The sequence below is a fragment of the Streptomyces sp. NPDC055103 genome, assembly GCF_053607625.1.
In genome coordinates, this window is record NZ_JBSGTX010000008.1 from 1 (window position 1) to 56,843 (window position 56,843).

At 72.5% G+C, this 56,843-nt stretch carries 49 protein-coding genes and 2 pseudogenes (1 of these 51 running past the window's edge); 33 read left to right on the forward strand and 18 right to left on the reverse strand.

Annotated features, from left to right (window positions below):
* A partial coding sequence (locus ACWFR1_RS07595) for a transposase (RefSeq protein ID WP_453547629.1) occupies positions 1-450 on the forward strand: 450 nt, incomplete at its 5' end.
* A 34-nt stretch (positions 451-484) separates the two neighbouring features.
* Here the strand turns inward: ACWFR1_RS07595 and ACWFR1_RS07600 are convergent.
* The 5 genes from ACWFR1_RS07600 to ACWFR1_RS07620 all read right to left on the reverse strand — a co-directional run bounded on the left by ACWFR1_RS07600 (position 485) and on the right by ACWFR1_RS07620 (position 9,131).
* Complete coding sequence (locus tag ACWFR1_RS07600) at positions 485-6,526, reverse strand: amino acid adenylation domain-containing protein (protein WP_453547632.1); 6,042 nt, start codon at positions 6,524-6,526, stop codon at positions 485-487.
* Positions 6,523-7,284: a class I SAM-dependent methyltransferase gene (locus ACWFR1_RS07605; RefSeq protein ID WP_453547635.1), complete on the reverse strand. Its 762-nt coding sequence runs from the start codon at positions 7,282-7,284 to the stop codon at positions 6,523-6,525. Before ACWFR1_RS07605 ends, ACWFR1_RS07600 begins: the two co-directional genes overlap by 4 nt.
* Before the next feature lie 55 nt (positions 7,285-7,339).
* Positions 7,340-8,092 (reverse strand): thioesterase II family protein, encoded by a 753-nt coding sequence (locus tag ACWFR1_RS07610; protein WP_453547637.1) that lies wholly within the window; start codon positions 8,090-8,092, stop codon positions 7,340-7,342.
* Positions 8,093-8,212: 120 nt separating this feature from the next.
* The gene (locus ACWFR1_RS07615) at positions 8,213-8,476 is read right to left on the reverse strand and encodes a hypothetical protein (RefSeq protein ID WP_453547639.1); all 264 of its coding nucleotides are present in this window, start codon (positions 8,474-8,476) and stop codon (positions 8,213-8,215) included.
* The gene (locus ACWFR1_RS07620) at positions 8,469-9,131 is read right to left on the reverse strand and encodes a hypothetical protein (RefSeq protein ID WP_453547641.1); all 663 of its coding nucleotides are present in this window, start codon (positions 9,129-9,131) and stop codon (positions 8,469-8,471) included. The genes ACWFR1_RS07615 and ACWFR1_RS07620 overlap by 8 nt, the downstream gene beginning before the upstream one ends.
* Before the next feature lie 262 nt (positions 9,132-9,393).
* Between ACWFR1_RS07620 and ACWFR1_RS07625 the strand changes: the two genes are divergently transcribed.
* The 6 genes from ACWFR1_RS07625 (at position 9,394) to ACWFR1_RS07650 (ending at position 17,167) form a co-directional block, all read left to right on the forward strand.
* Positions 9,394-10,080: a Crp/Fnr family transcriptional regulator gene (locus ACWFR1_RS07625; protein ID WP_453547643.1), complete on the forward strand. Its 687-nt coding sequence runs from the start codon at positions 9,394-9,396 to the stop codon at positions 10,078-10,080.
* A gap of 165 nt (positions 10,081-10,245) precedes the next feature.
* Positions 10,246-11,181: a hypothetical protein gene (locus tag ACWFR1_RS07630; protein ID WP_453547646.1), complete on the forward strand. Its 936-nt coding sequence runs from the start codon at positions 10,246-10,248 to the stop codon at positions 11,179-11,181.
* Entirely contained in the window at positions 11,178-13,550 is a 2,373-nt protein-coding gene (locus tag ACWFR1_RS07635) for a hypothetical protein (protein WP_453547649.1), read from the forward strand. Before ACWFR1_RS07630 ends, ACWFR1_RS07635 begins: the two co-directional genes overlap by 4 nt.
* 80 nt (positions 13,551-13,630) lie before the next feature.
* Positions 13,631-14,875, forward strand: coding sequence for a PE-PGRS family protein (locus ACWFR1_RS07640; RefSeq protein WP_453547651.1), 1,245 nt, complete (start codon positions 13,631-13,633; stop codon positions 14,873-14,875).
* Positions 14,872-15,435, forward strand: a complete 564-nt coding sequence (locus ACWFR1_RS07645; protein WP_453547653.1) for a Pycsar system effector family protein — start codon at positions 14,872-14,874, stop codon at positions 15,433-15,435. Before ACWFR1_RS07640 ends, ACWFR1_RS07645 begins: the two co-directional genes overlap by 4 nt.
* 97 nt (positions 15,436-15,532) lie before the next feature.
* Entirely contained in the window at positions 15,533-17,167 is a 1,635-nt protein-coding gene (locus tag ACWFR1_RS07650; protein ID WP_453547655.1) for a M48 family metalloprotease, read from the forward strand.
* A gap of 24 nt (positions 17,168-17,191) precedes the next feature.
* Here the strand turns inward: ACWFR1_RS07650 and ACWFR1_RS07655 are convergent, their stop codons facing one another.
* Positions 17,192-17,653, reverse strand: coding sequence for a MarR family winged helix-turn-helix transcriptional regulator (locus ACWFR1_RS07655; RefSeq protein WP_453547657.1), 462 nt, complete (start codon positions 17,651-17,653; stop codon positions 17,192-17,194).
* 86 nt (positions 17,654-17,739) lie between these two features.
* Here ACWFR1_RS07655 and ACWFR1_RS07660 point away from each other — a divergent pair, with 86 nt between their 5' ends.
* Together ACWFR1_RS07660 and ACWFR1_RS07665 are read left to right on the forward strand one after the other, a co-directional pair.
* Entirely contained in the window at positions 17,740-18,069 is a 330-nt protein-coding gene (locus ACWFR1_RS07660) for a rhodanese-like domain-containing protein (protein ID WP_453547659.1), read from the forward strand.
* 17 nt (positions 18,070-18,086) lie between these two features.
* Positions 18,087-18,656 carry a YceI family protein gene (locus tag ACWFR1_RS07665; RefSeq protein ID WP_453547662.1) on the forward strand — a complete coding sequence of 190 codons (570 nt, stop codon included), beginning with the start codon at positions 18,087-18,089 and terminating at the stop codon, positions 18,654-18,656.
* A 193-nt stretch (positions 18,657-18,849) separates the two neighbouring features.
* On the opposite strand, the gene ACWFR1_RS07670 is transcribed toward ACWFR1_RS07665, so the two are convergent.
* Positions 18,850-19,452: a TetR/AcrR family transcriptional regulator gene (locus tag ACWFR1_RS07670; protein WP_453547664.1), complete on the reverse strand. Its 603-nt coding sequence runs from the start codon at positions 19,450-19,452 to the stop codon at positions 18,850-18,852.
* A gap of 435 nt (positions 19,453-19,887) precedes the next feature.
* On the opposite strand from ACWFR1_RS07670, the gene ACWFR1_RS07675 reads away from it, so the two are divergent.
* The 14 genes from ACWFR1_RS07675 (at position 19,888) to ACWFR1_RS07740 (ending at position 34,945) form a co-directional block, all read left to right on the forward strand.
* Positions 19,888-21,033 carry an aminotransferase class I/II-fold pyridoxal phosphate-dependent enzyme gene (locus ACWFR1_RS07675; protein ID WP_453547666.1) on the forward strand — a complete coding sequence of 382 codons (1,146 nt, stop codon included), beginning with the start codon at positions 19,888-19,890 and terminating at the stop codon, positions 21,031-21,033.
* Positions 21,034-21,060: 27 nt separating this feature from the next.
* Positions 21,061-21,627: a DUF6190 family protein gene (locus ACWFR1_RS07680; RefSeq protein ID WP_453547668.1), complete on the forward strand. Its 567-nt coding sequence runs from the start codon at positions 21,061-21,063 to the stop codon at positions 21,625-21,627.
* Between the two features lies 1 nt (position 21,628).
* On the forward strand, positions 21,629-22,426 hold the full coding sequence (locus ACWFR1_RS07685; RefSeq protein WP_453547671.1) for a dihydrodipicolinate synthase family protein: 798 nt from the start codon (positions 21,629-21,631) through the stop codon (positions 22,424-22,426).
* The gene (locus ACWFR1_RS07690) at positions 22,423-23,301 is read left to right on the forward strand and encodes an iron-containing redox enzyme family protein (protein WP_453547673.1); all 879 of its coding nucleotides are present in this window, start codon (positions 22,423-22,425) and stop codon (positions 23,299-23,301) included. Before ACWFR1_RS07685 ends, ACWFR1_RS07690 begins: the two co-directional genes overlap by 4 nt.
* A complete protein-coding gene (locus tag ACWFR1_RS07695) occupies positions 23,298-24,602 on the forward strand; it encodes a methyltransferase domain-containing protein (protein WP_453547676.1) in 1,305 nt (434 codons plus the stop codon). The genes ACWFR1_RS07690 and ACWFR1_RS07695 overlap by 4 nt, the downstream gene beginning before the upstream one ends.
* Positions 24,603-24,682: 80 nt before the next feature.
* A complete protein-coding gene (locus tag ACWFR1_RS07700) occupies positions 24,683-27,790 on the forward strand; it encodes a multicopper oxidase domain-containing protein (protein ID WP_453547678.1) in 3,108 nt (1,035 codons plus the stop codon).
* On the forward strand, positions 27,739-28,470 hold the full coding sequence (locus tag ACWFR1_RS07705; protein ID WP_453547681.1) for a hypothetical protein: 732 nt from the start codon (positions 27,739-27,741) through the stop codon (positions 28,468-28,470). Before ACWFR1_RS07700 ends, ACWFR1_RS07705 begins: the two co-directional genes overlap by 52 nt.
* On the forward strand, positions 28,467-29,219 hold the full coding sequence (locus tag ACWFR1_RS07710) for a DsbA family oxidoreductase (protein WP_453547683.1): 753 nt from the start codon (positions 28,467-28,469) through the stop codon (positions 29,217-29,219). The genes ACWFR1_RS07705 and ACWFR1_RS07710 overlap by 4 nt, the downstream gene beginning before the upstream one ends.
* A 206-nt stretch (positions 29,220-29,425) precedes the next feature.
* A complete protein-coding gene (locus tag ACWFR1_RS07715) occupies positions 29,426-30,577 on the forward strand; it encodes an ABC transporter substrate-binding protein (RefSeq protein WP_453547685.1) in 1,152 nt (383 codons plus the stop codon).
* Between the two features lie 106 nt (positions 30,578-30,683).
* Complete coding sequence (locus ACWFR1_RS07720; RefSeq protein WP_453547946.1) at positions 30,684-31,565, forward strand: ABC transporter permease; 882 nt, start codon at positions 30,684-30,686, stop codon at positions 31,563-31,565.
* A complete protein-coding gene (locus ACWFR1_RS07725) occupies positions 31,553-32,431 on the forward strand; it encodes an ABC transporter permease (RefSeq protein ID WP_453547687.1) in 879 nt (292 codons plus the stop codon). Before ACWFR1_RS07720 ends, ACWFR1_RS07725 begins: the two co-directional genes overlap by 13 nt.
* The gene (locus ACWFR1_RS07730; RefSeq protein WP_453547689.1) at positions 32,428-33,507 is read left to right on the forward strand and encodes an ABC transporter ATP-binding protein; all 1,080 of its coding nucleotides are present in this window, start codon (positions 32,428-32,430) and stop codon (positions 33,505-33,507) included. Before ACWFR1_RS07725 ends, ACWFR1_RS07730 begins: the two co-directional genes overlap by 4 nt.
* On the forward strand, positions 33,504-34,157 hold the full coding sequence (locus tag ACWFR1_RS07735; RefSeq protein WP_453547691.1) for an HAD family hydrolase: 654 nt from the start codon (positions 33,504-33,506) through the stop codon (positions 34,155-34,157). Before ACWFR1_RS07730 ends, ACWFR1_RS07735 begins: the two co-directional genes overlap by 4 nt.
* 26 nt (positions 34,158-34,183) lie before the next feature.
* The gene (locus ACWFR1_RS07740) at positions 34,184-34,945 is read left to right on the forward strand and encodes a GntR family transcriptional regulator (RefSeq protein WP_453547694.1); all 762 of its coding nucleotides are present in this window, start codon (positions 34,184-34,186) and stop codon (positions 34,943-34,945) included.
* Between the two features lie 21 nt (positions 34,946-34,966).
* Here ACWFR1_RS07740 and ACWFR1_RS07745 read toward each other — a convergent pair whose 3' ends face one another.
* A complete protein-coding gene (locus tag ACWFR1_RS07745; RefSeq protein WP_453547697.1) occupies positions 34,967-35,530 on the reverse strand; it encodes a phosphonate degradation HD-domain oxygenase in 564 nt (187 codons plus the stop codon).
* Complete coding sequence (gene tmpA / locus ACWFR1_RS07750; RefSeq protein ID WP_453547699.1) at positions 35,527-36,624, reverse strand: 2-trimethylaminoethylphosphonate dioxygenase; 1,098 nt, start codon at positions 36,622-36,624, stop codon at positions 35,527-35,529. Before tmpA ends, ACWFR1_RS07745 begins: the two co-directional genes overlap by 4 nt.
* A 358-nt stretch (positions 36,625-36,982) precedes the next feature.
* Here tmpA and ACWFR1_RS07755 point away from each other — a divergent pair, with 358 nt between their 5' ends.
* The 3 genes from ACWFR1_RS07755 to recQ are packed head-to-tail and all read left to right on the forward strand — an operon-like array spanning position 36,983 to position 40,363.
* Positions 36,983-37,564 carry an RNA polymerase sigma factor gene (locus ACWFR1_RS07755; protein WP_453547701.1) on the forward strand — a complete coding sequence of 194 codons (582 nt, stop codon included), beginning with the start codon at positions 36,983-36,985 and terminating at the stop codon, positions 37,562-37,564.
* 3 nt (positions 37,565-37,567) lie between these two features.
* Positions 37,568-38,299, forward strand: coding sequence for a hypothetical protein (locus tag ACWFR1_RS07760; RefSeq protein WP_453547704.1), 732 nt, complete (start codon positions 37,568-37,570; stop codon positions 38,297-38,299).
* 9 nt (positions 38,300-38,308) lie between these two features.
* Positions 38,309-40,363, forward strand: a complete 2,055-nt coding sequence (gene recQ / locus ACWFR1_RS07765) for a DNA helicase RecQ (protein ID WP_453547706.1) — start codon at positions 38,309-38,311, stop codon at positions 40,361-40,363.
* 56 nt (positions 40,364-40,419) lie between these two features.
* Here the strand turns inward: recQ and ACWFR1_RS07770 are convergent, their stop codons facing one another.
* Complete coding sequence (locus tag ACWFR1_RS07770) at positions 40,420-41,085, reverse strand: class I SAM-dependent methyltransferase (protein WP_453547708.1); 666 nt, start codon at positions 41,083-41,085, stop codon at positions 40,420-40,422.
* 115 nt (positions 41,086-41,200) lie between these two features.
* Here ACWFR1_RS07770 and ACWFR1_RS07775 point away from each other — a divergent pair, with 115 nt between their 5' ends.
* Genes ACWFR1_RS07775 through ACWFR1_RS07790 form a run of 4 tightly spaced genes read left to right on the forward strand, consistent with a single transcriptional unit; the run spans position 41,201 to position 44,449 of the window.
* Positions 41,201-42,133, forward strand: coding sequence for a hypothetical protein (locus tag ACWFR1_RS07775; protein ID WP_453547710.1), 933 nt, complete (start codon positions 41,201-41,203; stop codon positions 42,131-42,133).
* A gap of 7 nt (positions 42,134-42,140) precedes the next feature.
* Positions 42,141-42,659, forward strand: coding sequence for an HD domain-containing protein (locus ACWFR1_RS07780; protein ID WP_453547712.1), 519 nt, complete (start codon positions 42,141-42,143; stop codon positions 42,657-42,659).
* 45 nt (positions 42,660-42,704) lie between these two features.
* Entirely contained in the window at positions 42,705-43,367 is a 663-nt protein-coding gene (locus ACWFR1_RS07785; protein WP_453547714.1) for an RNA polymerase sigma factor, read from the forward strand.
* The gene (locus tag ACWFR1_RS07790; RefSeq protein ID WP_453547716.1) at positions 43,364-44,449 is read left to right on the forward strand and encodes a CU044_5270 family protein; all 1,086 of its coding nucleotides are present in this window, start codon (positions 43,364-43,366) and stop codon (positions 44,447-44,449) included. Before ACWFR1_RS07785 ends, ACWFR1_RS07790 begins: the two co-directional genes overlap by 4 nt.
* Here ACWFR1_RS07790 and ACWFR1_RS07795 read toward each other — a convergent pair.
* Both ACWFR1_RS07795 and ACWFR1_RS07800 read right to left on the reverse strand, forming a co-directional pair.
* Positions 44,439-45,338: a glycerophosphodiester phosphodiesterase gene (locus ACWFR1_RS07795; RefSeq protein WP_453547719.1), complete on the reverse strand. Its 900-nt coding sequence runs from the start codon at positions 45,336-45,338 to the stop codon at positions 44,439-44,441. The genes ACWFR1_RS07790 and ACWFR1_RS07795 overlap by 11 nt on opposite strands.
* A gap of 98 nt (positions 45,339-45,436) precedes the next feature.
* A pseudogene (locus tag ACWFR1_RS07800) lies at positions 45,437-45,779 on the reverse strand (TioE family transcriptional regulator); the annotation flags it as partial.
* Here ACWFR1_RS07800 and ACWFR1_RS07805 point away from each other — a divergent pair.
* Positions 45,780-46,135: pseudogene (locus ACWFR1_RS07805) on the forward strand (erythromycin esterase family protein); the annotation flags it as partial.
* A gap of 47 nt (positions 46,136-46,182) precedes the next feature.
* Here ACWFR1_RS07805 and ACWFR1_RS07810 read toward each other — a convergent pair.
* The 4 genes from ACWFR1_RS07810 to ACWFR1_RS07825 all read right to left on the reverse strand — a co-directional run bounded on the left by ACWFR1_RS07810 (position 46,183) and on the right by ACWFR1_RS07825 (position 51,091).
* A complete protein-coding gene (locus ACWFR1_RS07810) occupies positions 46,183-47,625 on the reverse strand; it encodes a GH1 family beta-glucosidase (RefSeq protein ID WP_453547721.1) in 1,443 nt (480 codons plus the stop codon).
* Between the two features lie 87 nt (positions 47,626-47,712).
* Positions 47,713-48,645 (reverse strand): carbohydrate ABC transporter permease, encoded by a 933-nt coding sequence (locus ACWFR1_RS07815; RefSeq protein WP_453547723.1) that lies wholly within the window; start codon positions 48,643-48,645, stop codon positions 47,713-47,715.
* A gap of 4 nt (positions 48,646-48,649) precedes the next feature.
* Positions 48,650-49,654, reverse strand: a complete 1,005-nt coding sequence (locus ACWFR1_RS07820; protein ID WP_453547725.1) for a carbohydrate ABC transporter permease — start codon at positions 49,652-49,654, stop codon at positions 48,650-48,652.
* Positions 49,655-49,744: 90 nt separating this feature from the next.
* Positions 49,745-51,091, reverse strand: a complete 1,347-nt coding sequence (locus tag ACWFR1_RS07825; RefSeq protein WP_453547727.1) for an ABC transporter substrate-binding protein — start codon at positions 51,089-51,091, stop codon at positions 49,745-49,747.
* A 397-nt stretch (positions 51,092-51,488) separates the two neighbouring features.
* Here ACWFR1_RS07825 and ACWFR1_RS07830 point away from each other — a divergent pair, with 397 nt between their 5' ends.
* A complete protein-coding gene (locus ACWFR1_RS07830; protein WP_453547729.1) occupies positions 51,489-52,550 on the forward strand; it encodes a LacI family DNA-binding transcriptional regulator in 1,062 nt (353 codons plus the stop codon).
* A 312-nt stretch (positions 52,551-52,862) separates the two neighbouring features.
* Here ACWFR1_RS07830 and ACWFR1_RS07835 read toward each other — a convergent pair whose 3' ends face one another.
* Positions 52,863-54,626 carry a glycoside hydrolase family 6 protein gene (locus ACWFR1_RS07835; RefSeq protein ID WP_453547732.1) on the reverse strand — a complete coding sequence of 588 codons (1,764 nt, stop codon included), beginning with the start codon at positions 54,624-54,626 and terminating at the stop codon, positions 52,863-52,865.
* A 50-nt stretch (positions 54,627-54,676) separates the two neighbouring features.
* The gene (locus tag ACWFR1_RS07840; protein ID WP_453547734.1) at positions 54,677-56,254 is read right to left on the reverse strand and encodes a cellulase family glycosylhydrolase; all 1,578 of its coding nucleotides are present in this window, start codon (positions 56,252-56,254) and stop codon (positions 54,677-54,679) included.
* A gap of 273 nt (positions 56,255-56,527) precedes the next feature.
* Between ACWFR1_RS07840 and ACWFR1_RS07845 the strand changes: the two genes are divergently transcribed.
* Positions 56,528-56,843: the start of a glycoside hydrolase family 48 protein gene (locus tag ACWFR1_RS07845; RefSeq protein ID WP_453547736.1), read on the forward strand. Its footprint extends 2,606 nt past the window's final position; 316 of the gene's 2,922 nt are visible here — the first part of the coding sequence; the start codon lies at positions 56,528-56,530; its stop codon lies off the right edge, out of view.

The window sequence follows — 56,843 nt, forward strand, 5'->3', positions numbered from 1 at the left end:
ACCTCCTCGCCCACCGCGGCCCCGCTGATCGTGGCCCGGTTCACCAAGAGCCAGTGCCACCCCTGCCCGGCCCGCGCCCAGTGCACCACCTCCCGTGAACGCCACCGCACCGTCGGCTTTCCCCCACGAGAACTCCGCGACCTGCAACTCCGCGTCCGTGCCGAGCAGCAGACACCCGAGTGGAAGACCCGCTACGCGGTCCGCTCCGGAGTGGAGGGAACGGTCAACGAGTTCGCCCACGGCCACGGCATGCGCCGCTGCCGCTACCGAGGCCAGAGCAAGGCTCATGTCCAGCACGTCCTGACCGCCATCGCCATCAACATCGAGCGCCTCAGCGGTCTCCCACCGACCGAGGAAGCACCCCGGCCACGCCGACCGACCGCCTTCCAGACCTACCTCGATCAGCACGAGATCCCCCGGCCGAAGTCCTGGCGCACCCTGGGCGCCTGACCTCGGCGACTCCAAGATCCCCGACAGAGTCAAGCTAGCTGTTCGTGCTGTCGACGAGCCGGTCGATCGTGGCCGCGAGGTCCTCGACCGTGCGGGCGGTGAACATCTCCCGCAGGCCGATCGCCACCCGGAAGCCGTCGCGGATCCGGGCGACCAGCCGCGTCGCGGCCAGGGAGTTGCCGCCGAGCTCGAAGAAGTTGTCGCGGACCCCGACTCGGGGCAGGTTCAGGACCTCGCACCAGAGGGCGGCGAGCCGTTCCTCGGTCGGGGTGCGCGGCGCGACGAACCCGGGTGTGTCGTCGGTCTGCCGGGGGGCGGGCAGAGCGCGCCGGTCGATCTTGCCGTTGGCGCTGAGCGGCCACCTGTCCAGGGTCACCACGCGCTCGGGCACCATGTGCGCGGGCAGCCGGTCGCCGAGCCACCCCCGGAGCCGCTCGGGGAGCGGCACGGCGGGCCCGGCCGCTCGGGTGGGGGCGTCGCGGTCGACGTGGCCGCCGAGCAGGGAGTGCACCAGCATGTGACGCTCGCCCAGGGCGAGCAGCGGCCTGACCGGGTCGAAGGAGAGCGCGCCGATCGGGCAGAGGCCGATGTCGGTGCGCGCCGCCCGCTCCATCAGGAGCTGGCCCATGTACCCGGCTTCCAGCAGGCACAGGTCGCGGGCGATCGAGCCGTACAGGGGCTCGATCGCGTCGAGGTCGGCGACGAGGAACACGCTGAAGCCGGCGTCCTCGAAGACGGCCCGGTTGTGCGCGGCGTGGATCCCGGCATCGAGCGTCGCACCCTCGTCGAGAGTGACCAGCGCGTTCTCCCGCGGGTCGTGGTAGTACGTGCCCGCCGGGAGGCCGGCCACCGCACCGGCCTTGACGTGCAGATACGTCTGGACCGGGTAGAGGCCGCCGCCGGACGGATAGCGGCACCTGGGGAGGCCGTCCACCTCGTCCTGGCGCAGGACGTCCAGGCAGTCGGCCAGGTCGGCGAGGCCGATCGGTTCGGCGACGAACGCCCGCTCGCTGCGTCGCCGCGACGGCTCCTCCGGCACCTTCGGGAGGGCGACCCGCGGCCGGTCGGGTTCCCGGCGCAGGCCGTGCCGGGCGAGCTTGAACGCGGCCCGGCCCAAGGGGTCGAGCACGGTGACGCCGTCGCGGCGGGCCTCCTCGATCTCCGCCGTGTCCGGCAGCGCGGCGCCGGCCGGCGACTCGGCGACGACGTAGGCGACCAGGCCGTCGTGGCCGGGCCTGTCGGGCCGGCCGGTCGCGGTGACGACGGCCGAGGCGACGGCGGGGTGCGCGAGCAGCGCCGCCTCGATCTCGCCGAGTTCGACGCGCTGACCGCGGATCTTGACCTGGAAATCGGCCCGGCCCATGAACTCGACGGTGCCGTCGGGCCGCCACCTGCCGAGATCCCCGGTGCGGTACATCCGCTCCCCGGAGCCGGGGTGGGCGACGAACACCGCCGCGGTGCGCTCGGGGTCGCGCCAGTAGCCGTCGGCGAGGCACGCGCCGGAGACGTACATCTCGCCGGTGACCCACTCCGGGCATTCCTGGAGGCGCTCGTCGAGCACGTAGTAGCGGACGTTGGCGAGGGGCGTGCCGTACGGGATGCTCCGCCAGGCCGGATCGACCTCGGCGACGGGGTACCAGATGCTCCACACGGTCGTCTCGGTCGGGCCGCCGATGGAGACCAGCTCGATGCCGGGCGCCGCCGCCGCGAGCCGGGGCGGCACCGTCAGGGGGATCCAGTCGCCGCCGAGGATCGCCAGCCGGAGCGAGGCGAGGCGGTCGTCTCCGGCCGTGCTCTCCAGGAGCATCTCCATCATCGCCGGCACCGAGTTCCAGACCGTGATCCGGTGGGTGGCGATCAGCTCCGTCCAGTGCGCCGGGTCACGGCGGTCGGCGGCGGCCGGTACGACCACCGTGCCGCCCGCGCCGAGCACGCCGAAGACGTCGAAGGCGGACAGGTCGTGGTGGAGCGCGGTCACCGCGAGACAGCGGTCGCCCTCGGCGATCCGGTACGTCTCGATCGTCTGCACCAGGCAGTTGACCAGCGCGCGGTGGCTGACCATCACGCCCTTCGGCTCGCCCGTCGAGCCGGAGGTGAACATCGTGTAGACGAGGTCGGCCGGGCTGCCGCCGGAGGGGAGCGGTGCGCCGGTCACGGCGGGCAGCGGCCGGTCCAGGGACAGCCGCAGCGGTCCGGCCGGCCAGTCCAGCGTGTCGTCGAGCCACGACTGGGTGAGGACGAGGTCGACCTCGCCCCTGTCGAGCAGCCGGCGCAGTCGCGCGCCGGGCAGTTCCGGGTCGACCGGCAGGTACGCGGCGCCCGAGAAGAGCACCGCGTAGGCGGCGGCGATCTGCTCCCAGCCCTTGTCCATGACGATGGCGACCAGCCGGCCGGGCCGTGCGCCGTGCGCGCGGAGCCGGCCGGCCACCTGCCGGGCGGCGGCGTCGAGTTCGGCGTAGGACAGCGTCCGGTCCGGGGCGATCACCGCGGGGGCGTCTGGGCGGTCGGCCACCTGCCGCTCGAAGAGCTGCTGCACCTGGATCTCCGGTACGGCGCGGGTCGGGCCCGCGCTCCTCCGGCGCCGCTCGGCCTGCGCCGGGGGCAGGGCGAGCGGCCCACTCCACGACCAGCTGTCCTCGTCGGTCGCGAGCCGGTGCAGCAGGTCCGTGTGCGCGGCGAACATGTCGTCGAGCAGTCCGGCGGGGAAGAGCTCGTCGACGGCGTCCCAGTTCAGGAGCAGCGCTCCCTCCTCCTCGTGGACCTGCTCGTCGAGGGAGACCTGCGGGGTCTGCGAGACGGCGAAGACCGGTTCGAGGAGCTTCTCCAGCGGGGTCCTCGCCGCGGTGGCGAAGGCGAGGTTGCTGGTCATGACGACCGGCATGAGCGCCTGGTCGAACCCGCCCTGGAGCCGCATCAGCTCGCGCAGCACCTCGACGCCGCTGACGTCCTGGTGCCGCAGGTCCGACCTGAGCTGCCGCTGGAGCCCGCGCGCCCGCTCCAGGAAGGAGGAGTCGGCGCGGAAGTCGACCTCCAGCAGGGTGAAGGAGGCGAACTGCCCGAACACCTCGTGGAAGCCGGGGTCGTGCACGGGCCGGGTGAGGCGCGGCACGTTGAGCGTGAAGTGCCGACCGGCGCTCCAGGCGGCCACGGTCTCGGCGTAGACGGCGAGCAGCAGTCCGGTCGGGGTGAGCCCGGCCCGGCCGGCCCGTTCCTTGAGGCGCTGCCACAGTTCGGCGGGCAGGGTCGTCTCCCGCCGGGTGAACCGCGGCCGGTCGACCGACCCGGCGCGGGCGGCGGCCGGGAGCTGTGGCGCCGGGGGCAGCTGCGGCAGCCTGCTCCACCAGTAGTCGCGCGAGCGCCGGTACGAGGCCCCTTCGCGACGGTCCGCCTCGGCGCGCACGTGGTCGCGGAAGCTCTTCTCCGGCGCCGCCGGCCGGGCGTCCGGTTCTTCGTAGAAGCGGGACAGGTCGTCGAGGAGCAGTCGCCCGGAGGAGAAGTCCGCGATCAGCGAATCCACGCTGAGGTGGATACGGAGACCGTCGTCCAGCCGGGTGGCCGCGACCTCGAACAGCGGCCACCGGTCGGCCGGACGGACCTCGTGCGACAGCCGGTCCCGGGTGGCCGCCAGCTCCGCCTCCGCCTCGTGCGGCTCCCGTCCGCGCAGGTCGGTGACCCCGATCTCGTACGGGGGGAAGTCGGCGAGGATCCGCTGCTCGTTGCTGTCGGGCAGCATGACGGCCCGCAGCATCTCGTGCCGGTCGATCACCCGCCGCCAGGCGTGCTCGAAGCGGGGCAGGTCGAGAGCGGGGGCGTCGAACTCCAGATAGACGTGGGTGGAGACGTTCCCCAGCTCGAACGCGCCGGTACGGCCGAGGCAGTAGGCCTGTTGGGTGTCCGTCTGCGGGAAGGGGGCGTGGGCGGCGGCCGCGTCGGGTCCGTCGGCCGCGGGTCGGGCACTCGCGGGTTCGGCGGTCGACGAGAGCGCCGTCCCCGCTGTCGCGACGCGTGACGTCCCGGCCGGGACCACCAGGCCCTCGTCGGTGAGGGGGAGCCCCGACGGGCACCGCTGGAGGACGGTGGCCGCGAGCGCGGTGAGGGTCGGATCGCCGTCGAACACGGCGTCGGAGACGTCCACGCCCAGGTCGCGCTCGATCCCGCCGACGAGCCGCAGCGTGGCCAGCGAGTCCAGACCCAGATCCAGCAGTGGGCGATCCCGGTCGGGTGCGGCCGAGCCGTCCGTGACCAGGGTCGCCACCAGACGGCTCAGATAGGCCTCCACGGCGCCCTGTCCGCGATTGGCCGGGGGCGGTGCCGGGCTCGTGCCCGTACCGGTGGTCCACTCGCCGACGACGGTGAGGGTGCCGTCGAGGAGCGCCTGCCGGGTGGCCCGGCGCTGGATCTTGCCGCTGGAGGTCTTGGGGACGGTGCCGGTACGCACGAGGACCAGGCCGTGGAGGCGGACGTCGAACTCCGCGGCGATCGCCCGGCCGAGGTCCCGAGCGACCTCGGCCATGGGCGGCGGTGCCGCCCCGCGCCGGAGCTCGGCGACGATCACCAGGCGCTCCGTCCCGTCGTCGTCGACGGTGACGGCGGCCGAGGTGTTCGCCTGCAGCGCCGGATGGCCGCGCTCCGCGCAGCGTTCGATGTCCTGCGGGTAGAGGTTGCGGCCCCTGACGATGATCAGGTCCTTGCTGCGGCCGGTGACGAACAGCTCGCCGTCCCGCAGGAAACCGAGATCCCCGGTCCGGAGGAACGGTCCTTCTCCAGTGGCGAGTTCCGCCTCGAAGGTCGCCGCGCTCTCCTCCGGCCGCCCCCAGTACCCGCGGGCGACGTTCGGGCCGCCCACCCAGATCTCACCGACCCGCTCGGGGCCGAGGACGGCCGCGGTGGCCGGATCGACGACGAGCAGCCGCTGCCCGTCGACGGCGGAGCCGCAGCCGGTGACGTCCCGGCTGCGTCCGGGCCCGGCGTCGGCGGCGCCGGGGACGACGTGGTGCGCCTCCAGGGCGGGCGCGTCGACCGTGACGGCGGACGAGCGGCTGAGGTGCTCCCCGCAGGACACCATCAGGGTGCCCTCGGCGAGACCGAAGCTGGGCCGCAGCGCCTCCCTACGCAGCCCCCAGGGAGCGAAGTGCTCGGCGAACCGGTCCAGCGTCGCGGACCGTACGGGCTCCGCGCCGACGATGACGGTGCCCAGCGTGCTCAGGTCCAGGGGCTCGTGGTCGGCGGGATCGACCCGCTCGACGCACAGGTCCAGGGCGAAGGGGGGCGTCGGGGAGGTCGTGGCACCGTGGGCGGAGATCGCGCGCAGCCACTGGAGGGGATCGAGGACGAACGTGCCCGGCGCCATCAGGACGCCGGGGCACCCGGAGACGAGGGGTTGCAGGATGCCGCCGATGAGCCCCATGTCGTGGTACGGCGGCAGCCAGCTCACGACGACGGAGTCCTCGGAGGTCCGGGTGCGCGCCTGGATCTGGGCGGAGTTGTGCAGCAGGTTGCCGTGCGAGACCATCACGCCCTTCGGCGCGGCGGTGCTGCCCGAGGTGTACTGCAGGAACGCGAGGGAGTCGGTGCCGACGAGCGGATCCCTCCACTCCTCGGCGTCGACGGTGAGAGCGCCGGCCGGCAGCCAGGCGACCTCCCGCAGCTCGGCTGCGTCGAGGAGCTGCTCGCGCACACGGGCCGGGATCCGGTCACCGGTCAGGGCGGCGGTGGGGGCCGCGTCCGCGGCGACGGCCCTGAGCCGGGCCAGGTTGCGGGAGTTCGGCGGGTAGCAGGGGACGGCGATCGCCCCCGCGTACAGGCAGCCGAAGTACGCGCTCAGGTAGCCGGCGCCCGGCTGGTGCAGGATCAGCACCCGGTCGCCGGTCTTGCCCTCCTCCTGGAGGCTTGCCGCCACCACCCGTGCCCGGTGGTCGAGTTGCGCGTAGGTCAGGCGGGACTCCTCCTCGCCGTGGCTGTCGAGGAAGACGTACGCGAGGCGGTCCGGCTGCCGCGTGGCCCGTGCCCGCAGCAGGTCGACGAAGCTGCTCGGCCGTCGGCCGTATGCCCCGGGGAAGGGTACGGAGAGGTTCATGCCTGGTCCTCCGGGTCTCGTTCGCCGTCACCGGGGTGCCCGGCGGGCTTCTCCGCGCTCACCAGCAGGGTCCGGACCCAGGGCCCGCTCCACCACATCCGGGGGCCGGCGTCGGTGCGGGTGGTGTTGACGGCGCCGGCCGCGCGCAGGATCTCGACGTAACGGCGGGTGTGGAGGATGTCGGCGATGAGCAGCCGGCCACCGGGCCTGAGCACCCGGTACGCCTCGCGTACGGCCTCCTCGCGGCCCTGGGCGCTGGTGATGTTGTGGATCGCCATGCTGGACAGCACGACGTCGAAACGCTCGTCCATGACGGGCAGTCGCCGCATGTCCGCGGTGACGAACTCCACCCGGTCGGCGACCTGTTCGGCTTCGGCGTTGGCGACGGCGGTCCGCTGGTCGTTGCCGGACTGGTCGACCGAGCGCCAGATGTCGACCCCGGTGACCCGCCCCTTCGGCACCCGGCGCGCCACGGCGGTCAGCACCGCTCCGCGTCCGCAGCCCAGGTCCAGGACCTGCTCGTCGCCCTGGAGGTCGAGCGCGTCCAACTGCTCCTCCCAGACGAGGAACTTGCCTCGGACGGAGGCGTGCAGGAACAGCCCTCCCGCGACGGCCGTCACCGGCGGGATCCGCAGCAGCCCGCGGGGGCCTCCCGCGGCGACCGCCGCGAGAGGTGCCACGACACCGGCGCCGAACGCCAGCAGCCAGCCCGGGGCGTCGACGCCGTAGCGTCCCTGTCGTAAAGACTTCTTGCTCATGAAAAGACGGTCCTTGATCACGATGTCCGTAAGGAAAGGGAGAGGAGGGCGCGGGTCAGCGGGCCCGGCAGGCGGCCGACACGAGGGCGAGGACCTCGTCGGTCGACTCGAAGGGGAAGAAGTGGCCACCGGCGATGATCCGGACCGTCACGTCGGTGCCCAGCTCCCGCCAGCGTTCGACGTCGGCGGGAGGGGCCGCCGGGTCGTCTGAGCCGCCGAGGGCGATCAGACGCACACCGGGCGACAGCGTGCCGTGGGTCCGGTAGGTCTCGGCCGCCTCGAAGTCGGCGCGCAGCACTGGCAGGAAGAGCTCCAGCCACTCCTCCTCGGCGAGCAGCTCCGGAGGGATACCGCCCAGCGCGCCGAGCCGGGAGAGGAACTCCTCGTCCGGGAGCAGATGCATCGCGGGGGTGCCGCGGGGCACGTGCGGAGGGACGCTGCCGGACACGACCACGGCAGCCGGTGGGCGGGGGCCGTCCTGGAGGGCGAGGCCGAGTTCGTAGGCGAGCAGGGCGCCCATGCTGTGGCCGAACAGCACATAGGGAAGGTCGTCGGCGCGGTGGGCGATCGGCCCGGCGAGCTGCTCGCCGAGCCGGAGCAGCGAGGTCTCGGCGGGCTCGGCGATCCGGATCCCGCGCCCCGGCAACTGGACGGGCACGACCTCGATCCCGGGGCCCACGAGGCCGTGCCAGGACCGGAAGACCGACCCGTCCGCTCCGCCGTGCGGGAGGCAGAAGAGCCGGGCACCGGGCCGGGTCGCCACGGAACGTTCAGGGGGAAGCCACGGGTTCTCGGAGATGACACTCACGGAGGGCACGCACTTTCGAATCGATGGTGACGCTCAGTCACCCCAATGGATCTTTGGGTGCAACGACCACTCCGATCGAAAGAAACGGTGATCTTCGGAAGTTCCGGTGATGGCCACGGCTCAGTGGAAGATGGCCATCGCCTGGACTTCCAGGACCCCTTCGGCCGCGTTCCGTTCCTGGACCTTGCCCAGGCAGCGGGCGGAGAAGGTGCCCGGGGGGACGTCGTTGCGCAGGCCGTCCGTGGTGCAGGTGACGCGGACGCGGGGCCCCTGGGAGGGGTCGTCCGGGTCTCCGTACGGGGCGAGGGAGACGGTGGAGCCCTCGCCCGCGCGGGTCGCGCGGAACCGGCCCCGGATCAGGACGAAGCTCTCGACGTCACGCAACTGGACCGCAGGCGTCGGGGCTCTGCGCGACGATCCGGTTGGCGTTGGCGATCCCGTTCCGCCGGATGCCCAGGTCGTTCCAGCGCTTCCCGCGGTCGATGCCGTCGAGGAACTTCCGCATGTCCAGCGAGTAGCAGAGCGGCCGGTCCGCACCCGCGGAGGGCAGCGGGGTGGCGATGCCGGCGTCGCGCAGGGTCTCGGCGTACTCCCGGTAGGTCGCGAGGACGATGGGGCTTACGAAGGGCCGGTGCACCTTGGCGTACAGTCCGTCCGCCGCGCGCACTCCGGTGATCAGGTCACCGGCGGGCTGCCCGGAGGGGAAGACGAAGTCGAAGGCGGCGATGTCCCGCACGGCGACCTCGCGCGAGCCCGAGCTGGTGATGTGGACCGTGATGTGGTGCGTGAGCAGGATCCGCTGGACCTCCTCGTCCTCGAAGAAGTCCCGCTTGGAAGCCATCTTGCCCTCCAGGACCACGACGCGCTCGAAGGGCAGCAGCAGATCGCCCGGCACCGCCGGCGTGGTGAGCCCCGTCAGTACGGTCGCGAGCGCGGGGAGGAGGAACAGCCGCAGACTCCGCCGCGACCACGATCCGGACGCCCGGCGGCGTACCGCCGGCCGGGGCTCCTCGACGACCGATCCGTCCGCGGCGACCACACCCGTACCCCCACTCGTCCGCTCCGCCCCTCGCGTGACAGCCTGTGCCGCCCAGTTGGCCGGCGTCGTGCGGTGGGGGCAATTCCAGGTGACACCGCACGGTGGCCGGGCAGACCTTCGCCGCAGGAGCTCCAGGTGCTCCCCGAGCTGACCGCGGGCCGGACCAACCGGGTGATCACCGAACGGCCGCGGCCGGGATGCGCTAACGTCCCGGCTGATCGTCCGGTCGTGTACGGCCCGAAGAGGTAGTCGGGAGAATCAGTTGACGCAGTTCGAGGACCAAGTCCCCTTCGTGGCGCGCTTGGACACCGACGACCGGCAGGCGCTCTTCCACAGCGGCAGACCCCTCTCCTTCCCCGCGCGGCAGCTGCTGCTGCGGGAGCACGAGCCCTCGACCCACGTCCTGATCATCCTTTCGGGGTGGGCCAAGGTGACCTCGGCGGCTCCCAACGGATACGAGGCGCTCCTCGCGCTCCGGGGGCCCGGCGACATCGTCGGCGAGCAGGCCCTGCTCAGCGGGCGGCCGCGCGGCGCGACCGTCATCGCGCTCGAACCCGTCGAGTCCCTCGCCGTCGACGCCGAGCGGTTCGGCGCCCTTCTCGACGAACGCCCGGGCATCGCACGCAAGTTGCTCGCCCTGACCGCCGACCGTACGCGCGACAGCGACCGGCGGCGCGTGCAGTTCGCCTCGCTCGCCGTGCAGGAGCGGCTCGCCCTGCTCCTCCTCGAACTGATCCGCACCCACGGCGAGGAGTCGGAGGACGGCGTCCAGCTCACCGCCGGGCTCACCCAGAGCGAGCTCGCCGGCTCGGTCGGGGCCTCGCGCGAGGCGGTGGCGCGGCTGCTCAAGCAGTTGCGGGACCGGGGCATCGTGCGGACCGGGCGGCGCGGCCTCGTCGTCGTACGACCTGACGTACTCCGGCAGATGGCGCGCTCGGGGAACGCCTGACCGCGGCCGCCGCGGCGGCCGGCGCGGGACTCGTTCTGTGCACACGGTCACATTCCGAGTGTGCTAGGTTCCGTCGCCTCGAACTCCCTGCCCCTGACATCTTCTTGATGTCCAGAAGGCCCCGAGCGGGGGCCGTTTCACCAGCGTCTCCAGCGGAAGGCGGCCATGCGCGAGCCTGTCAACCGGACCATCCTCCTCCTCGACGTCGAACGGTTCAGCCGTCGTGACGACGTGGTGCAGGCCGTCCTGCGGCGCACCTTCAACAAGATCGTCGACCAGACGCTCGAGGCCGCGGGCGTCGAGGCGACCCAGCAGTACCGCGAGGACCGTGGTGACGGTCTGATCGTGCTGCTCAGCGGGGACGTGGCCAAGACCGTGCTCCTTCGGTCACTGCTCACGACCACCCCCGAGCTGCTCCACGAGCACAACCTGCTCGCCTCGGACAGCGCCCAGATGCGGCTGAGGATCGTCCTCGCGTCCGGCGAGGTGGCCCACGACCCGCACGCCGGGACGACCGGCGGACTCGTCGGACACGACCTCAACCAGGCCTGCCGGCTGCTCGACGCGGACGTCCTGCGGTCCGCCCTCGCCGAGCGCCGGGACGAGCACTGCGTCCTCGCGGTGAGCGCCCCGGTGTACGAGGGCGTGGTCCGGCACGGCCACCGAGGGGTACGGCCCGACCTCTTCCGGCGCGCGGACGTCACCGTGAAGGACGGTGTGCTGCCCGCCTGGATCCACCTGGGTGCGGCGCAGGACCGGGGGGACCGGGGCGGGGGGCAGGGGGCCGACGTGGCCCCGGGGGGCGCCGGGGCCACCGGGTCCACGGAGGCGACCGAGATGAGGGAGGCGACCGGGATGAGGGACGCCACCGAGACCAGGGAGGCCGCCTACGCCTCCGCGTCCGCCCCCGCCCAGGCCGTGGCTCCGCAGGAGCGGCCCGCCGGGGCCGTCTTCCACTTCCACGGCGGCGCGCCCGTGATCCACGGCTCCCTCGTCGGTGGCGACCAGCACGGCGTGAGCGGCGGCCAGGTCACCGGCGACGTCGTGCTCGGCGGCACCCGCGCCGCCGAGGACGACTCCGCCGACGGGAGCCGGTCGTGAACGGAATCCAGGACCACCGGTCCGGCCCGGACGGGCCCGGCCCGCACCCGGAGCGGTCCGCGGCGGACCCGCACGACCCGCACGACCCGCACACGACACAGGCGCCGGACGGGACCGGCAACGCGATCGCCGGCGCCGAGGAATCGGCCGGCGGCGTGGACGACGAGACCGAGCACGCCTGGGACTCCCGCCGTGACCTCTACCGGCACAGCCCCGGCATCATGTTCGGCCACTCCGCCCGCGTCGGCGGTTCGCTGGTCGGCGGCGACCAGCACGGTGTCAGCGGCGGCCACGTCACCGGAGACGTCATCCTCGGCGGCAGCAAGGTGGAATACCACCTCGGCGGCGACACCGAGGAACGCTCGGGCGAGATCCCCCGCTCCGAAGTCGAGGCGCTCGCACGGAACTTCGTTCACCCCGCAGGAGAGAAGCGCGAGGACCACGACGCCACCGCCGGCGACAGCGACGCGCCATTGACCGTCGAACCATGGGAACCCGGCAGCCCCTTCGCCGTCGCCCTCGCCGGGCTCAGGGAACACCGCGTGGCCATCCTCTCCGGTCCCGCCACCACGGGCCGCAGGGCAGCCGCCCTCATGCTGCTCCGCGCCGTCGGCTCCCGTTCCTACCGGGCCCTCGACCCGGCGCTCCCGCCCGGCCGGCTCGCCGGAGAACTCCGCGAAGGCTGCGGCCACCTCGTCGCCGACTTCACCACCACCGCCGAGCGTCCCCTGCGCGAACACCACGTCCGCGCCCTCAGCGAGCGGCTTCACGCCGCCGGCAGCCATCTGGTCGTCGTCGTCGGGCCCCACCCCGTCGTCCACGGCAGCGTCAGCCCGGTCTCCTGGGAGCCGCCCGAGCCCGCAGCCCTGCTCGCCGGACACCTCCGGCACAAGGACCTGGCCGGGCGGACCGTCGACGAACTCCTCGCCCTCGCCGAGGTGAAGGCCGTCCTCGCACACCACCGGCCGGTCGCCGACACGGCACGCTTCGCCGAGTGCGTCGCCGACCACGCGCGCGGCACGGTGTCCCTGGCCGAGCTCGGCGCGTTCGGCCACTACGCCGCCGAACGCCAGGTCAGGGAGTGGTTCGACAGCGCGGACCACAGCCTCCACGACAAGGCCTTCCTCATCGCCCTCGCGACCTTCGACGAGGCGCCGTACCCCCTCACCGCCGAACTGAGCGACGTCCTCTTCGGCCTCCTCCAGCGCATCGAGAACCCGGGGGAACCGGCCCGGATCCCCGTCTTCGGCACCTCCAGCGCCCAGCGCGTCGAGCAGGCGCTCGCCGACCGGTACCAGGAGCCGGAGGAGACCGAATGGGGCCCGGTGCTCCAGACGAAGGTGCAGTTCAGGGACAAGCTCACCGCCATCACCCTGCTGCGCGAGGTCTGGACCGGGCACCCGTCCGCACGGCCCGCGCTCGTGGCGTGGCTGCGCCGTCTCGCCGACGACCCCCGGCCCGTCGTCCGTACCCGCGCCGCCGCCACCGCCGCCGTCATGGCCGAGGCCGACCTGCCGTCGGCCATGGCGCTCCTCATCCGTTCCTGGGCGGCGGACCGCCGGCTGCGCGCCCGCCTCGCCGCCGCCAACGCCCTGGCTCTCGCCCACCACTTGGGCGCCCCGCACGTCTCCCGCATCCTCGCCGAGTGGTGCGTCGCACCCGACCACCGGCTCCGCTGGACGGCCGTCCGCGGCTACGCCCTCGTCGGGGACGCCTTCCCCCAGGAGGCCCTCGCCGCACTCACCGAGGCCGCCCGCGGCCTGGAGACCCGCGTCACGCCCGTGCGCGGCTGGGCGGACGAGCGCGACGACCTCGCCCAGTCGGCGGCGGCCCTGCTGCTCGCCGCCGGACAGGAGGCGGCCGCCCGCGACGACTGGGACGCCGTCGCGGGTCTGTGGGGCGCGCTGCCGCCCCTGCTCCGCGGCACCACCAGGGACTTCGTGCTGCGCGCCACGGTCCACGCCTGCGGCCCCACGGACGGACCCGGCGGTACCGGACGTCCCCTGCTGCTCGACCTGTTCGCGCGCGGCGACGCGACGCCCGGAACGTACGGAGCGGTGCTGCGGCACGCCCTCGCCGCCCTGTGGCGCGGAGTCCTCAACGACCCGGTGTGCTCCGCGTCCGGACTCAACACGCTGCGCCACTGGGTCCGCGCCGCCGAACACGACCGGGGGGCCGAGACAGCGCTCGCCGGACTGCTGCCCCTGCTCGCGGTCTCCACCGAGGACCACCGGCGTCTCGCCTACCTCCTGGAGAACCTGCGCGGCGAAGGCGACTCCGCCCCGCCCGCGGTGGCCCTCCGGCTACGGGCCCTCGTCCTCGTGCCGACGGCGCCCGTGCCGCACGCGGACGCCCGTACTCCGGCGTAGACCCGCCGTCCCCGGCATCAGTCCCCGGCGTGAACCCTCGGGCGCACGCCGCCAGTACGGTCCCAAGGAGCCACGTCACCATGATGAGCCAGCCGCCCCAGTGGCAGCAGGACGCGAACCGCCACACCGCACTCGTCGACCCGGTGGTCACGATCCAGGAGCTGTCCCGCTTCAAGCCGCTGCGCGCCACGCGCATCGACCACGCCCTCGTGTTCACCACGGCCCAGGGAAGCCTCGACACCTATCTGCCGCCGAGCCGGCCGAGCCGTACGGAGCTCGCCACCCGGCGCTGGACCAGCGTCTACGAGGTGGACATGGGGTGGCACGAGGCCGCCACCGTCCTCGCCGTCGCCAGCCGGCGCGACGCCTTCCTGTTCGAGGTGTCCCTGAGCTGCACCTGGCAGGTCCTCGACCCGGCCGCCTTCGTGGCGAGCGGCGAGCGGAACGTCCCGGCGATGGTCCAGCGTCTCGTCGAGCAGGCCGTCCGGCCCGTGCTCCGCGGCTTCGACATGGAGGACAGCGCCGCGGCCGAATCCCATGCCCGCAAGGCCATCGAGGCCGCCGGGCCGCTGGGTGTGCGGGCCGGGCTCGACGTCCGCTGCGGTCTCCAGATCCGGCGGGACGAGGCGGCCCTCGAACAGGAACGCCAGATGCGCGAGATCGCCTTCGCGCGCGAGAAGCTCGAACCGCGCCACGCCCTGCTCATGCGGGAGGACGAACTGGCCGCGGAGCGCGCGCTCGTCCAGGGCCGGCAGCAGCACCGCATCGACTCCCAGCAGCAGGACCTCGACCACGAGCGCGCTCTCGCGCGCGGACAGCAGGAGCTGGAGCTCCAGGAGATCGAGGCCAAGAAGATCGAGTACTACGCCTACTACCTGGAGCGCGGCGGCCCGGCGGCGATGGCCTTCCAGCTCGCCCGGCACCCCGAGGACGCCCGCCTGGTGATGGAGAACCTGCGCCAGGACCAGTTGCTGGCGATGAAGAACCAGCTGACGGTCGCGATCCAGGCGCTCGGGGGCGGCCCCGGCGGCCTGGAGGAGCACCAGATGGACGAGCCGCGCCGGCTCGCGGCCAACGTCATCAAGGAGGTCCTGGGCGCGAAGCTGTCCCCGGGCCCGGCGCAGCCCCCCTCGCAGCCGCAGTCCTTGGCGCAGCCTCAGCCCGCGGCCGACGCGGCCGACGCGGTGGACGAGGCCGACGACGAGGGGGCAGCGGTCGAGGGGGCCGTGGTCGAGAGGCCCGGGCCGGCGCAGCCCTCGCCGCCGCCCCCGCCGGAGGACGGGCCGGTCTTCGGCTACCACACGCCCCCGCAGCCCCCGCGATGAGCGCGACCGCTCCCGAAGCGGGCTCCGGGTCCGTGCCGGCGCCGGTACGGGCGGAGCCGCAGCGACTGTCGCAGAGCGCGGCCGAAAGGCTCCTGGGCGAGCTGCGGCAGGAGGCCGTACGGGCCGACACCAAGGGGTCGATCCTGGTGGCCGCGCAGGGCATGGCCGCCGCCGCGCTCGTCGGCGTGCTCGCCGCACGCGGCTGGCACCCCAACGACCTCTCGGTGTCGGGCCAAGTGCTGTGGTGGGCCGGAGCCGTCTGCTTTCTCGTCTCGCTCACGTCCCTCCTCATGGCCGTCGTCCCCCGCTACCGCACGGTCGGCTGGCAGCCCGGCGACCCCCTCACACACTTCGCGGACATCCGGGGCGCGGCCCGTCGAGGGCAGTCGGTCCTGGAGGAGGCGCTGCGGGACACCGACCGTGCTCCCAGGGCGGCCGTCGTCGCCTCCCTCATGGAGAACAGCCGGATCGTCTCGATCAAGTACGAGTGGCTGAGGGTGGGCATCGCCGGGTTCACGGTGGCGCTGGTGCTGCTGCCGGGCGCGCTGCTCGCCGGCTGAGACGGCGGGCCCCGCGGGAGTCCGCGGGGTCCGCCGGGACGGCTGGGCCGCCGCCGTCGACGATTCGTCACGCACAACCGTCAGGAGACACATCGCCATGTCCACGCCCGACCACGAGGACGTCCCGCCACCGGAGTACCCGGAGTACCCGGAGTACCCGGAGTACCCGGAGTACCCGGAGTACCCGGAGCGCCCGGCGTATCCGGGGGAGGAGGTCCCGTCACCGCCGTCTTCGGGAGGGCTGGTTCCGCCCCCGTACCCGGGAGAGCAGAACGCGCCCCCGTCCTACCCAGGCGAGGCGCCCGTGCCGCCGTCGTACCCGGAGGAAACACCGCCCCCGGCGTACCCGCGAGAATCAGCCGCCTCCCCGCCCGCGTACCCGGACGCGATTCCGCCGTCCAACGCCCCGGGCGTCGCGGCGCCCTCGTACCCCGCGGACGTACGGACCGTCGTACGGGACGCGGCGCGGCCGGCGGACGTCCGCGCTGCGTCCCCGCCCGCCTACCCCGGCGAGGCGGTGCCCGCGCCGAGGGCCGCGGAGGACGTGACGCCCGTGTCCCCGCCCCCGCCGCCCCGGCCCGCGGGGCCTCCGCCGCCGGCCTCGGGGCCCGTCGACGGCTATGACGACCTGGCCCTGGACCAGGGCCGCAGGATGGTGAAGTCCGTACAGCGCGGGATCGACGGGGCCGCGTTGTCCCATCTCCTCGTGACCCTGCCCATCGGGCTGGTCAGCCTGGGTGTCGTCGCCTTCCTGTCCGCCCTGGTCAACCCCGTTCTCGCGCTGGTCGTCCCGGTGCTCTGGCTGTTCTCCGGGCCGTTGGTCTTCCATCGCAAGGTCGAGGCGGCCATCGCCCGGCGGCTGTTCGGGATGCGCAGGCCCACCCCGGAAGAGGCCCAGCGGCTGGACGTGGTCTGGGAGCAGGTGACGCGTCGCGCCGGTGTGAACCGGGAGACGTACGAGCTCTGGATCCAGGAGCGCGCCGAGCTGAACGCGACCGCCGCCGCCGGGCACATCGTCGCCGTCACCCGGCATGCGATGGAGCGGCTGCCCAACTCCCGTCTGGGCGCGGTGCTGGCGCACGAGCTGGGCCACCACGTGGGCGGCCACACCTGGGCGGCGATGCTGGCCGACTGGTACGCCCTGCCCGCGCGGGCGGCCGGGCGGGCCGTCCTCGCCCTCCTCTTCCTCCTCTTCCGGACGAAGCACTGGGCCGGCATCGCCTGCGGCGGCTGCCTTTCGCTCATGATCGTCCAGTTCCTCTTCCTGTTCACCGTCGTGGAAGGGATGTGGTGGTTCGTCGTCCCGCTGGCGGCCGGTCCGCTGCTCGTCGCCTGGCTGCACCGGCGGGCCGAGTTCCGCGCCGACGCGTACGCCGTCGGGCTCGGGTTCGGCGAGGCGCTGGAGACGGTCCTCGTGACAGAGGCCCAGGCCACGGCGGTGCCGGGTGCGCCCCAGCAGGGGCAGGCGCCGATGCCGATGCCCCCGGGGATGCCGCCGTTCCCGCAGCAGTACCCCGGCGGGCACCCCGTGCCGCAGCCCCACCCGGGACAGCCGTACCCCGGGCAGCCGTATCCCGGCCTGCCCTACCCCGTACCGCCGGGCCCGGAGGAGTCCTGGAAGGCGGCGGGTGGTGGGCGGCTCGTGAGCAGGGCCGCGCACACGAACGCCGAGGCGCGCCTGCGCAACGTACGGCTGGTCATGTCCCAGCAGATCCAGCGCTCGGCCGGCTGAACGGGCGCGCGGGCGCGGCGCTGGTCAGCCCAGGCGGAGGTCGTCGCCCGTGCCCGCCACGCGCAGGAGCGCCGTCGTGATCACGGCGGCCTCCTCGTCCGTGAGGTACCGGCCGAAGTGCTCCCGGATGCCGCGCATGTAGACCGGCGCGGTCTCGCGCAGGGCGGAGCGGCCCTCGTCGGTGATCACCGCCCAGGTGACGCGCTTGTCCGTGTCGTCGGGCTGCTTGCTCACCAGGCCGGAGCGGGCCATCTCGTCGACGAGGCGGCTCACCCGGGTCCTGCTGAGCACGACACGCTCGGCGACCTCCTGCATGCGCAGGCCCCGCTCGCCGGCTCCGCGGAGCTCCAGGAGCACGTCGTACCAGGTGAGCGGGATGCGGCCGTCGCGCTGCACATCGCTCTCGATCGCACGCACGGCGGAGTTGTGAGCCAGCAGCAGCGCTCGCCACGCCTCGACCCGGTGCTCACCCTCTCTCATGACCATGACGAGAAGTATAGCTTGTGTGCGCACGCACGGACTATTAGAGTGTGTGCAGACGCACGGACTATTTCTGATGAGGGAGACCACCCATGGCTCAGCGGATCTCGCGTGACGAACTGAAGAAGAAGATCGACGAGAACCTGGTGACGGTGATCGAGGCGCTGCCGGCGCAGTACTACAACGACAAGCACCTGCCCGGAGCGCTCAACGTCCCGCACGACCAGGTGGACGCGCTGGCGCCGACCCTGCTCCCGAACAAGGAAGCGGAGATCGCCGTCTACTGCGCCAACAGCCCGTGCCCCAACTCCGGCATCGCGGCCGACCGCCTTGTCGAGCTGGGCTACACCAACGTGTACGAGTACTACGAGGGCAAGGACGACTGGGTCGAGGCCGGTCTGCCGACCGAGTCCGTCGCCTGACCGAAGGAGCGCACGGCATGACCACCGCACCCACTCGTACCGTCGACGGCGTGGAACTGCCCGCCGCCGGCCCGTGGAAGATCGACCCGGGGCACGCCGAGGTCGGCTTCGTCGGGCGTCACTTCATGCTCACCAAGGTCCGCGGGCGCTTCACCGGGGTCGAGGCCACCCTCGTCATCGGCGAGCGGCCCGAGGACAGCAAGGTCACCGCGGTCATCGACGTGGCCAGCGTCGACAGCGGTGACTCCACGCGCGACGAGCACCTGCGCTCCGCGGACCTCTTCGACGTGGAGAAGTATCCGAAGGCCACCTTCGTCTCCACCTCGGTGACGTGGGACGGCAGGCGCGGCACGCTCGTCGGCGACCTGACCATCAAGGACGTCACCCGCCCGGTGACGCTCGCCGTGGACTACCTCGGCTACGCGCGCGACCCGTGGGGCAACGACCGTACGGTCTTCTCCGCCCACGGCAAGGTCAACCGCGAGGACTGGGGCCTGACCTGGAACATGGTCCTCGAGTCCGGCGGCATCCTCGTCTCCAAGGAGATCGAGCTGTCCCTCGAGTTCGAGGCGATCCGGGAGGGCTGACAGTCCCGGTCGGGAGCCTCGGTGCGGTGATACCCCGCACCGAGGCCCATCGCCATGCCCGGACGCGCTTCGAGCCCGGACGCGCTTCGAGCCTGGACGCGCGTCGAGTCTGGACGCGTGTCGAGCCCGGACGCGCCTCGCCATGCCCGGACGCGCTGTGCCATGCCGGCACGGGCCGCGCCCGGAGGCCGCGTCAGTGGTCGATGACTCGTTTCACCAGCGTGAGCAAGGTGCTCCGGATCCGTTCGGGGTCGAACCGGCCCTGACGCAGGGCGTGCTGGAGGTCAGAGTCCAGCGGCGCCAGGAGCAGATGGGCCGTGCAGTCGGCGTCGAGATCCGGACAGGCCTCGCGGAGCATCAACGCCAGGTGGACGCGCCAGAATCCGTACGAACCTATCCGGTAGCGTGCGCCCGGCGCGGCCGTCTCCGAGAGCCTCACCAGTTCCAGGTTGTCGTCCAGGAGATCCAGGTACGCGTCGAAGAACGCCAGGACGCGATCGGCGGCCGGGGCGTCGGGGCCCAGCGGTGGCGGGCCGAAAAGGATGCGCTCCTGGAGCCGGCTGTCCTGCGTGTCGAGCAGGGCGGCCGCCAGCCCCGCCTTGCTGCCGAACCGGCGGAACAGCGTGCCCTTGCCCACGCCCGCCTCCGCCGCGATGCGGTCCATGGACACGCTCTCGACCCCGTGGCGGTCGAACAGCGACTGGGCCGCGGCCAGAATGCGCAGCCGGTTGCGCGCGGCGTCCGACCGCTCCGGTGCCGCCTCGCGTGTGTCGAGGGGACAGCTGTCGGGCGGCACCTGCTGCACCTGGGGGCCTCTCGGTTCTCGCTCCGTGGGAGTCCCGGTGGGGCCCGGGCGGCGTCTGGGCAGTTTACGGCCAGGAACCCCCGGGCGAAGGCCGAGTCACCGCGACTCGCCCTGCCCCGGATCGCTTGTCCCGCCGCCGCGCGATGTGGCAGAGTCGCCCCCAATCGGACCGCAGTCCGTTTACGGGGGAGATGCATGTCTGGAACCGGTTTCCGATATTGCATCGCAGCCGACGCTGAGCGTCTGGGCCTCCATCCGTAGAGGCAGTTCCCCCACCGTCCATCAGTGACGGTCTTCCGTGTGCCCTGGGCCGCGGCTCGCCGCAGCAGCAACTCTCCGGGACACGAGCAGAACCGTGGCGCCCCGCGCCACGCCGGCACTCCCGCACGCACGCGCTCACCCGTATGCCGTTCGCATGGAGGAACCATGACCGCGCACGCCGGCACGACCCTGAGCAGCCAGGAGCTCCTCGACCTGACGCAGCACGAGATCCAGGCCCTGCTCACCGAGTTCAACCTCGCCGACGCCCACACCCACCAGCGTCAGTCCGCCGCCCAGCACAAGATCGTCGCCCGGCTTCCCGAGCTGTGGTACGAGGCGGAGGAGGGGCTCCAGGCCACCTACGAACAGCGGTTCATCGAGGCGTTCTTCCGTCTCCACCGCCAGCCCACCGCGCTCGCCAAGCAGAAGACCCTGCTGTCGTACGCCGCCTCGATCTCCACCATGGTCGTGGCGATGTACCTGAAGCAGCAGCGCATGGCCGTGACCCTGGTCGAGCCCTGCTTCGACAACCTGCACGACGTCCTGTCGAACATGGGCGTCCCGCTGTACCCCGTCGAGGAGTCGGCACTGCACGACCCCGACCGGATCTACGCCGAACTCAAGCGCCGGGTCCGCACCGACGCGCTCTTCCTCGTCGACCCCAACAACCCCACGGGGTTCAGCCTGATGCAGCACGGGCGCAAGGGCTTCGAAGAGGTCGTGCGGTTCTGCAAGGACCACAACAAGCTGCTGATCATCGACTTCTGCTTCGCCTCGTTCACCCTCTACGACTCCGAACTCGTCCGGTTCGACGTATACGAACTGCTCGAGGAGTCCGGGGTGCGCTACCTGGCCATCGAGGACACCGGCAAGACCTGGCCGGTGCAGGACGCGAAGGCGGCCATGCTCACGGCCAGCGACGACATCAAGGAGGAGGTGTACAACCTCCACACGAGCGTGCTTCTGAACGTCTCGCCGTTCGTGCTCAACATGCTGACCCAGTACGTGGAGAACTCCGAGGCCGACAGCCTGGCCTCGATCCGTGACGTGCTCGACGTCAACAGGGCGGCCGTCCGGGAGACCCTCCAGGGCACGATCCTCGAGTACCAGGAGCCGATCGCGAAGACCAGCGTTGCCTGGGCCAGGATCCAGCACCCCGAGCTGACGCGACGGAACTCCAGCGGGAGCTGCGGGAGGTGGGTGTGTACGTCCTGCCCGGGCGGTTCTTCTACTGGAGTCAGCCGGGCCGCGGCGAGCCCTTCGTCCGCATGGCCCTCGCCCGCGAGCCGCAGATGTTCGCCGGCGCCATGAAGCGACTGCGGGAGGTGCTGGACCGCCATGGCCGCTGACGAGACAGGTGCCGCGATCGCCGAGGACGCCGACGGACGCGCCGCGTTCATCGACGCGGCGCTCTTCCTCGGCATGCACAGCGCCGACGACGGCCTGCGCGTCGCCGCCAAGGCGTTCTTCGTGCGCCACCTCGAAGAGCGCGTGGTGATGAGCCTGGAGCAGGTCGGTCGCTGCGACGACGTGATCTGGGGCTACTCGCGCGAACTCCAGGACCTCTACTACCCGTTCATGGACCACCTCCACACGGTCATGGACATCAGCCGAGAGGGGTACGACCGGGCGGACGTCCACCTGGCCCTCTCCGGCTCCGACACCCCGCGGCAACTCCCTTTCATCGACCGGATGCTGGTCGGCCAGGTGATCAACCGCAAGGGACTGCTGCATACGGTCGGCCCCCGGTTGTCCGGCTTCGACGGGCTTCCCGTCCGCGCCGTGGCCGACTGGCCCGCCGGCGAGCCGGAGCCAGCCTTTCCCGAGCCGCTGGAGCGGCTCTACCGCACATCGCTCGCCCTGCGCCTGCCCCTCGGGGACAGCGCCCTGACCGAGGGAGCCTGAGATGAACCAGGGAGTGATAGCCGCCCTGGTGACACCCCTCTCGGAGACCGGCGAGGTCTCCGAGGACGGCGTCGCCCGGCTGCTCGACACCCTCCGCCCCCACGTCGACGCCCTGCTGCCGAACCTCAGCACCGGCGAGGGCCGGTGGCTCACGGACCGCCAGTGGGAGGACATGCTCGGGGCGACGGTGAAACACGCCGGCGAACTGCCCGTCCTGGCGGGCGTCCTGCGGCCCACCACGGAACAGGTCCTCGAACGGGCGCGGGTCGCCGCCGACCTGGGCGCGCACGCCCTCGTCGCCACCGGTCCGTACGGCACCGGGGTCACCCAGGGCGAGATCTACCGCCACTTCGCGGACCTCGCCGAGCACGGCGGCTTACCCGTGGTCGTCTACCACGGCACCGAAGTCGCTGGAAGTTGCGCGGACTTCGACACCCTGCTGCGGATCTGCGAGATCCCCTCGGTGGTGGGCGTCAAGGACTCCTCGGGCAGCTCCGCCTTCACCCGGCGGCTCGTCGAGGCCCGGCCCGGCGCGCGCGTCCTCGCCGGTCTCGAACACCTGCTGCTCGAATCCGGGCCCGTCGACGGGTACGTCGTGGCGCTCGCCAACGTCGAACCGGCCCTGTGCGCCGATCTGTTCGCCGGCCGGCTGGCGAACGCGGAAGAGGTTCTCGCCGACGCCTGCGCGCGCTACGGCCTGGAGAAGGACGACTGGTACCGCTGGGTCAAGACCGCGCTGTACCGCAGCGGGGTGCTGGAGACCGACAGGACCGCGGACACCGGGGAGGTCGATTCGTGAGCACGGCAACGAACACCGTCCAGACCTCGTCCCGGGCCGCCGGAGCGGAGTCGGTGCACCGTGAGCTGTTCCGGCACAACCGCGGGATCACGGACTCCCGCCTGCTCGCGCGGGTCGAGGAGATCGAGCGGGACTGGATCGTCCCACTCGTGGACTCCCTCGACTCCACCGGCGAACCGGTCCCCGACCGGGCCGGCTGGCAGCGCCTCCTCGACGGACTCCTGGCGGACGAGCGGGCCGGCAACCCGTCCGGCGAGTACCTCGCCGATCACGCAACCCGCGAGGAATTCGCCTTCGTCGTCCGGGAGTTCGCGCTCGGCGGGCTGACCGAGGCGCAGAACTTCTTCCCGGCCGTCCCCCGGCTCCCGATCAAGGCCCAGATGGCCGTGATGCGGGTCCTGATCGACGAGTTCGGCTGCGGCAACATCCAGCAGGCGCACTCCCAGCTCTACCGGCTGCTCCTGTCCGAGCTGGGCCTGCCGCAGGAACCCGACAGCTTCCTCGACACCACCGCGGACGAGACCTTCCAGTTCCTGAACGTCTTCTACTGGCTCACGCAACGCACCCCGCACGTCGAGTACTTCCTCGGCGCCCTCGCCTACCTGGAGGCGTCCATCCCGGACGCGTTCACCCACCAGGCCCAGGCCTGCGAGCGGCTCGGCATCCGGCAGAGCCGCTATTACACCGAGCACCTGCACATCGACACCTTCCACATGCGCGAGATGCAGCTGGCCATCAAGGAGCACGAGGCGGCGTACGGTCTCGACCCGGCCCGGCTGTGGACCGGCGCCCGGCTGCTCTCCGGGCTGATCGGCGGCGCGTTCGACGCCGCCGTGACGCGGGCCAGGGAGCACGCCGGCCGGGCGGCGGCATGACGGACCGCGACCCCGCCACCGAGCCGCCGTCCCTCAGGGAACTTCCCGGCGACCGTCTGCGCGTCCGCGCCGCCGGCCAGGAGTTCGTGATCGACGCCTTCTGCCCGCACCGCAAGGGGCGCCTCGTCCACGGTTACGTGAACCCCGGCACCCTGCGCATCAGCTGCCCGCTCCACCACAGTGGCTTCGACCTGGCGACCGGCTGTCCGACGCGCGGCCCCGGCGACGATCCGCTGACCGTGTACCGCGGGGGTGTCTGGCCCGGCTACTACGCCGCCGAGCAGGTCTGGCTCCCCGCCTCCGAGCAACTGCTCGAATGGGGGGCGGAGTTCCATGAGCTGATGCTCGGGGACGACCTCCGGATGACCGCGTTCAGTACCGCGATCAACGAGGCCGTACGACCCGGGGACGTCGTCCTCGACCTCGGCACCGGCACCGGCATCCTGGCCCGCTGGGCCCTGGAGGCCGGGGCGGCCCGGGTGTACGGCATCGACCTCAACGAGAAGGTGCTCGCCACGGCGGCCGAGCGCCTCGCCGAGGCGGGCTTCGCCGACCGCTTCGTCCCACTGCCCGGGCTCTCCTTCGACCTGGAGCTGCCCGAGCGGGTCGACATCGTGATCTCCGAGATCATGGGGAACCTCGCCGACAACGAGAACTTCTCCGCGATCCTCGACGATGCCCGGGAGCGCTTCCTGCGGCCCGGGGGCGCGATGCTGCCCAGCCTCGTGGACAGCTTTCTGGTCCCGGTGACCGCCGAGTCCGCCCACGCGCAGCTGACCGGCGAGGGGCCGCGGGACGCGGGCGGGCCCGAGGCCTTCGCGGACCTGCTCGCCGCCCGTGGGGCGGAGAGCCCCTTCTCCCTGTACTACGACACCGTCCTGCCGGTCGCGGGCCATCTCGCCTCGCCCCGGCTGATCCGGCGCTACGAGCCGGGTTCGGCCCCGGCGGGCGGGACGGAGACCTCGTACCGCGTGTCACCGGCCTACACCGTGCAGCGGGACGGCGTCTTCACCGGCTTCAAGGGCTACTTCGTCGCCCAGCTCTCGGAGAGCGTCGCCCTCGACATCTCCGGGGACGACATCGAAGGGCGCACGACGTCCGACAGCTGGAAGCACTGCTACCTGCCGGTCGAGCGGCCGGTACGGGTGCGGCGCGGCGACCGGATCGCGCTGACGTTCAGCCGCCGGGGCGGCCGGGACGGCAACCCCTTCGGCCAGACCTACAGCTGGGAGGGGCAGGTCCTCTCCGGCTCCCGGGTGGTGGACCGGTTCGCCCACAGCACCGGCCCCGCCACCGACTGACCCGACCATCCCGACATCCGACCATCCGGCCACCTGATCACCACAGAGAACAACTCGAGCACGGGGGAGTACCGCAGCACATGAGCAGCAGCACAGCATTACCGACCGAGCGTCACGGGGACGGCAGGCCGGTGCGGACGTACGACGTCGTCGCACTCCATGTACCCATCGCCTACAACGAGTTCGGCGACCACGACCGCAACGGCGCCCTGTACGTCCTGGCCTCGGACGCACCCGAGCTGAGGGAGGTCGCGGCCACCTGGCCGGAGCCGTTCCCCAGCTATCTGGAGCACCCGGAGCTGGTGCCGGGACCGAACCCGCTCGCGCGCCCGCTGGTCCTCCGGGTCCGGCGCGGCGAGCGGCTGCGGGTCCGGCTGACCAACGAGCTCGCGCGGCCCGCCGGCATCACCCTCCAGGGCGTGCGGTACGACGTCCGCACCATGGACGGACTCGCGGCGGGCGCCAACCCGGACAGCAGCGTGCCGCCGGGCGGCACCCGCGTGTACGAGTGGGTCTGCGAGCACGAGGGGGTGTTCCACTTCGGGGACATGTCCGACGCCCGGGGCGAGGGGACGCAGAGTCACGGCATGGTCGGCGCGGTGGTCGTCGAGGCGCCCGAGGCCACCTGGACCGACCCCGAGACGGGCGGGCCGCTGGCGACGGGCCTGTACGCGGACGTCCATCTGGCGGACCGCAGCTTCCGCGAGTTCGTGATCTTCATGATGGAGTACCCCAGCAACGACAACCCCGCGGTCCCGCCGCCGATGCCCGGCCACGGGCACGGCGGGGGACACGGCGAGGGTCATGACAGCGGCCGGGCGGTCGCGGCCGCGGCGGCCGGGATCTACCGGCCCTCCGCCGCCGGCTCCCCGGCGGCCGGGCCGGGCACCTCGGACACCGTCGACGACCTGACACCGCTCAACATGGCGATGCTCCCGGTCAACCACCGCATCGAGCCCATGGAATGGCGGATGCACCGCTACCAGCGGCTCCTTGAGGAGGGCCGGATCGACCCGGTGCGGGACGCGGTGCTCGGAGAGGAGGTGCACCACAGCTCCTGGCTGTTCGGCGACCCGTCCACGCCCGTCCTGCGCGGCTACTCCGGCGACCCCACGGTCATCCGGCTCGTCCACGGCGGTATGCGCGACACCCACGTCTTCCACACCCACCTGCACCAGTGGCGGCTGCGGCCGGACGACGAGAACGCCCCGATCGTCGACTCCGTCAGCATCGGCCCGCAGGAGGCCATGACCCTCGAACTGATCGGCGGCCTCGGCTCGACGCAGGGCGCGGTCGGCGACTCCATCTGGCACTGCCACATGTACGTCCATTTCCACATGGGCATGTGGGGCGTGTTCCGGATCTTCGACACCCTCCAGGACGGCACCGGCGGCTACCCCGACGGCCGGCCGATCCAGCGGCTCGTCCCGCTGCCGCACCGCGAGGCCCCGCCGGTCCCGACGCCCGAACGCCCCGGGTTCCCGGGCTTCCTCGCCGAATCGGCCACCTTCCCGCAGAAGAACCCCCGGCCGCCGCGGACCCCGCTCCAGCCGCCCGGCATGGGCCGCGAGCCCACGCCCCTGGAAGCGGCCGCGTTCGTGGCGGATCCGCGGCCCGGTGAGGCGTTCACGAAGATCGGCCCTCCGGACGCGCCGGTACGCCGTTACGACCTGGTCGTCACCAACGGCACCGTGCACTACCACGGCGACCCGACCGACGAGCATGCGGCGACCTGGCACGACCACAACGCCCACTTCTACGTCCTCGCCGAGGAGATCGCGGAGGCGGGTGGTCTCGACGAGTTCAAGCGGCAACTCGCCAAGGGAGAGCGGACCCTTGAACCGCTCGTCATCCGGGCCAACAAGGGCGAGGTCCTCGAACTCACCCTGACCAACTTCCTGCCGACCGGCCCCCAGAAGGAATCCGCCTTCGACCCGAAGCTGCCCTTCCAGCCCGAGTGCGGACTCCACACCCACCTGGTCAAGTACGACCCGCTCATCTCCGACGGCTCGGCCGTGGGCTGGAACTACCTGTCGGCGACCACCACCGCCGACCAGGGCGCCGAGACGAACGGCCAGTACAACTCCTGGACGTACCGCTGGTACGTGGACGAGGACTTCGGGGCCGTCCTCTTCCACGACCACCTGCTCGCCAACTACCGCCAACGCCATGGCCTCTTCGGTGCGCTCATGACCGAACCGGAGGGTGCCGTCTGGGTGTCGCCGGACGACCACGAGCGGGAACTGCGGCGCGGCGCGCAGGCCGTCATCAGGACCGCCGACGGCGAGGCGCACCGCGAAATGGTCCTGGCCATCGGCGACTTCGTCCCCATGGTCAAGCACGGACACGGTGACCACGGCGTCCCGGTCAACCCGCCGCCGTTCCCCGGGGCCCCCGACGACCAGGGCTCGATGGGCGTCAACTACCGCAGCGCGCCGCTGTCCGAGCGCGGCGGCGACCCGGCCCACTGGTTCTCCAGCGCCGTCCACGGAGACCCCGGCACCCCGCTGCTCCGCGGCTATCCCGGCGAGGACCTGCGGATCCACGTCCTCCAGGGCTCCCACGACCTCCAGCACAGCTTCACCCTCTCCGGCGCCCGCTGGCGCGAGTGGGCGGGCCGCGAGGACACGGCCTGGCGCAACCAGCAGACCCTGGGCATCTGCAACGTCGCCGAACTCGCCCTCGCCCCCACCCTGGGACCCGGCGACCACCTGTGGTCGTTCGGCGCGGCCAACGACCTGTGGCTGGGCTGCTGGGGACTGCTGCGGCTGCACGGCCGCCCGCAGGCCGATCTGCCGCCGCTGCCCGGCCGGACCCCCGACGCCCCGCCGCGGCCCCCGCGCCGCCGGGTCCGCCGGCACGCCGTCCGCGCCCGCGCCGAGGTCGTCGCGTACAGCGCGCTCCGTACCGACCCGTACGGTCTCGTCTTCACGCCCGACGGCGACGGCGGCCCCGAGGAGGGGCCGCTGGTCCTGCGCTGCCGGGCCGGCGAGTGGGTGGAGGTCACCCTGATCAACGAGCTGGACGGGCCGCCGCCCGCCAGTCCGCTGGACCCGCGGCTGATGAACGAGGCCGACAGCGGGGCCAGGACGATCTCCGGACGGGTCTCCCTGCACCCCACGCTGCTCGATGCGACGTGCGCACCGACGACGGCGCCCATGTCGGCCGCAACGCCGACGCCACGGTGAAGCCGGGGGCCTCCCGTACGTACCGCTGGTACGCGGCCGAGCCCGGTGTGGTGCTGCTGCGCTCCCACGCGGACGTGATCTCCCACCCGCGCCGCGGCCTGGTCGGCGTGCTCGTGGTCGAGGAGGCCGACGCCACCGCGTACGACCCCGACACGGGTCTGGAGCGGTGGACCGGCGAGCGGGCCGTGGTCCGCAGGCCGGACGCCGAGCCCGTACGGGAACTCGTCCTGGTCTCCCAGGACGGCCTGCGGCTCTACCACGACGGGGACCTCACCCAGCCGGTCACCGACCTGTTCTCCGACAGCCCCGACGACGCGGGCCAGAAGGCGTACAACTACCGCAGCGCCGCCCTGCACCCGCTGGACCCGGTGCTGTCCGACCCGGAGCCGCCGACCCCGCTGCTCACCTGCCGCGCCGGCGACCAGGTGGCCGTCCACCTGGCCGTGGCCTCGCACCGGATGCGCAACCAGGGCTTCACCGTGCACGGCCAGGTGTGGGACGCGTCGGAGACCGGACTCGGCTGGTACGTGTCGACCCTCGGCGCGCTGGGCTCCGGGAGCACCCGGACGGTGCGCTTCCGCGCCCAGCATCCGGGCGACCATGTGTACCGCACCGGGAACCTCCACTGGGGTGTCAGTGAGGGCTGGTGGGGTCTGATCCGCGTCGAGGAGGCACCATGACCGACAGGACCACCGACAGCACACCGGGCACGGCCGTGGGGACGGTGGGGCAGGCTGATCCCCGGCTGCCCGCCGCGCCCGACACCATCGCCGTCTACACCGATCTGAACTGCTCCTTCGCGCACGTCGCCGTGCACCGGCTGCACGAGACCCGGCGGCGTCTCGGTCTCGAAGGGCGCGTCTGGTTCGACCTGCGGGCGTTTCCGCTGGAGTTGTTCAACCGCGAGGTCAACGCCCGCCCCGGGGTGGACTCGGAGATCTCCGTCCTCGGCGCGCTGGAGCCCGAGGCCGGCTGGCGGCTCTGGCAGGGCCCGGACTGGACCTACCCGGTGACCACGCTCCCGGCCCTGGAGGCGGTGCAGGCCGCCAAGGCACAGAGCTGGCACGCCGCCGAGCAGCTCGACCGAGCCCTGCGCCGGGCCTTCTGGGCCGAGGGCCGGTGCATCTCCCAGCGCCACGTCATCCTCGACGTGGCGGGGGAGACGGGCGCCGTGGACGTGTCGGCACTCGCCGAGGTCTTCGACAGCGGCACCGCACGCCCGGAGATCATGGCCCAGTACGAGTCGGCGCGCGACGGCCGGGTCAACTGCAGCCCGCACGTGTTCCTGCACGACGGCACGGACAGCGCCAACCCGGGCATCCGCGCGCACTGGGTCAACGGCGACTTCGGCGTCGGCTTCCCCGTCATCGACGAGGACCGGCCGGAGATCTACGAGAAGCTCCTGACCCAGGCCGCGGGCCTGCTGTAACACCGGTGGGCGTCGCAGGTCCCGTGGCCCGGGGCCGGCGGCGCCCACCTCTCTGTGGGGCGGGTGCGCCGATCCGCCGGGGAATGGCTGGGCGGCCGTCGCCCCGCGTTCACCGGCGGGACATCGAGGCCCTCCGTAATGCAGGAGTTGTATGGACAACAGTTGTTCATACAGCTTGGCCTCGCCCCCACCCTCATGGAGTACGCGTGACCTCCGCTGCCCGCGCCGCGATCCTCGTCGGCGCCCTCGGTCTGACCGCCCTGTCCCTCACCGCCTGTGGCGCCGCTCCCACCAAGGACGCCACCGGCGCCGACGGCAAGAACCTCGCCACCGCGGCCTCCGCCGCCGACGCCGGCGGCATGGACGCCCTGGTCGCCGCCGCGAAGAAGGAGGGCACCCTCAACGCGATCGCCATCCCCCGGGACTGGGCGAACTACGGCGCGATCATCGACGGCTTCGCCGCGAAGTACGGCATCAAGGTGAACGTCGAGAACCCCGACGGCTCCAGCCAGGACGAGATCAACGCGGTCAAGTCCCGCAAGGGCCAGGACCGGGCCCCCGACGTCCTCGACCTCGGCGCCTCCTTCGCCCAGGCGGCGGGCGAGCAGGGCCTCACCGCCCCGTACAAGGTCACCGCCTTCGACAAGATCCCCGGGACGCAGCGCGACCCGGAGGGCCGCTGGTTCAACGACTACGGCGGCTACGTCTCCATCGGCTGCGACGCCAAGCGCGTCAAGGTCTGCCCGCTGACCTTCGCCGACCTGCTCAAGCCCGAGTACAAGGGTCAGGTCGCCCTCAACGGCAACCCGACCAAGTCGGGCTCCGCCTTCGGCGGCGTGTACGCGGCGGCCCTGGCCAACGGCGGCTCGTTCGACGACATCAAGCCGGGCATCGACTTCTTCGGCAAGCTGAAGAAGAACGGCAACTACAACCCGGTCGAGTCGACCCCCGCCACGGTCGAGAAGGGCGAGACGCCCATCTCCATCGACTGGGACTACCTGAACTCCGGCTACGCCGAGCAGTTCGCGTCCAAGGGCGTCGACTGGAAGGTCGCCGTCCCCACGGACGGCGTCTACGCCCAGTTCTACTCCCAGGCGATCAACAAGGACGCCCCGCACCCGGCGGCCGCCCGCCTGTGGCAGGAGTACCTCTACAGCGCCGAGGGCCAGAACCTGTGGCTCAAGGGCCACGCCCGGCCCGTCCTGATGCCGGCCATGGAGGCCGACGGCACCCTCGACAAGACGGCCGCCGCGGCGCTGCCGAAGGTCACGGGCACCCCGAAGTTCCCCACCGAGCAGCAGACGTCCAAGGCCAAGGAGACCCTGTCGCAGGGCTGGTCCGCGGCCGTCTCCGGGTGACCTGTCGATGACTCCGCACCCCACCGCCGCCCCGTCCGGGGCCGTCCGCGCGCACGACGCGCGGCCGGCCCCGGCGGGCCCCGCCCACGGAACCGCTGGTTCCCCCATGACCGACGGCTCCGCGGGGGGAACGGCCCGGCCCGCCCCCGCGCGACGGTCCCGCCCCCGCGTCGGCGGCTGGCTCGCCGCCCTGCCGCTCTTCCTCGTCGTCGGCCTCGCCTTCGGGCTGCCCGCACTCGCCATGACCGACGGCGCGTTCACCGTCGCCGACGGCTCGTACGGCCTCGACAACCTCACCCGGTCCGTCGACGGCGCCTACCGCACCGCCCTCGTCGGCAGCATCCAGCTGTCCGCGCTCACCGCCGCCGTCGGCACCCTCTTCGGGCTGCTCCTCGCCCAGGCCGTGGTCACCTCGCGCGGCCGCGCCCTGCGCGAGGCCGTGCTCACCGCCTCCGGCGTCCTCGCCAACTTCGGCGGTGTGCCCCTCGCCTTCGCCTTCGTCGCAACCCTCGGCAACGCCGGCGTCCTCACCACGAGCCTCGGCCTCGGCGACCACGGCTGGTCGCTCTACAGCTTCTGGGGCCTCGCCCTCACCTACCTCTACTTCCTGGTACCGCTGATGGTGCTGACCGTGGCGCCGGCCCTCGACGGACTGCGCGTCCAGTGGCGGGAAGCCGCCCGTGACTGCGGCGCCTCGACCTGGCAGTACTGGCGCCACGTCGGCCTGCCGGTGCTGCTGCCGTCCCTCCTCGGCGGCTTCGTGCTGCTCTTCGGCAGCGCCTTCGCCGCGTACGCGACGGCCGCCGCCATGGTCGGCAGCTCCGTACCCCTGGTGACCCTCCAGATAGCCGACGCGCTCTCCGGCAACGTCCTGGTCGGCCAGGAGAACGTCGCCCTCGCGCTCAGCCTCGACATGGTCGTCGTCGCGGCACTCGTGATGGCCGTCCACCTCCCCCTCCAGCGAAGGAGCACCCGATGGCTCGCCTAGCGACCCGATCGGCGAGACGTCCCGTAGGACGCCCCCTCGTCCTCCTGCTCGCCGGCGTCTACTTCCTGGTGCCGCTGCTCGCCTCCACCGTCTTCACCGTGAACATCCCCGGACAGGGCCTCACCCTCTCCTCGTACACCCGGATCTTCACCGCGCCCGGCTTCACCGGCAGCCTGTTCCTCTCGCTGGGGCTCGCGGCGGCGACCGTCGCCCTCGTCCTCCTGATCACCGTCCCCGCGGCGGTCGCGGCCCGTCTCGCGGCGCCCCGGCTGCGCCCGGTCCTGGAGGTCGTCTGCACCCTGCCGCTGGTCGTGCCGCCGGTCGCGCTCACCGCCGGCCTCGGCACCGTCCTGCGCTGGGGCCCCGAGAAGCTGTCCACGACCCCGCTCTACCAGACCTTCGTGGCCGTGCAGAACCCGGACTTCCCGCTCGTCCTCGTCCTCGCGTACGCCGTGATGGCCCTGCCCTTCGTCTACCGGGCGCTCGACGCGGGGCTGCGCTCCGTCGACGTCCGCACGCTCGTCGAGGCCGCGCGGGACTGCGGGGCGTCCTGGCCGCGCGCGCTCGTCTCGGCCGTCCTGCCCAATCTGCGGGGCGCCCTCCTGAACGCCTCGTTCCTGACGCTCGCGCTGGTCCTCGGCGAGTTCACGGTCGCCTCGCTCCTCGGCTTCCAGCCTTTCGCGGTCTGGATCGTGCAGGCGTCCGGCTCGGACGCCCGGCTCTCCGTGGCCGTGTCGCTGCTGAGCCTGCTGCTGACCTGGGTGCTGCTGCTCGCCCTGACGACGGTGGGCAACCGCCGCCGCGCCCCGCGCTCTTCCCGTACGTCCGAAGCCTCCGCGGCTTCCCGAGGAAAGACCTCCCGATGACCGTGACCGTGACCGCGCCCGACCAGCCGGTGCGCACCGGAGCCGCCCTGAACATCCGTGGTCTGCGCCGGTCCTTCGGCTCCGCCGTCGCGCTCGACGGCCTCGACCTCGACGTCGCCCCCGGCGAACTCCTCGCGCTGCTCGGCCCGTCCGGCTGCGGCAAGACGACCGCGCTGCGCGTCCTCGCCGGATTCGAGCGACCCGACGAGGGCCAGGTCCTGCTCGACGGCGAGGACATCGTCCCCGTACCCGCCGACCGCCGCGACACCGCGATGGTGTTCCAGTCGTATAGCCTCTTCCCGCACCTCACCGCGGCCGACAACGTCGCCTTCGGCCTACGCATGCGCAAGGTCCGCAGCGCCGAACGACGCATGCGAGCCGGGGAGTTGCTCGAACTCGTCGGTCTGTCCGGCCATGGCGACCGCTTCCCGCACCAGCTCTCCGGCGGCCAGCAGCAGCGCGTCGCGCTCGCCCGCGCCCTCGCGCTCCGCCCCCGGCTCCTGCTGCTCGACGAACCCCTGTCGGCGCTCGACGCGCGCGTCCGTCTCACGCTGCGCGAGGAGATCCGCCGCCTCCAACTGGAGTTGGGCATCACCACCGTCTTCGTCACCCACGACCAGGAGGAGGCGCTGTCGATGGCCGACCGGGTCGCGGTGATGAACGGCGGCAGGCTGGAGCAGTGCGCCTCGCCGACCGAGCTGTACGCGCGACCCGCCACGGACTTCGTCGCGGAGTTCATCGGCACCATGAACCGGATGCCGGGCCACGCCGACGGCGACGGCTCGGTCGACGTCCTCGGCGTGCGCCTGCCCGTCGAGGGCCCCGCGGGCTCCGGCCGGGTCACCGCGCTCGTCCGCCCCGAGGCCCTGGAGATCGAGGAGGGCGGTACGGGACGCATCATCGCCACCGCGTTCCACGGCCCCACCACCCGCGTCCGCGTCGCCCTCGCCGACGGCACGGACGTCAAGGCCGACGTGCCGACACACGCCGCCGCCGCGCTGGCACCCGGCACGGCCGTCACGGTACGGCCCCGGCGGCGGCCCGTCGTCCTCGCCGCCGCGGGCGGTGCCCGATGAGCCGGCTCCAGGCCGTCCTCTTCGACATGGACGGGACGCTCGTCGACACCGAGGGCGTCTGGCTCGACGTCGTCGAGGCGGCCGCCGCGCGCCGCGAGCGCACCCTGGACGCCGAACACCGCACGGCGGTGACCGGGCGCTCCGTGGAGGACACGGCCGCCCTGCTCCAGGCCCACCTGGACGCGCCGACGGCGGAGCTCGCCGCCGAGCTGGGCGCCGACTTCGCCGCACGCCTGGAGGTGGCCGCCGTGCCCCGGCCGGGCGCCCTGCGGCTCCTCGCCGCGCTCCGCGCCCGCCGGGTGCCGACGGCGCTCGTGTCGGCCTCCCCGCGGGCGGTCGTCACACAGGTCGCGGGCACCTTGGACGGGCACCGCTTCGACGCGCTGTTCGGCGCCGAGGACACCGTACGCACCAAGCCCGAACCCGATCCGTACCTGGCGGCGGCGGTGGCGCTCGGCGTCGAACCGGCGCGGTGCGTGGCCGTCGAGGACAGCCCGACCGGCGTCGCCTCGGCGGTCGCCGCGGGCTGCCGGGTGCTCGCCGTGCCGTCGACGGAACCGCTCGGGGACTTCGCCGGGACCGAAGGCGTCACGCTCGCGGCCTCGTTGACCGAGGTGGACCCGGAGATGTTGATCTCCCTGGTTCCTTGAGCCCGGTCCGTGACAGGGTGGGGCGTGTGACTGTGAGTGGGGAACGGGCCAGGACGCCGCTGTATCTGAAGGTCGCCGCCGATCTGCGGACCGCCATCACGGCGGGCGAGTACGGCTCGGGGGCCAAGCTGCCCGCCGAGGACGAACTGGCCCGCGGATACGGCGTGTCCAGGGGGACGGTCCGCCAGGCGCTGGCCGCGCTGCGGGCCGACGGGCTCATCACCTCACGGCGCGGTTCGCGCCGGGTGGTGCTCGGCGGGCCCCGGCTCCACAGCTTCGGCGAGCTGCGCTCGTTCACCCGCTGGGCTCGCTCGCTCGGCGAGGAGCCGGGCGGCCGCATCGTGGCCGTCGACCGGGTCCCGGCGGACGCGGAGGAGGCCGAGAAGCTGCGCGTCGAGGAGGGCGCGCCCGTCTACCGGGTGCGGCGGCTGCGGACGCTCGCCGGCACGCCGGTGATGGTGGAGCGGACGACGTACCCGGAGCGGATCGGCGAGCTGGTGGCCGGGATGCCACTGGACACGGTGTCGCACTCGGAGCAACTGGAGCGGCACGGCGTGCTGTTCACCGACGCCCGACACACCATCGACCTCGTGCCGGCCGACGCCGACGACGCGGAACTGCTCGGCTGCCGGGCCGGCGAGTCGCTGCTCAGGGAGCGGCGGCACTCCACCGACCCGTCCGGGACCCCGGTGGAATGGTCCCAGGACCGCTACCTGCCGGGGACGGTCGCGTTCACGATGCAGAGCTCGACGGCCACGAGCGCGCTGGGACGCCGGCTCGGTTCCTGAACCGGCGCCCCGCGAGGCCCGTTACGGGGTGAGCAGCCCGGCCAGCAAGGGCCGGAAGTGCGCGAAGCCGGGCGTGTCCATGTCCGGGTCCTTCGCCCGCTCGTCCCAGCGGCGTACGGCGACGGCGTCGGCGGCCCCCGGCAGCGCCTCGAAGGCGCGCGCCTGCGCCTCGCTCATCGGCCCGCCCTGGACGGCCAGGGTGTGGACGGAAGCCTCGGACAGCAGGTCGCAGTAGCCGGGCTCGACGGCGCACAGGTAGCGCTTGGCGGCGACGTGCAGCCGTACGGGCTCGGTGACCTCGGGCCCGAACCACCGGCCGAGCCAGTCGGCTCCGGTGTGGCTGTGCCGGTTGTCGGTGCCGTTCTCCATCAGGTCACGGCCGCTGACCGCGCCCTGGAAGTGGCCGACGTCGTGCAGGAGCGCGGCGGCGACCAGGTGCGGCGCGGCGCCCGCGGCCTCGGCGAGGGCGCCGGCCTGCAGCATGTGCTCGGCCTGGGTCACGGCCTCACCGAGGTACTCGGAGCTGCCCTCGCCCTCGAAGAGCCGGGCGAGGGTGTCGAGCGGGTCGGCTCCGGAGGAGGTCACTTCGCGCGCTCCTCTCGGCGCAGGACGGCGAGGGTGGAGGCGAGGCCGTCGATGTCGGCGTAGGCGCCCTGGAGGTGACGGTCGCCGGACTCGGCGAAGGCCGTCCGGGCGTGCAGCAGACGGGTGTTGTCGAAGATCAGGCAGTCGCCGGGCGCCAGCCGGAAGTCCAGTTGGAGCTCCGCCCGGAGCAGCAGCTCGCCGAAGCGCCGGTAGGCGCCGTAGAAGGCGTCGAGGAGATCGGCCGGCAGTCGCAGTGTGCCGATGGAACGGTTGTTGAAGCGGATCTCGCGGATCCGGCCGGCCGGATCCGTGCCGATCAGCGGCCGGTGGGCGCGGAGTTCGGTGCGCTCGTCGGCGAACGCGAAGGGGACGGGGACGCGCGTGAGGATCTCGTACGCCTCCGGTGCCTCGGCGCGCAGCAGGGCGGCCGCGTGGAAGCCGTCGACGAGGCCCGAGTCGCCGCCCTGGGCCGCGTTCACCAGGCAGTGGAGCAGCTGGAGGGTGGGGACGGGGTCGCGGTAGGGGTTGTCGGTGTGCGGGGTGATGCGCGCGCCCGTGAAGGCGAGGTTGTTGGGGTCGGCCTCGACCCGTACCTCGAAGAGCTCGCCGTAGTTGGTCTCGCGCACGTAACCGAAGGTCCGTGCCACGTCGATGACTTGGCGGTCCTGGACGGGGACCCCGCGCAGCAGGACGAAGCCGAGGAGCAGGACGGAGTCGAGGGCGGCGGCCCGGACGGCCGGGTCGGTGCGGTAGGCCTCCCAGTCGGCCTCGGGGAGCCCGTCGTCGAAGCGGCTCGCTGCCCACAGCTCCTTGTCGTCCTCCGAGCGGCCGTCACCGGGCGCGGCGGAGGAGCCGGGGAGGTGGTCGCCCAGCCAGGCGTCCGGGTAGACGGACCGGTGACCGTCGGGGGACCAGACGACCTCGCGCGCGGGGGCGCCGTCGGGAGTGCGGACGTCGTGGACGGCGTCGACGGCGAGCGCGCCGGGGAGTTCGGTGATCTGGAACAGCTTCTGGCCGTTGCGGGGGTCGCGGCAGTCCGCGCAGGGGCAGTTGTCGCGCAGCCAGAGGGGTGAGGCGGAGGCGAGTGACACCATGAAGGGCTCCAAGTTGTACAGACAACTTTCGTTCGGGCGGGAGCCTCGCAGCCGTGGGTGGCCGAGGGGTTACGGCGGGATGGACGGCGCCCTCGGTACGTGCGGGGTGAGCGCCCTCGCCGACATCCGCTGACACGGCGTCGAAGAGCGTCGCCCGAGCGGGGCCGGACTCCCCGCGTTCTGTGATCACTGTCACGTGCGCGCGGGGCACGGCCGGGCAGGGCCCGGCCCGCGGTCGCCGGGACCGACAGGCCGTCGAGACACCCCCGTTGAGGTCTGACAGGATGACGCCTTCCGGTACTCGGCTTCCTGGCAGGGGATCGGACTGTGTACGCGTACGGGCGGTGAAGAGGGGCGTGTGGGCGAGGGAACGGGGCGTGGGCCCATCGCTACCCGTGACCCGGAGCTCGCCGCCGCTGTCGAGCGGGCCCGGCAGGGCGACGAGACGGCGTTCGCGGAGGCCTACCGGATCGTGCAGCCCGGACTCCTCGGCTATCTGCGGGGGATCGTCGGCGACGACGCCGAGGACGTGGCCTCCGAGGCGTGGCTGGAGATAGCGCGGGACCTCGGCCGCTTCCGCGGTGACGGCGCGGGCTTCCGCGGCTGGACCGCGACCATCGCCCGCCACCGGGCCATGGACCATCTGCGGCGCGTACGGGCCAGGCCCCGGCCCACCGGCATCGAACAGGACGTCCTGGAGCTTCCCGCCGCCGGGGACGCGGCGGGAGAGGCCCTGGACGCCCTGTCGACGGAACGCGCGCTGGCGCTCATCGCCGGCCTCCCTCAGGACCAGGCCGAAGCCGTCCTGCTGCGCGTCGTCGTCGGGCTCGACGGACCGACGGCCGCCCGGGTGCTGGGCAAGCGCCCCGGTGCGGTACGTTCCGCCGCGCACCGGGGATTGAAGCGACTGGCGCGACAACTCAAGGGAAGGGGGAGGTGACGGATGCCTGACGACCGGCTGACCAGCGCGCTGGAGAAGTCGCTGCGGGCCCCGCTCAGCGGGAGCCGGGAGGCCGAGGAGGAAGCCCTCGTCGCCTTCCGGGCCGCCCGTGACGCGGGTCTGCACACCTCCCGGGCCCCACGCGAGCGGGACGACTGGACCCCCGCCGACCGGCGCCGCCTCCCGCGGCGTTCCCTCAAGGCGGCGGTGGCCGCGCTGGTCGCGAGCGTGACGCTGGGCGGGGTCGCCGTCGCCACCGGCAGCCTGCCCGAGCGCTTCCTGGAGCCGTCCCCGCCGGCGCCCGAACCGGTCCCGAGCAGCTCCGCGCCGGGCCCCGAGCCCGTTCTCCCGCCCGTCCCCCCGCCGGTCGGGACGGGTCGGCCGGGGTCGTCGGCCGAGGGAACCCCCGTCGGCCCGGTCCTGCCGGACCGGCTCGTTCCGCGGCCGCCCGTCGAGACCGGCGAGGCACCGTGCCGCCCCTGGGGGCCCAGTGAGGAGAAGGCCGGCGAGAAGGCCCTGGAGAAGCTGGAGAAGCTGCGGAAGGCCGAGGAGAGAGCCGGGGGGAAGTCCGAGAAGGAATCCGGGGACAAGGCGGGGCAGGAATCCGGGGCGAAGGCCGGGCCCGTGTTCTGCCGGGAGGTTCCGCCGCCGGGCAGCGACGCGGTGCCGGGGAGCGCGTCGGGGTTGTCCACAGGTTCCTCAGGACCGGGCCAGGGTGTCGGTGGAGGCAGCTAGGCTTCACGAATGGTCCTTTCCGACACATCCGCCCAGGTCTCCGACGCTTCGCAGGTGCTCCACCGCGTCTTCGGCTACAGCTCCTTCCGCGGGGAGCAGCAGGAGATCATCGAGCAGGTCGTCGACGGCGGCGACGCGCTCGTCCTGATGCCGACCGGCGGCGGCAAGTCGCTCTGCTATCAGATTCCGGCGCTCGTCAGAGACGGCACGGGCGTCGTGATCTCGCCGCTCATCGCCCTGATGCAGGACCAGGTGGACGCACTCAGGGCCCTCGGGGTGCGGGCCGGCTTCCTGAACTCGACGCAGGATCCGTACGAGCGGCAGGCCGTCGAGCAGGCCTTCCTCGCGGACGAGCTGGACCTGCTCTATCTGGCCCCCGAGCGGCTGCGGACCGAGGGCACGCAGCGGCTGCTCGACCGGGGGAAGGTGTCGCTCTTCGCGATCGACGAGGCGCACTGCGTCGCCCAGTGGGGTCACGACTTCCGGCCCGACTACCTGGCGCTCTCGATGCTGCACGAGCGCTGGCCCAAGGTGCCGCGGATCGCGCTGACCGCGACGGCCACCGAGGCCACGCACGCCGAGATCGCGGCGCGACTGGGTCTGGAGGAGGCCCGGCACTTCGTCGCGGGCTTCGACCGGCCGAACATCCAGTACCGCATCGTTCCGAAGAACAACCCGCTCAAGCAGCTCCTCGATCTGATCAGGACCGAGCACGAGGGGGACGCGGGAGTCGTCTACTGCCTCTCGCGGGCCTCGGTGGAGAAGACCGCGGCGGCCCTCGTGGAGCAGGGCATCGACGCCGTCCCGTACCACGCCGGCATGGACGCCCGTGCGCGTGCCGCGAACCAGTCCCGGTTCCTCCGGGAGGACGGGGTCGTGGTCGTGGCGACGATCGCCTTCGGCATGGGCATCGACAAGCCGGACGTGCGCTTCGTGGCCCATCTCGACCTGCCGAAGTCGGTCGAGGGGTACTACCAGGAGACCGGCCGCGCCGGCCGTGACGGCGAGCCCGCCACGGCCTGGCTGGCGTACGGCCTCCAGGACGTGGTCCAGCAGCGCAAGCTCATCGACGGCTCCGAGGGCGACGAGGCGCACCGCCGGGCCCTGGGCATGCACCTGGACGCCATGCTCGCGCTCTGCGAGACGGTCGACTGCCGCCGCGTACGGCTCCTCGCGTACTTCGGGCAGTCGGGCCAGCCGTGCGGCAACTGCGACACGTGCCTGACCCCGGCCGAGTCCTGGGACGGGACGGTCGCGGCGCAGAAGCTGCTGTCCACGGTGTGGCGGCTGGCGAAGGAGCGGCGCCAGAAGTTCGGCGCGGGCCAGATCATCGACATCCTGCAGGGCAAGAAGACGGCCAAGGTCATCCAGTTCGACCACGACGGCCTCTCGGTGTTCGGCGTCGGATCGGAACTGGGGACCGCGGAGTGGCGCGGCGTCGTCCGGCAGCTCCTCGCGCAGGGCCTGCTGACGGTGGAGGGCGACTACGGCACGCTCGTGCTGACGGAGGACAGCGGCGAGGTGCTCGGCGGCCGGCGCACCGTCCCGATGCGGAAGGAGACGGCGCCCGCCGCTCCTTCCCGCAAGGAGTCGGGGGCCCGTTCGGGCAAGGGCGCCCGTGTGCCGGTCGACCTGCCGGCCGCCGCCGTGCCGGTCTTCGAGGCGCTGCGCGCCTGGCGGGCGGCGACGGCGCGCGAGCAGGGCGTTCCGGCGTACGTCGTCTTCCACGACGCGACGCTCCGCGAGATCGCGACGCTGTTCCCCACGACGGTCGCGGAGCTGGGCACCGTGGGCGGAGTCGGCGAGGCCAAGCTCACCAAGTACGCGGAGGGCGTCCTCGCCACCCTGGCGGAGTGCGCGGCCCCCGCCGCGGCGACCGAGGCCGTCCCGGCGACCGAGCCCGCCCCCGCGTCGGGGCCCGCCCCCGCGCGCCCCGCCGCCGCGGCCCCCGCGCCTCGCGACGCGGCGGCCGGCCGGCGGTCGGCGTACGAGGACGAGCCGCCCTTCGACCTGGACGAGCCGCCCGCCGACATGGACGATTTCGAGCCGCCCTGGGACGAGTGACACGTCCCCGGAACCGGTGGGGCCCGCGGCCCGGTGCCCGCCTGCCGGAACCGACGTCACCCGCCGGGCAGTTCCTCCGCCCGGCGGGCGTAGCAGAAGACGTGTTGCTCCGGGCCCGCCAGTTCGTCGTCCGGCTGGAAGACGGAGACGGCGTGGTGGAGGACGTCGAGTCCGCACTCCTCGCGGATCTGGCGCACGTACTCCTCGGCCGAGAAGCTGGAGACCCTGACCGGGCGTCCCATCCACTCGATCTCCACGCCGTCGACGTCCGCCGGGACCGTGGCCGTCACGAGATAGCCGCCGGGTGCCACCCAGCCCGCCATCCGCCGCAGCGCGGCGGACACCTCCGCCCGGGTCATGACGAGCAGCGGGAAGAACGCGCAGACGGCGTCGAAGCCGCCCTCGGCCGCCTCGAAGTCATGGACGCCGCACTGCTCGAACCGAGCCCCCGGCACCTGCGAGCGGGCCAGCTCGACCATCGTCCGGGACACGTCGATCCCGGTCACGTCGCAGCCCGACCGGACCAGCAGGTCGGCCACCGGCCGGCCGGTGCCGCTGCCGACGTCGAGGACCCGGGCCCCCGAGGCCAGCCGGCCGGTGAGCCACTCGACCGCCTCCAGCTGCGCCGGGAGATGCCCGAAGGCCTGCTCGTACGCGATCCCCATGCCGTCGAACAGCTCCGCCGCCGACAAGGCCTTCCGCTCCGCACCGTGTTCCCGCACGCCGCATCCCTTCGCCGCACCGCCCGGCCTCCGTACGGGCCGTCAAGCTGACCCACTACCCTTCGGGGGCGATCCGTACCACCCGGGCAGCGGGCGCCGACACCGGAGGACGGGCATGACGGGGAACGAGCGAAGGCTTCTTCGAGGGTGCGCCGCGGTGGCGCTCGTCGGCGTCCTGGGCGCGGGTGCCGCCGCGTGCGGCGGCGACTCCGAGGACGCGGCCGGCGGCTCGGCCGTCGGCCTCACCGCCGCGCTCCGCACCGCCCCCCGGGACGACGCGGGCCAGATCCTCACCTACACGGACGTGACCGCGACCCGACAGCTGGTGAAGCAGGACAAGAAGCTGTACGGCGGCCTCGCCACGTACGGAATCCCCGAGGTGGCACAGGCGAGTCTCGAGAGCCGCCCCCTCAAGGAGACCCACGGCTTCGACGAGAACGACGTGACCACCTCGCTCCAGATCGGATCCGACCGCTGGCGGCTCACCGGCAGCTTCGACGTGAACGCCGTCACCGACGGCCTGAAGAGACTCGGGTACGCCGAGAACAGCGACGACGGCGCGCTCCTGAAGGGCCGGAACGGCGACCAGGTCGCTGTCTCGGCGACCGTAAGGTCCCTGTCCCTGTCGCCGGACACGCCCCCGCCCGTGCTCGCCGCGCCGAAGACGTCGGTCGCGGACGACCCCTGGTACCAGGCTGTCGCCCGCTGCATCGGCGACAGCACGTACCACGCGACCTTCTACGGCGAGGGCCTGAAGAGCCGGACGCCGGACGTCATCCTGTACGCCATCGGGGCCACCGCCCAGGCCGACGGCACGTCACGCGAGCGGCTCTGCGCGCTGACCGGCTCACCCCAGGGCGCCGCCCGCACGGCCGACAAGCTGCGGGCGACCACCGCCTCCGGCGAGCGGTTCGCGGGAGCCACCGTCGACGCCGGCGACGGCGAAAATCCCATGGTCACCATGGAGTGGGCCAACGGCCCCCAGGTGCGCCCCGGCGACCAGAACCGCACCATGCAGCTCCCGCAGCTGTTCACGGGCGAGCGGTGAGGCGGTGATGACGACGCCCGTGGAGGTCGACGCACTCGTCGCACAGGCGCACGCCGGACAGGTCGACCTGATCGGCGTCCCATACGTCGAGCACGTCCGGGCCGTCGCCGCGGGCCTCGTACCCTTCGGCGACGACCTGGTGATGGCCGGTCTCCTGCACGACGTCATCGAGGACACCGCCTGGACGGCCGAGCGGCTCAGGGACGCCGGCGTCCCTGACCGGGTCGTCGCCCTCGTCGAAGCCGTCACCAACCGGCCGGGCCTCTCCTACGAGGCGAAGCTCCACCTCATCGCCGAGGACCCCGACGCCACCCTCGTCAAGATCGCCGACAACGCCCACAACAGCCGCCAGGACCGCGCCGCGGAACTCCCGCCCGCCCGGCGCGAGCGGCTCGCCGCCAAGTACCGCGGCGCGCGGGACATCCTGTGGGCGGACGTCGACGCCGAGCGGATCGCGACGATCCTCACGGTGGTCAACCCCGCCCTCCTCGACGAACTGCGCGCCCGGACCACTCATCGAATGTGACCCGGCTCACGGGAACCCGCCCCGTGAGCCGGACAGACGACAGTCGTGAACACCGACACACGCGCACGGATCCGGGCCGGGGACCCCTCGGCCTTCGCCGAACTCTTCGACTCCCACGCCCGGAGCGTCTACAACCACGCCTTCCGGCTGACCGGTGACTGGCCGGTCGCCGAGGACGTCATGGCCGCGACCTATCTGGAGGCCTGGCGGCTCCGGGAGAAGGTCGACCCCGAAGGGGGATCGCTCCGGCCCTGGCTCCTGGGCGTCGCCACCAACGTCGCCCGCAACCACTGCCGCGGCAACCGGCGCTACCGGCGGGCCGCCTCCGCCTACGCCGCGGCCGGCGCGGCCGCGGCCGCCATGCCCGACCACGCCTCCGAGGTCGCGGGCCGGATCGACGACCGGCGCCGCATCGCGGCCACGCTCAGAGCGCTCGGCACGCTCCGCCGCACCGAACGCGAAGTCCTCGTGCTCTGCCTCTGGGAGGGTCTCGCCTACACCGAGGTCGCCGCCGCCCTGGACGTCCCGGTCGGCACCGTCCGCTCCCGCCTCTCGCGCGCCCGCGCCAAGCTCCGTACCGGGGCCGAGGAGGAACTCGCACGCGAGATCAAGGAAGTTCGGGAAATCCGGGAACCCGCCCCCCGCACCCGACAGACAACAGGTGATCGCATGAACGCGGTCCGGCCCGCACAGGAGGGAATCCGATGAACCCCGACCCGAGCAAGCCCCGCACGGCACCCCGGCACGAGGCCGGTGACCTTCCGGCGATCGAGGAGCGCGAGCTTCCTCCGGGCCGTCACCAGTTCCACAAGGAGCGCCTGATGAGCCAGATCCACGACGACCGCCGCACCACCGCCGAAGCGCGCGCCCAGCGGGCCGCGGGACGGCGCAACCCCTTCCTGCGGAAGGCGGTCCTCCTGCCGGCCGTGACCGCACTCGCCGGCGCACTCGCCGTCGGCGTCCTCGTCCTCACCCCGGCCGACACGTCCGGGGCCGGGGCCGACCGCGCCGGCGGCCCCGCCCTCACCACCCGGATCGGAGCGGTCGACGCGAAGGGCGCCCCCCGGCTCCTGGACCGCATCTCGCTCGCCGCCGCCGAGGCGCCCGCCCCGAGCGCCAAGGCCGGCGCGTACGTCTACATCGAGACCCGGACGGCGAACACCCACGTGCGGACCGACGGCGACGTGAGCCGCGTCGTCAGCGATCCCCTGCACACCCGGCAGTCCTGGCGGTCCCGCGACGGCCTCAAGGGCTGGCTGATCGAACCCGGCAACACCGGGCCGGAGGGCATGACCCTGGAAGGCCGCGACGAGCAGGGCAACATCCCCAAGCCGCACCTGGGCGCGCCCTCGCACGACTACCTCGCCACGCTCCCCACCGACCCCGACGCCCTGCTGCGGAAGATCTACGAGGAGACCGCCGGACAGGGCCGCGGCCCGGACCAGCAGGCCTTCACCACCATCGGCGACCTCCTCGTCGAGAGCTGGCCGTCCCCCCGCCTCACCGCGGCGCTCTACCGGGCCGCCGCGAAGATCCCCGGTGTCGTCATGGTGGACAGCGCCACCGACGCCGCCGGCCGGAAGGGCGTCGCGGTCGCGCGGCTCGACGAGACCAGCGGCCAGCGCACCGAGTGGATCTTCGACAGCAAGACCCTCACCTTCCTGGGGGAGCGCACGGTCCAGGTCGAGGGCGACGGGGGCGACGGCGGACTGATCAAGCCCGGGACCGTCGTCTTCACCCACGCGATCATGGTCAGGGCCTTCGTCGACGACATCAAGGTCACCCCGTAGGGGGCCGCCCCGCGATCCAGCCGGTCAGCTCGGCGGGCCGGTTGGTGATGATCCCGTCCACGCCGAGGTCGCTCAGCACCTTCCAGCGGGCGGGCTTGTCGACCGTCCAGACGTTCACGGCCACGCCCGCGGCGTGCAGCTCGCGGACGACCCCGGGGCGGGTGGCGAGCGCGGTGTCCGAGACGTTGTACGCCGCGAGGCCCAGGTCCTCGGCGAGCGCGACCGGGTCCGCGTCGAGGGTGCCGCGCAGCAACCCGATCGGCAGCTCGGGCGCGAGCGCGCGGGTGTGCCGCAGGCTCGGGATGTCGAAACTCTGGACGAAGACCCGGCCGGTCATGGACTGCTCACGGATGTCCTGGACGATCCGCGCCACCTCGGCGTGGGTGTGCCCGCCCTTGATCTCCAGGAGCAGGTTCCCGCCGCGCTCGCGCAGGTCCGCCAGCTGGGCGGCGAGGGTCGGGACCCGGGCGCCGGCGTAGGCGGGCGCGAACCAGGAGCCGGCGTCCAGTGCGTCGAGCTGGGCGGCGGTCAGGGAGCGGACGGGTCCCGTGCCGTCGGTCGTCCGGTCGACGGTCGTGTCGTGCAGGATGTACGGCACGCCGTCGCCGCTCGGCTGGACGTCGTTCTCGATCCACTTCGCCCCGCTCCGCCGGGCGACCTCGTCGGAGACCAGGGTGTTCTCGGGAGCGGCGGAGGAGGCGCCCCGGTGGGCGATGACGGTCGGCGCCGCACGGACCGCCGTCGCTCCGTTCCCCGCGAAACGGCCCGAAGGCTCGGCGAACAGCGAGGAAGGAGCGGCCAGCACCAGAACGACGGCGAGGGCCGTCGAGCCGTAGGTGACGAGGCCGGGGCGCAGGGACCGCGTCGCGGTCGATCGTCCGTCGTTCATGAACGCACAGTCTAGGTACGCAGAAGCGCGTCGCGGTCGTCCCACCCCGGCCGCCGCGTCACGAAGGGGCGGGCGACACCGCCGTCCGGGCCCCGGACTCAGCCGCGCGCGCGGAGGTACGCCTCCAGCTCGGCGGCCCCGGTCAGCATGGCCCGCCCACGGGCGGCCAGCCGGCCGTGCCAGTCGGACAGCGTGGCCTCCAGCGGCTCAAGGCCGCCCGCCGCCCGCACCCGTGCGAGCAGCGGGGCGATCCGCTCCAGGAGGTAGCCGCCCCTCCTGAGCTGGTGGGCCAGCCGGACGTCCCGTACGTCGGCCTCGTCGTACACGCGGTACCCGGTCCGCCGGTCGCGGCGCGGGCGCACGATTCCGGCGCGCTCCCACGTGCGGAGCGTCGCCGGCCGGATGCCGAGCTCCCGCCAGCGGCCCGATGAACCCAGCCCCCATCTCCAACGCGAGAAGAGATCCCTGCGGATGGGCGGGGAGCTGCTGGAGTGGTGGAGCGCCGGCGCGCTGGTGAGCGCCGAGCTCGGCGAGGAGTACGCCTTCGTGGCCACGGCCCTCGGCACCATCCGGCACCAGGGAGTGGACACGCCCCCCCGCCGGACACCCTCGAAGGACTCCTCTACGGGCTCCCGTCGGACCGCTGCGTCATCGACGCCCCGCGCCTGGCCGCCGCCCTCGGCGACGGGCGGCCCGCGCCGCGCGTGTCCCCCTGGTTCGGCTACGCGCCGTTCGACCCGGACCACTTGGCCGACAGCGACGGCCTCGTCTTCATCAAGGACATGCCACGGCGCTGAGGACAGGCCGTGCCGGTGATCCGGCACGGCCCGCCCGCGCTTCCGTCTCAGCCTTCGGAAGGCGCGTGCAGCTCGCCCGACCGGGCCACCCGCCCGTACCAGCGGGCGCTGGACTTCGGGGTGCGCTCCAGGGTGTCGTAGTCCACCCGGACCGCGCCGAACCGCTTCGCGTAGCCGTACGCCCACTCGAAGTTGTCGAGGAGCGACCAGAGGAAGTAGCCGCGCACGTCCACCCCGTCCGTGAGCGCGCGGTGCACGGCCTCCAGGTGCGCGTGCACGAAGGCGGCGCGCTCCGGGTCGTGCACCGAGCCGTCCTCGGCGACCTCGTCCTCGTACGCGGCGCCGTTCTCGCTGATCACCAGCGGGAGTTCGGGGTACGCGGCGGAGATCCGGGTCAGCAGGTCGTACAGGGCGCTCGCGTCGACCGGCCAGCCCATCGCCGTCCGCTCGCCGGGCGCGCGGTGGAAGGCGACGGAGTCCGCGCCGGGCCACGGCGAGTGCTCGCTGTTGCCGTGGCCGTCGTCCTGCGGCTTCTCCGAACCCTCCTGTACGTGCGAGACCACCGTCGGCGTGTAGTAGTTGATCGCCAGGAGGTCCAGCGGCTGCCGTGCCGTCGCCGTGTCGCCGTCCCGGACGAAGGACCAGTCGGTGACGTGCGCGGTGTCGGCGATCAGGTCCTCGGGGTAGGCGCCCTCCAGCATCGGTCCCAGCCAGACGCGGTTGCCGACGGCGTCGATGCGGCGGGCCGCGTCCCGGTCCTCGGCCGATTCCGTCAGCGGGCGCACCTCGTGGAGGTTGAGCGAGACCGCGATCTGCCGGTCCGCGGGGAGCGCGGACCGCAGGGCCTGGACGGCGAGGCCGTGACCGAGGTTGAGGTGGTGGGCGGCGCGCAGCGAGTCCACCGGGTCGGTGCGGCCGGGGGCGTGGACCCCGGAGCCGTATCCCAGGAAGGCGCTGCACCAGGGCTCGTTGAGCGTGGTCCATCGGGTGACCCGGTCGCCGAGGGCCTCGGCGACGATCCCGGCGTACTCGGCGAACCGCTCCGCGGTCGCCCGCTCCGGCCAGCCGCCGGCGTCCTCCAACTCCTGGGGCAGGTCCCAGTGGTAGAGCGTGAGGGCCGGTGTGATGCCGGCGGTGAGCAGCTCGTCGCAGAGCGCCCGGTAGAAGTCCAGGCCCTTCTGGACGGCGGGCCCCCGGCCGGTGGGCTGGACGCGGGACCAGGAGACGGAGAACCGGTAGGCGTTCAGGCCCAGTTCGGACATGATGCCGACGTCCTCGCGGAACCGGTGGTAGTGGTCGACCGCCACGTCACCCGTGTGGCCCTCGAAGACCTTGCCGGGGGTGTGCGAGAAGGTGTCCCAGATGGACGGCGTACGGCCGCCCTCCGTCGCCGCCCCTTCGATCTGGTACGCGGCGGTGGCGGTGCCCCAGAGGAAGTCGGGCGGGAACGAACGGGTGGCGGTGAGCGGCCGGGTTTCGGACGCGGTCATAGAGGAGCGCTCCCAACGCGGGTACGGGTTACGTACGTTCGAGTACATGCTGGACAGAGAGAGGCGGTCCGCGGCGGGCGCGGCCGGTCAGCTCTTGACGGCGCCGGCGGTGATGCCGCCCACGATGTGCTTGCCGAGGAAGGCGAAGACGAGCAGCAGCGGCACGGTGGATATGAGGGCGCCCGTCAGGACGACGGCGTGGTCCACCGTGTGGTTTCCCGCTCCGAGGCCCGCGAGGGCCACCTGGAGCGTGGGGTTGCCGTCCTGGGTGAGCGCGATGAACGGCCAGAAGAAGTCGTTCCAGGCCTGGACGAAGACGAGCATGCCGAGCACGGCCATCGCGGGCCGGGCCACCGGGAACACCACGTGCCAGATCACCCGGAGGCTGTGCGCCCCGTCCATCCGGGCCGCCTCCACGAGCTCGATCGGCAGGGCCTCGACGAGGAACTGGCGCATGAAGAACACACCGAAGGCGGCGACCAGCGAGGGCAGGACGACCGACTGGAGCTGGTCGAACCAGCCGAGGTCGGTGATGATCTGGTACAGCGGGATGACGCTGAGCTGCGGCGGGATCGTCATCGTGGCGACCACCAGCGAGAGCAGCATGCCGCGCCCCCGGAAGGGCAGCTTGGCGAAGGCGAAGCCGGCGAGCGTGGAGAAGACGACGGTGGACGCGGCCACCAGTCCGGCGACGATCGTGGTGTTGATCAGCGCCTCACCCATGTGGACCTGGTTCCAGGCGAAGCTGAGGTTGTCCAGGAGGCGGGGGCCGGGCAGCAGCGGCGCCGGGGCCTGGACCACGCGCTCGCCGCTGTGGGAGGCGGCGACCAGGTTCCAGTACAGCGGGAAGAGCGAGACGACGGCGGCCAGGGCCAGCAGGACGTAGGTCAGGGGCCCGGCATGGTGCTGGCGGCCGGCGGTCTGACGGAAGCGGGGACGCGACCGGGGACCGGACCGACGGGTCTGCGGCCGAAGCGGGGCGTCGGCTTCGACGGTCGTCGTGTCGAGGGTGCGGGCCATGGCGTCAGCCTCCCAGCTTCTTGCGGTTGTGGCGGGAGACGAGCGCCTGGACACCGCCGACGATCAGGAGGAGCAGCAGCATGATCCAGGCGATGGCGGAGGCCTGGCCCAGCGAGTTGTTCACCCACCCCTTCTCGTACATCAGCAGGCTCAGCGTCTGGAACTGGTTGCCGCTGCCGCCGCTGATGCCGACACTGCCGCCGAAGAGCATCGGCTCGCCGAAGAGCTGCGTGGCGCCGATGGTGGAGACGACGACCGTGAAGAGGATCGTCGGCCGGATCGACGGGATGGTGACGCTGACGAACTGGCGCCAGCGCGATGCCCCGTCGAGCGAGGCGGCCTCGTACAGGTCCTTCGGGACGGCCTGCATCGCGGCCAGGTAGATCAGCGCGTTGTAGCCGGTCCAGCGCCAGGTGACGATCACGGAGATCGCGATCTGCGCGGGCCACTTCGACGACTCCCACTGGACGGGGCCGACGCCGACCCAGTCGAGGACGGTGTTGATCATCCCGTAGTCGGTGTTGAACAGCTGCGCGAAGACCAGGGTCGCCGCCGCGATCGACGTGGCGTACGGGGCGAGGATCGCGATCCGGAAGAAGCCGCGGCCGCGGAGCTTGTAGTTGAGCAGGTGCGCCAGGCCGAGGGCCATGAGCAGCTGGGGAACGGTCGAGATGATCCCGATGGTGAAGGTGTTGAAGAGAGCGTTCCAGAAGAACTCGCTGGTCGCGAGGTCGGTGTAGTTCTCAAGTCCCTTCCACTGCGGGTCGCCGCCGAGCTCGACCCGGTTGAGCGAGAGCCAGCCCGTGTAGATCAGCGGGAAGAGGCCGAAGGCGGCGAAGGTGAGGAAGAAGGGGGCGATGAAGACGTACGGGATCGCCTTGACGTCCCAGCGGTAGAGCGTGCTGCGCCAGCCGCCCGAGCCGGAGCGGTGGTTCCGGGGGCCGGTGGAGGAGGGCGGTGCGGCGGGCGGCGGGGAGCCGTCAGGCCTCGCCCGAACGGAGGTGGCCACGGGGGCGTCCTTCCAGGTCGATGCGTGCGGTGGTGCGGACGGTGCCGGTCCGCCGCCCGCGGGCGGCGGCGGACCGGCACACGGCCCCCGCTACTGGTCGATCTTGTCGTCGACCAGCTTCTTGACGTTCTCCCAGGCCTTGGCCGGGTCGGTGCCGCGCTGCTCGATGTCGAGGATGCCGTTGTCGGTGAGGAAGGTCTTCACCTGTCCGTCCCAGCGGCTGATGACGGCGGGCGTGATCCCGGTGGCGGCGGACGAGAAGATCTTGCCGACCGGGGTGTCGCCGAAGTACGGAAGCTTGGCGTCCTGGACCGCCGAGGAGGTGAGCGTGTCCTTGGACGAGGGGATGTTGCCGTTGACCGCGAAGACCTTGGCGTGCTGCTCCGGGGCCGTCAGCCAGGCGGCGAGCTCGGCCGCCTCCTTGGTGTGCTTGCCCGCCTTCGGCACGGCGAGGAAGGCGCCGCCCCAGTTGCCGGCGACCGGCGGCGCGGCGATGTCCCACTTGCCCTGGTTGGCGGGGCCGGCCTGGTCCTTGATGATGCCGGTCATCCAGCTCGGGCAGGCGACGGTGGCGAACTTGGAGTTCTTGAAGGCGGCGTTCCAGGTGCCCTTCTCGTCGAACTGGCGCAGCTTGGCGGTGAGTCCGTCCTTGCTCGCCGCGACGGCCGTCTCCCATGCCTTCTTCACACCGGGGCTGTTCTCCCAGTCGAGCTTGCCGCTCGCGTCGGCGTACTGGACGGGGTCGCTGGACACCACGGCGTTGAAGAGGCCGCTCGCGGAGTCGTGGAAGGCGGTGCCGGCGGGAGCGCTCTTCTTGTACGTGTTGCCGGCCTCGATGAACTTCGCCCAGTCGCCGGCCCACAGCTTGGCGACGGCCTCCCGGTCGGTCGGCAGCTTGGCCTTGGCGAAGAGCTCCTTGTTGTAGCAGATGGCCATGGGGCCGATGTCGGTGCCGAGCGCGATGACGCTGCCGCTCGCCGTCGTCGCCTGCTTGACCTTCCAGTCGAGGAAGGCGCTCATGTCCGCGCCGCCCTCCTTGCTGAGGTCGACCCACTTGTCCGCCATGGTCTCGCCGGTCGCCTCGGCGATGTAGCCGACCTCGACGGCCTGGATGTCGGCGAGACCGTTGTTCTGGGCGAGGCGCAGCTTCAGCGTGTCCCAGTACTTCTGGCCGTCGGAGACGTTCGTCTCCTCGATCTTGATGTTCGGGTGGGACTTCTCGTACTCGGCGTAGAGCTTGGCGCCGGTCTTGTCGTCGTAGCCGAAGGAACCGAAGGTCCCGACCCGCAGGGTGATCTTGCCGCCGCCCTGGGCGTCGCCGCCGCTGCTGTCGTCGCTGTCGCTGCCGCAACCGGTGAGCAGGGTCGTACCGGTCACGACGACGGCGACCGCCGCGATCGCCGCCCGGCGTCCGCGTCTGCTGCTGGAAGTGCGCATTCCACTCTCCTCGTCCAAAGGTGGTGCTCGTTGTGCGCCAAGAGGTCCGGCCGGCTGATCGCGGCTCGGCGGCTGCCCGCCAGGACCTGATGCAGGCTGTGCGCTCCCTGATGGGAGCGCTCCCACGTCGTTGCCGGAAGGTTGCTGCCTACCGGGTGCGGGTGTCAAGACATGAACGCGGATTCGTTACCGGAAGGTTTTCCGGGGGTTTCTCGGGGCCTTGCGGTGACGGGGCCGTCATCTCCTGAACGCATGCTCGTGGCGTGGAGCGATGCGCGTGGACTAGTGTGGGAGCGCTCCCATCGCTGCTGTCCGGTCGCGGAGGGAGTGAGTCGGCGCGATGTCGGGGAAATGGCCGACGCGCTGTCAGGGCGAGGGCCGGCGGGATGTCAGGACGATGGCCGGCGCGGTGGTCTACGAGGGGAGCTCGGTGGTGGTGGACGGACGGCGGAGCGGCAGACCGACCCTGGAACAGGTCGCGGCCAGGGCCGGGGTCGGCCGGGGGACGGTCTCCCGGGTGATCAACGGCTCCCCCCGGGTGAGCGAGCAGACCAGGACGGCCGTCGCCAGAGCCGTCGCCGAGCTCGGTTACGTCCCCAACCAGGCCGCCCGTGCCCTCGCCGGCAGCCGTACCGACGCGATCGCGCTCGTCATCCCCGAGGCCGAGGCCCGGCTCTTCGCGGAGCCGTACTTCCTCGACCTCATCCGCGGCGTCAGCGCCGAGCTCGCGGACGCGGACAAGCAGTTGCTCCTCACCCTGGTCCGCAGCGAGCAGGAGCGGCAGCGCTTCGAGCAGTACCTCGCCGCGCAGCGCGTCGACGGGGTGCTGCTCGCCTCGGTCCACGGGGACGACCCGCTGCCCGACCGCATCCGCGAGCTGGGCCTCCCGGTCGTCATGAACGGGCGCCGCTCGGAGGCCGAGCCCGTGCCGTACGTCGACTCCGACAACATCGGCGCCGGGCGCGCGGCCGTCGCCCACCTGGTGGGGGCCGGGCGGACGCGTATCGCGACCGTCACCGGGCCGCTCGACATGTACGTGGCCCGTGCCCGGCTCGGCGGCTACCGGGCGGGCCTCGCGGAGGCCGGACTCGGGCCGGACGAGGCGCTGGTCTCCGCGGGCGACTTCACCGAGGAGGGCGGCCGGCGGGCCATGCGGCTGCTGCTCGACCGCCGTCCGGACCTGGACGCCGTCTTCGTCGCGTCGGACGTGATGGCGGCCGGGGCGCGGAGCGTCCTGCGGGAGGCGGGCCGCCGGGTCCCGGAGGACGTGGCCCTGGTCGGGGTCGACGACTCCGCGGTGGCGCGGCTGATGGACCCGCCGCTGACGAGCGTGCGGCAGCCCATCGAGGAGATGGGCCGCACGATGGCGCGGATGCTGCTCCAGGAGATCGCGGGCGCCCCGGAGGACGTCCCGAAGCGGGTCCTGCCCACGGCGCTGGTGGTACGGGGGTCCTGCTGACGGCCCGCCGGGTCGGGACCGGCGTCGCCCGTCACGGCCCGGCTGAGGGCTCGGCGGGCCGGGACCGCCGGCACCTGTCACGGCCCGGCTGACGGCCCGCCGGGCTGGGAGGCCGTCACCCGTCACGGCCCGCGGGGGTCGGGAGCGCGTCGCCCGTCACGGCAGCCCGCCGGGGCGGGAGCGCCGTCGCCGGTGCGACGGAACGGGGACAGGCCGGACGGGCCCCAGGGCCCGTCCGGCCTTCTTCCGGTTCCTTCTCAGGGGGTGCGCCCGGTCCCGCCGGACCGGGGACAGCACCCCCCTTCGGAGGTCTTACAGCGCCGGGTGGGCGTTCTTCATGAGCTCCTGGAACTGGGCCGAGAACCACGCGCCCGAGAGCGGGGCATCCGGCAGCGCGCCCGACATGCTGTTCCCGTTCCGGGCGTTGCCCGTGTAGGTCGGGTCGCACATCCGGTCGAAGCCCTTGCCGTCGGGGTTCGGGATCTCCTTGGAGGCGCCGTCAGACTCGCCCGGGGGCTTCATCCAGACGTACGCGTCGATGCCCGCGGCGGGCGCCGCCTGGGGCCGCTCGCCGAGACCGGCACCGGACTGGTTGCACCAGTTGCCGAGGTGGATGCGGCGGTCGTACTTGCCGCCGTCGACGTAGGTGTCGACGCTGGTCAGCGCGCCCGGGCCGGTGGGTCGCTGGGTGCCGCCCCAGCCGTTGCGGGAGGTGTCGATCAGCATGCCGAGCTTGCTGTCGAAGCCGATCGAGACCAGCTTGTCGCGCATCGCCTGGGCGTACGACAGCTCGTCGGTGTACTGGTTCCAGTCGATCCACTTCGACGTGCGTACGGAGGTGCCGTTGACGGAGTCGCCGATCTTGAAGTGGTCCTCCTTCAGTGCGCTGTAGTTGGCGGTGTTGACGATGAAGCCGTGCACGTTGGCGACCGTGGAGCCCTCGGCCGTGGCGGCCTGCTTGAACAGCTCGGCGGAGGGACCGAAGTTGCTGTCCCAGCCCAGCCAGCCGTGGTGTCCGGCGTCGACGTAGTTGTAGACGTTGCCGATCGAGCCCAGCTTGTTGAGGGCGTAGCCGACGCCGGTGATGTAGTTGCCGTTGGCCTTCATGACGTCACAGTTGGCCGTGGCCGTCGGGCGGCCGGAGACGTTGGTGACCAGGTTGGGCAGCGAGTCGATCTCGACCGTGGTGACGATCCGCAGACCGGCGTACTTGGAGTCGGCGAGGATCGCGGCGATCGGGTCGATGTACTCGGTCTTGTAGCGGCCGATCTCGGTCGCGCCCAGCTCGCCGTTGGAGGCGAGCGCGGCGCAGTCACGGCCGGGCAGGTTGTAGATGACCAGCTGGACGACGAGCTCTCCGGAGCCCTTCTGGGCCAGGGCCGCGTCGAGGTGGGCGCGCAGGCCCATCGACGTGGCGGAGCCGTTGATGGCGGCGATCCGGTCGAGCCAGACACCGGTCGGCTGGTTGGACACCTTGGTGCCGCCCGGCTCGGCGGCGGCCTTCGCGGCCCACTCGGGGTTCACGTACACCTTGGCGCCGGCGTACGGGTTGTCGGCCTTGGTCCCGGCCGGCGGCGTCGTCGGCGGCGTGGTCGGGGGAGTCGTGGGAGGGGTGGTCGGCGGCGTGGTGGGCGGTGTCGTCGGAGTGGCGCCGTTGCAGACGACCCCGTTCAGCGTGAAGGTGGCGGGCACCGCGTTCGTTCCGCTGTACGAGCCGTTGAAGCCGAAGGAGGTCGAACCGCCCGTGGCCAGCGTCCCGTTGTAGGAGAGGCTCTTGGCGGTGACGGCGGCGCCGGACTGGGTGATCGTGGCGTTCCAGCCCTGTGTGACCTGCTGGTTGCCGGCGTAGGACCACTCGAGGGTCCAGGAGGCCACCGGGTCACCGGTGTTGGTGACGGTCACGTTGGTGCCGAAGCCGGTGCTCCACTGGTTGGTGACCTGGTAGTCGACCTTGCAGCCGGGCGCGGCGGCGCCGGCGGTGGCGGTGCTGAGGACGGTGGCGGTCGCGCCGGTGGCCGTGATGAGGCCGAGTGCGGCCAGGAGAGCGGTGCGGCTGGTACGACTGGTGCGGCTCATGCGGGTGGGGATTCCTTCCGGGAGTCGTGCGAGGGACGGAGCAGGGGAATTCAGGGGGTGAGGGCGCGCAGGTGATCGCGCAGCCCGATGCCGAACGCGGTGGGGGTGCCGTCGTACGAACTGATCAGTGCCGGACCGGAGTTGCAGTTCCAGGTGTTCCAGGTCCAGCCCAGGTACGAGAGGCCGCGGTCGTCGAACCACTTCATGACGCGGTCGATGAACGCGTGTCCGCAGGTGTTCTCGCCGATCTCGCCCGCGAGGAGCGGGACCTGGGCGGCCACCGGGGCGAGGGTGTTGTTCCAGCACGTCTCGTCGGCGCAGGTGTTGAAGTTGTAGACGTGCCAGGCGGCGGCCAGATTGCCCGCCGGGTCGGTGGGTCGGTACGTGAGCCACTGGCTCAGGTCGTTGGAGTACGCGATGCCCGGGACGAGAACCAGGTTCTTCGCTCCCGTGGCGCGGACCGCGTCCAGCAGGTCCTGCATGCCGGCGACCTCGTAGCCGATGCCGGGGCAGGTGCCGCCGTCGCGCCAGCAGGACCAGGCCTGTGTCGCGGTGGAGGTCGCCCGGTCCGGATAGGGCTCGTTGAACAGGTCGAAGACGACCCGCTCGTCGTTCTTGAAGGTGTTCGCCACCGACGTCCAGAACGCCGGGGTGTACTGCGCGCCCGGCATCGGCTTCTGGCAGGAGGCGTGCACGTCGGCGCAGCCCGAGGAGTTGCCCGTGTACTGGCCGTGTGTCCAGTGCAGTTCGACGACCGGGGTCATGCCGTGGGCGAGGACCTTGGTCACCAGGTCCTTGACCGCGTCGATGTAGTGCGTGCCCCGGTACTCGGGCTTGATGTTGTCCAGGCCGAGCCAGCACTCCTCGTTGAGGGGAATACGGACGGTGTTGGCCTTCCAGTCGGCGATGGCCTTGACCGAGGCGTCGTCGACGGGACCGTCGAAGAAGCCGTAGCCCTGGACGCACATGAACTCGCCGCCGGAGCGGTTGACGCCGAGGAGGCGGCGGACCGCACCGTTCTGGTCGGTGAACTTGTTGCCGGTCACGCTCAGTTCGGGCGCGCCGGTGACCGGGGTCGGCGGCGGTGAGGTCGGGGGAGTGGTCGGTGGTGTGGTCGGGGGAGTCGTGGGCGGTGTGGTCGGGGTGGTGGGCGTGGGGGTGGGCGTCGGCGTCGTGCTCGACGGCGTCGGCGTGGGTGTCGGCGGCGCGTCCGTGTCGCAGGGCGTGCCGTTGAGCGTGAAGGCGGTGGGGGCCGTGTTGGCACCCGTCCAGGAGGCGATGAAGCCGCCCGTCGCCTCGGCGCCCGTGCCGAGGGCCGCGTTCCAGCTCTCGTTCACGACGGTGACGGCGGTCCCGGACTGGGACCACTTGCCGCCCCAGCCCTGGCTGACGACCTGGCCGGCCGGGAAGTCGAAGCCGAGACTCCAACCGTTCAGCGCGGCACCGTTGTTGGTGACGGTGACGGCACCCTGGTAGCCGCCGGCCCACTGGCCGACGACCGAGTACTCCACCGTGCAGACGGGTGCGGCCGCGGCTCCTGAGGCCGTACCCATGACGGCGAGCGCACTGCTCGCCATCGTGAGCGCCGCTCCTGCGAGCAGCGCGGAAAGACGTGGGGGATGTCGCATGAGCGAGTCCTCGCAGCGAGGGCACACCTCTGACGATGTGCCGACTGGACGGAATCGCTCCCACTGGTCGGGCAGACCGTAGCGCCAACTCCTGCCAAGCAAAAGAGGGGTTGAGTAAATTTCCCCGTCATCTGCCTTCGACTCTTCGCAGACCTTGACGCCGTTGCGCCCCAACTGCACAGTGGGAGCGCTCCCACTGGTTCAGGGCTTGTCCCCACAGGTCCATCCGCTCTTCGCACCCCCATCCTCCCGAGCCGCGAGGAGAACCACCCCATGCCACGAGCACGAGCACGAGCACGAGCAAGAGCACGCAGACCATTGACCGCGCTGGCCGCGGCCATCTCCCTCCCCCTGGGCCTGACGGCCGTCGGCGCCGTCTCGACCGCCCAGGCCGCGACCGTCCAGTGCAGCGTCGACTACAAGGCCAACGACTGGGGTTCGGGCTTCACCGCCGAACTCACGCTCACCAACCGGGCCGCCGAAGCCCTCAACGGCTGGACGCTGACCTACGCCTACGCCGGCGACCAGAAGCTCACCAACGGCTGGAGCGGCACCTGGTCCCAGTCCGGCAAGAACGTCACGGTGACCA

Excerpts from the sequence above, each read along its gene's own strand:
- ACWFR1_RS07600 (WP_453547632.1), bottom strand. The coding sequence starts at position 6,526 with ATGAACCTCTCCGTACCCTTCCCCGGGGCATACGGCCGACGGCCGAGC.
- ACWFR1_RS07605 (WP_453547635.1), bottom strand. The coding sequence starts at position 7,284 with ATGAGCAAGAAGTCTTTACGACAGGGACGCTACGGCGTCGACGCCCCG.
- ACWFR1_RS07630 (WP_453547646.1), top strand. The coding sequence starts at position 10,246 with ATGCGCGAGCCTGTCAACCGGACCATCCTCCTCCTCGACGTCGAACGG.
- ACWFR1_RS07640 (WP_453547651.1), top strand. The coding sequence starts at position 13,631 with ATGATGAGCCAGCCGCCCCAGTGGCAGCAGGACGCGAACCGCCACACC.
- ACWFR1_RS07645 (WP_453547653.1), top strand. The coding sequence starts at position 14,872 with ATGAGCGCGACCGCTCCCGAAGCGGGCTCCGGGTCCGTGCCGGCGCCG.
- ACWFR1_RS07650 (WP_453547655.1), top strand. The coding sequence starts at position 15,533 with ATGTCCACGCCCGACCACGAGGACGTCCCGCCACCGGAGTACCCGGAG.
- ACWFR1_RS07655 (WP_453547657.1), bottom strand. The coding sequence starts at position 17,653 with ATGGTCATGAGAGAGGGTGAGCACCGGGTCGAGGCGTGGCGAGCGCTG.
- ACWFR1_RS07660 (WP_453547659.1), top strand. The coding sequence starts at position 17,740 with ATGGCTCAGCGGATCTCGCGTGACGAACTGAAGAAGAAGATCGACGAG.
- ACWFR1_RS07665 (WP_453547662.1), top strand. The coding sequence starts at position 18,087 with ATGACCACCGCACCCACTCGTACCGTCGACGGCGTGGAACTGCCCGCC.
- ACWFR1_RS07675 (WP_453547666.1), top strand. The coding sequence starts at position 19,888 with ATGACCGCGCACGCCGGCACGACCCTGAGCAGCCAGGAGCTCCTCGAC.
- ACWFR1_RS07680 (WP_453547668.1), top strand. The coding sequence starts at position 21,061 with ATGGCCGCTGACGAGACAGGTGCCGCGATCGCCGAGGACGCCGACGGA.
- ACWFR1_RS07685 (WP_453547671.1), top strand. The coding sequence starts at position 21,629 with ATGAACCAGGGAGTGATAGCCGCCCTGGTGACACCCCTCTCGGAGACC.
- ACWFR1_RS07695 (WP_453547676.1), top strand. The coding sequence starts at position 23,298 with ATGACGGACCGCGACCCCGCCACCGAGCCGCCGTCCCTCAGGGAACTT.
- ACWFR1_RS07700 (WP_453547678.1), top strand. The coding sequence starts at position 24,683 with ATGAGCAGCAGCACAGCATTACCGACCGAGCGTCACGGGGACGGCAGG.
- ACWFR1_RS07710 (WP_453547683.1), top strand. The coding sequence starts at position 28,467 with ATGACCGACAGGACCACCGACAGCACACCGGGCACGGCCGTGGGGACG.
- ACWFR1_RS07720 (WP_453547946.1), top strand. The coding sequence starts at position 30,684 with ATGACCGACGGCTCCGCGGGGGGAACGGCCCGGCCCGCCCCCGCGCGA.
- ACWFR1_RS07725 (WP_453547687.1), top strand. The coding sequence starts at position 31,553 with ATGGCTCGCCTAGCGACCCGATCGGCGAGACGTCCCGTAGGACGCCCC.
- ACWFR1_RS07730 (WP_453547689.1), top strand. The coding sequence starts at position 32,428 with ATGACCGTGACCGTGACCGCGCCCGACCAGCCGGTGCGCACCGGAGCC.
- ACWFR1_RS07735 (WP_453547691.1), top strand. The coding sequence starts at position 33,504 with ATGAGCCGGCTCCAGGCCGTCCTCTTCGACATGGACGGGACGCTCGTC.
- tmpA (WP_453547699.1), bottom strand. The coding sequence starts at position 36,624 with ATGGTGTCACTCGCCTCCGCCTCACCCCTCTGGCTGCGCGACAACTGC.
- ACWFR1_RS07760 (WP_453547704.1), top strand. The coding sequence starts at position 37,568 with ATGCCTGACGACCGGCTGACCAGCGCGCTGGAGAAGTCGCTGCGGGCC.
- recQ (WP_453547706.1), top strand. The coding sequence starts at position 38,309 with ATGGTCCTTTCCGACACATCCGCCCAGGTCTCCGACGCTTCGCAGGTG.
- ACWFR1_RS07775 (WP_453547710.1), top strand. The coding sequence starts at position 41,201 with ATGACGGGGAACGAGCGAAGGCTTCTTCGAGGGTGCGCCGCGGTGGCG.
- ACWFR1_RS07780 (WP_453547712.1), top strand. The coding sequence starts at position 42,141 with ATGACGACGCCCGTGGAGGTCGACGCACTCGTCGCACAGGCGCACGCC.
- ACWFR1_RS07790 (WP_453547716.1), top strand. The coding sequence starts at position 43,364 with ATGAACCCCGACCCGAGCAAGCCCCGCACGGCACCCCGGCACGAGGCC.
- ACWFR1_RS07795 (WP_453547719.1), bottom strand. The coding sequence starts at position 45,338 with ATGAACGACGGACGATCGACCGCGACGCGGTCCCTGCGCCCCGGCCTC.
- ACWFR1_RS07810 (WP_453547721.1), bottom strand. The coding sequence starts at position 47,625 with ATGACCGCGTCCGAAACCCGGCCGCTCACCGCCACCCGTTCGTTCCCG.
- ACWFR1_RS07815 (WP_453547723.1), bottom strand. The coding sequence starts at position 48,645 with ATGGCCCGCACCCTCGACACGACGACCGTCGAAGCCGACGCCCCGCTT.
- ACWFR1_RS07825 (WP_453547727.1), bottom strand. The coding sequence starts at position 51,091 with ATGCGCACTTCCAGCAGCAGACGCGGACGCCGGGCGGCGATCGCGGCG.
- ACWFR1_RS07830 (WP_453547729.1), top strand. The coding sequence starts at position 51,489 with ATGGCCGGCGCGGTGGTCTACGAGGGGAGCTCGGTGGTGGTGGACGGA.
- ACWFR1_RS07835 (WP_453547732.1), bottom strand. The coding sequence starts at position 54,626 with ATGAGCCGCACCAGTCGTACCAGCCGCACCGCTCTCCTGGCCGCACTC.
- ACWFR1_RS07840 (WP_453547734.1), bottom strand. The coding sequence starts at position 56,254 with ATGCGACATCCCCCACGTCTTTCCGCGCTGCTCGCAGGAGCGGCGCTC.